Source organism: Paenibacillus sp. 32O-W (assembly GCF_007679495.1).
Lineage (GTDB): Bacteria > Bacillota > Bacilli > Paenibacillales > NBRC-103111 > Paenibacillus_L > Paenibacillus_L residui.
Genome location: NZ_VEGP01000042.1, coordinates 1 through 50,169 on the forward strand (window position 1 = coordinate 1; position 50,169 = coordinate 50,169).

41 protein-coding genes, 1 tRNA gene and 1 other annotated feature are annotated in these 50,169 nt (G+C 50.8%); of the genes, 3 read left to right on the forward strand and 39 right to left on the reverse strand.

What is annotated here, in order from left to right; all coding sequences use genetic code 11:
* Positions 1-1,191: 1,191 nt before the first annotated feature.
* From FS806_RS25805 to FS806_RS16490, 17 genes are all read right to left on the reverse strand, one after another.
* The gene (locus FS806_RS25805) at positions 1,192-1,338 is read right to left on the reverse strand and encodes a hypothetical protein (RefSeq protein WP_186328396.1); all 147 of its coding nucleotides are present in this window, start codon (positions 1,336-1,338) and stop codon (positions 1,192-1,194) included.
* 66 nt (positions 1,339-1,404) lie between these two features.
* Complete coding sequence (locus FS806_RS16415; RefSeq protein WP_260982131.1) at positions 1,405-2,640, reverse strand: Rne/Rng family ribonuclease; 1,236 nt, start codon at positions 2,638-2,640, stop codon at positions 1,405-1,407.
* Between the two features lie 35 nt (positions 2,641-2,675).
* Entirely contained in the window at positions 2,676-3,551 is an 876-nt protein-coding gene (locus FS806_RS16420; RefSeq protein ID WP_225312617.1) for a M50 family metallopeptidase, read from the reverse strand.
* Positions 3,544-4,404, reverse strand: coding sequence for a M23 family metallopeptidase (locus FS806_RS16425; protein ID WP_144938756.1), 861 nt, complete (start codon positions 4,402-4,404; stop codon positions 3,544-3,546). The genes FS806_RS16420 and FS806_RS16425 overlap by 8 nt, the downstream gene beginning before the upstream one ends.
* A 283-nt stretch (positions 4,405-4,687) precedes the next feature.
* Positions 4,688-5,839: an FtsW/RodA/SpoVE family cell cycle protein gene (locus FS806_RS16430; RefSeq protein WP_144938758.1), complete on the reverse strand. Its 1,152-nt coding sequence runs from the start codon at positions 5,837-5,839 to the stop codon at positions 4,688-4,690.
* A gap of 6 nt (positions 5,840-5,845) precedes the next feature.
* On the reverse strand, positions 5,846-6,640 hold the full coding sequence (minD, locus tag FS806_RS16435; RefSeq protein WP_144938761.1) for a septum site-determining protein MinD: 795 nt from the start codon (positions 6,638-6,640) through the stop codon (positions 5,846-5,848).
* Between the two features lie 27 nt (positions 6,641-6,667).
* Positions 6,668-7,327: a septum site-determining protein MinC gene (locus tag FS806_RS16440; RefSeq protein WP_144938764.1), complete on the reverse strand. Its 660-nt coding sequence runs from the start codon at positions 7,325-7,327 to the stop codon at positions 6,668-6,670.
* Positions 7,328-7,395: 68 nt separating this feature from the next.
* The gene (gene mreD, locus FS806_RS16445; protein WP_144938767.1) at positions 7,396-7,923 is read right to left on the reverse strand and encodes a rod shape-determining protein MreD; all 528 of its coding nucleotides are present in this window, start codon (positions 7,921-7,923) and stop codon (positions 7,396-7,398) included.
* A gap of 4 nt (positions 7,924-7,927) precedes the next feature.
* Positions 7,928-8,773 (reverse strand): rod shape-determining protein MreC, encoded by an 846-nt coding sequence (mreC, locus tag FS806_RS16450; RefSeq protein ID WP_144938867.1) that lies wholly within the window; start codon positions 8,771-8,773, stop codon positions 7,928-7,930.
* A 41-nt stretch (positions 8,774-8,814) separates the two neighbouring features.
* Positions 8,815-9,849: a rod shape-determining protein gene (locus FS806_RS16455; protein WP_144938770.1), complete on the reverse strand. Its 1,035-nt coding sequence runs from the start codon at positions 9,847-9,849 to the stop codon at positions 8,815-8,817.
* Between the two features lie 47 nt (positions 9,850-9,896).
* Positions 9,897-10,586 carry a RadC family protein gene (radC, locus tag FS806_RS16460; RefSeq protein ID WP_144938773.1) on the reverse strand — a complete coding sequence of 230 codons (690 nt, stop codon included), beginning with the start codon at positions 10,584-10,586 and terminating at the stop codon, positions 9,897-9,899.
* A gap of 138 nt (positions 10,587-10,724) precedes the next feature.
* Positions 10,725-11,327 (reverse strand): Maf family protein, encoded by a 603-nt coding sequence (locus FS806_RS16465; RefSeq protein WP_144938776.1) that lies wholly within the window; start codon positions 11,325-11,327, stop codon positions 10,725-10,727.
* Between the two features lie 139 nt (positions 11,328-11,466).
* A complete protein-coding gene (locus FS806_RS16470) occupies positions 11,467-11,709 on the reverse strand; it encodes a DUF4321 domain-containing protein (protein ID WP_144938779.1) in 243 nt (80 codons plus the stop codon).
* Between the two features lie 449 nt (positions 11,710-12,158).
* Positions 12,159-13,436: an SPOR domain-containing protein gene (locus FS806_RS16475; protein ID WP_144938782.1), complete on the reverse strand. Its 1,278-nt coding sequence runs from the start codon at positions 13,434-13,436 to the stop codon at positions 12,159-12,161.
* Positions 13,437-13,612: 176 nt separating this feature from the next.
* Positions 13,613-15,001, reverse strand: a complete 1,389-nt coding sequence (gene murC / locus FS806_RS16480; RefSeq protein WP_144938785.1) for a UDP-N-acetylmuramate--L-alanine ligase — start codon at positions 14,999-15,001, stop codon at positions 13,613-13,615.
* Between the two features lie 7 nt (positions 15,002-15,008).
* Positions 15,009-16,391 carry a bifunctional folylpolyglutamate synthase/dihydrofolate synthase gene (locus FS806_RS16485; RefSeq protein WP_370451744.1) on the reverse strand — a complete coding sequence of 461 codons (1,383 nt, stop codon included), beginning with the start codon at positions 16,389-16,391 and terminating at the stop codon, positions 15,009-15,011.
* A gap of 66 nt (positions 16,392-16,457) precedes the next feature.
* Complete coding sequence (locus FS806_RS16490; RefSeq protein ID WP_144938790.1) at positions 16,458-19,130, reverse strand: valine--tRNA ligase; 2,673 nt, start codon at positions 19,128-19,130, stop codon at positions 16,458-16,460.
* Between the two features lie 186 nt (positions 19,131-19,316).
* Positions 19,317-19,552, reverse strand: a binding site (T-box leader).
* Between the two features lie 197 nt (positions 19,553-19,749).
* Between FS806_RS16490 and FS806_RS25810 the strand changes: the two genes are divergently transcribed.
* A complete protein-coding gene (locus FS806_RS25810; RefSeq protein WP_186328397.1) occupies positions 19,750-19,914 on the forward strand; it encodes a hypothetical protein in 165 nt (54 codons plus the stop codon).
* A 124-nt stretch (positions 19,915-20,038) separates the two neighbouring features.
* Here the strand turns inward: FS806_RS25810 and FS806_RS16495 are convergent, their stop codons facing one another.
* From FS806_RS16495 to lonB, 17 genes are all read right to left on the reverse strand, one after another.
* Complete coding sequence (locus FS806_RS16495) at positions 20,039-21,676, reverse strand: LysM peptidoglycan-binding domain-containing protein (RefSeq protein ID WP_186328398.1); 1,638 nt, start codon at positions 21,674-21,676, stop codon at positions 20,039-20,041.
* Between the two features lie 136 nt (positions 21,677-21,812).
* Positions 21,813-22,733, reverse strand: coding sequence for an RluA family pseudouridine synthase (locus FS806_RS16500; protein WP_260982132.1), 921 nt, complete (start codon positions 22,731-22,733; stop codon positions 21,813-21,815).
* 440 nt (positions 22,734-23,173) lie between these two features.
* Entirely contained in the window at positions 23,174-24,472 is a 1,299-nt protein-coding gene (gene hemL / locus FS806_RS16505; RefSeq protein WP_144938870.1) for a glutamate-1-semialdehyde 2,1-aminomutase, read from the reverse strand.
* A 26-nt stretch (positions 24,473-24,498) separates the two neighbouring features.
* Positions 24,499-25,938 carry a protoporphyrinogen oxidase gene (gene hemG, locus FS806_RS16510; RefSeq protein WP_144938799.1) on the reverse strand — a complete coding sequence of 480 codons (1,440 nt, stop codon included), beginning with the start codon at positions 25,936-25,938 and terminating at the stop codon, positions 24,499-24,501.
* Between the two features lie 6 nt (positions 25,939-25,944).
* Positions 25,945-26,880, reverse strand: coding sequence for a ferrochelatase (hemH, locus tag FS806_RS16515; RefSeq protein WP_144938802.1), 936 nt, complete (start codon positions 26,878-26,880; stop codon positions 25,945-25,947).
* 19 nt (positions 26,881-26,899) lie between these two features.
* Positions 26,900-27,940 (reverse strand): uroporphyrinogen decarboxylase, encoded by a 1,041-nt coding sequence (gene hemE / locus FS806_RS16520; protein ID WP_144938805.1) that lies wholly within the window; start codon positions 27,938-27,940, stop codon positions 26,900-26,902.
* A 1,079-nt stretch (positions 27,941-29,019) separates the two neighbouring features.
* Positions 29,020-30,015 (reverse strand): porphobilinogen synthase, encoded by a 996-nt coding sequence (gene hemB, locus FS806_RS16525; protein ID WP_144938808.1) that lies wholly within the window; start codon positions 30,013-30,015, stop codon positions 29,020-29,022.
* 43 nt (positions 30,016-30,058) lie between these two features.
* On the reverse strand, positions 30,059-30,862 hold the full coding sequence (locus FS806_RS16530) for a uroporphyrinogen-III synthase (RefSeq protein ID WP_144938811.1): 804 nt from the start codon (positions 30,860-30,862) through the stop codon (positions 30,059-30,061).
* Positions 30,863-30,870: 8 nt separating this feature from the next.
* Positions 30,871-31,815, reverse strand: a complete 945-nt coding sequence (gene hemC, locus FS806_RS16535) for a hydroxymethylbilane synthase (RefSeq protein WP_144938814.1) — start codon at positions 31,813-31,815, stop codon at positions 30,871-30,873.
* 110 nt (positions 31,816-31,925) lie between these two features.
* On the reverse strand, positions 31,926-32,747 hold the full coding sequence (locus FS806_RS16540) for a cytochrome C assembly family protein (RefSeq protein WP_144938817.1): 822 nt from the start codon (positions 32,745-32,747) through the stop codon (positions 31,926-31,928).
* Between the two features lie 119 nt (positions 32,748-32,866).
* Positions 32,867-34,264: a glutamyl-tRNA reductase gene (gene hemA / locus FS806_RS16545; protein WP_144938820.1), complete on the reverse strand. Its 1,398-nt coding sequence runs from the start codon at positions 34,262-34,264 to the stop codon at positions 32,867-32,869.
* A gap of 125 nt (positions 34,265-34,389) precedes the next feature.
* A complete protein-coding gene (locus FS806_RS16550) occupies positions 34,390-34,926 on the reverse strand; it encodes a hypothetical protein (protein ID WP_144938823.1) in 537 nt (178 codons plus the stop codon).
* A 238-nt stretch (positions 34,927-35,164) separates the two neighbouring features.
* Complete coding sequence (gene speD, locus FS806_RS16555; protein ID WP_144938826.1) at positions 35,165-35,566, reverse strand: adenosylmethionine decarboxylase; 402 nt, start codon at positions 35,564-35,566, stop codon at positions 35,165-35,167.
* Between the two features lie 303 nt (positions 35,567-35,869).
* Positions 35,870-36,460: a non-ribosomal peptide synthetase module gene (locus FS806_RS16560; RefSeq protein WP_144938829.1), complete on the reverse strand. Its 591-nt coding sequence runs from the start codon at positions 36,458-36,460 to the stop codon at positions 35,870-35,872.
* 391 nt (positions 36,461-36,851) lie between these two features.
* The gene (gene yihA, locus FS806_RS16565; protein WP_144938832.1) at positions 36,852-37,463 is read right to left on the reverse strand and encodes a ribosome biogenesis GTP-binding protein YihA/YsxC; all 612 of its coding nucleotides are present in this window, start codon (positions 37,461-37,463) and stop codon (positions 36,852-36,854) included.
* Positions 37,463-39,811 (reverse strand): endopeptidase La, encoded by a 2,349-nt coding sequence (gene lon / locus FS806_RS16570; protein ID WP_144938835.1) that lies wholly within the window; start codon positions 39,809-39,811, stop codon positions 37,463-37,465. The genes yihA and lon overlap by 1 nt, the downstream gene beginning before the upstream one ends.
* 175 nt (positions 39,812-39,986) lie before the next feature.
* Positions 39,987-41,699, reverse strand: coding sequence for an ATP-dependent protease LonB (gene lonB / locus FS806_RS16575; RefSeq protein ID WP_144938838.1), 1,713 nt, complete (start codon positions 41,697-41,699; stop codon positions 39,987-39,989).
* 186 nt (positions 41,700-41,885) lie between these two features.
* Here lonB and FS806_RS16580 point away from each other — a divergent pair, with 186 nt between their 5' ends.
* Positions 41,886-42,572, forward strand: a complete 687-nt coding sequence (locus FS806_RS16580) for an N-acetylmuramoyl-L-alanine amidase family protein (RefSeq protein WP_144938841.1) — start codon at positions 41,886-41,888, stop codon at positions 42,570-42,572.
* Between the two features lie 521 nt (positions 42,573-43,093).
* Here FS806_RS16580 and ispG read toward each other — a convergent pair.
* The 5 genes from ispG to FS806_RS16605 form a co-directional block, all read right to left on the reverse strand.
* Positions 43,094-44,191: a flavodoxin-dependent (E)-4-hydroxy-3-methylbut-2-enyl-diphosphate synthase gene (gene ispG, locus FS806_RS16585; RefSeq protein WP_144938844.1), complete on the reverse strand. Its 1,098-nt coding sequence runs from the start codon at positions 44,189-44,191 to the stop codon at positions 43,094-43,096.
* Positions 44,192-44,281: 90 nt separating this feature from the next.
* The gene (clpX, locus tag FS806_RS16590) at positions 44,282-45,535 is read right to left on the reverse strand and encodes an ATP-dependent protease ATP-binding subunit ClpX (protein WP_144938847.1); all 1,254 of its coding nucleotides are present in this window, start codon (positions 45,533-45,535) and stop codon (positions 44,282-44,284) included.
* A 19-nt stretch (positions 45,536-45,554) separates the two neighbouring features.
* Positions 45,555-46,139, reverse strand: coding sequence for an ATP-dependent Clp endopeptidase proteolytic subunit ClpP (clpP, locus tag FS806_RS16595; RefSeq protein WP_144938850.1), 585 nt, complete (start codon positions 46,137-46,139; stop codon positions 45,555-45,557).
* A 288-nt stretch (positions 46,140-46,427) separates the two neighbouring features.
* Positions 46,428-47,729, reverse strand: coding sequence for a trigger factor (gene tig, locus FS806_RS16600; RefSeq protein ID WP_144938853.1), 1,302 nt, complete (start codon positions 47,727-47,729; stop codon positions 46,428-46,430).
* Between the two features lie 97 nt (positions 47,730-47,826).
* Entirely contained in the window at positions 47,827-48,732 is a 906-nt protein-coding gene (locus FS806_RS16605; protein ID WP_144938857.1) for a hypothetical protein, read from the reverse strand.
* Between the two features lie 173 nt (positions 48,733-48,905).
* Here FS806_RS16605 and FS806_RS16610 point away from each other — a divergent pair.
* Positions 48,906-48,982, forward strand: a tRNA-Arg gene (locus FS806_RS16610).
* The last annotated feature ends 1,187 nt before the right edge of the window (positions 48,983-50,169 follow it).

Sequence of the window (50,169 nt, forward strand, 5' to 3'; positions counted from 1 at the left end):
TTCAGGCCTACATCCTATCTGTCTACGCTTAAACGTACATGTTACCATGCCCGCTCCAAGACTCGTTATTGGCGACGAGGTTGGCGTCTTTCCAAGCAGGGTTCACACCTGCTACCTCACTCGACCTAGGCTTGGTCGCTCCAAAAGTGCATCCTTTTGGACGATTGATTCCGTGTCCGCTGCAAAGCCTGCGAATCTGCATCTTTTTTCTCGTTTAAAGGGAGTTCGGGTTGATCTTATAGGTAAATTCGTGCATTTTCTCAGGCTTTTCCCCATAATATTCTGAATCGACTCATAATAACTGCATAATCTTAGCAATTTATCTTCCGCCTATGAGGTAGCTGTGAAGTTTCGTTCGTTTCGTTATCTGAAGCATAAGAGACTCTCTTCGATCTTGATAGAATTTTGGTCAGGTTCGACCTGTTAAACATAGCAGTATCTTTTTCTTATCTTCGCCGTCATCACAAGTTTATTTAAGTGCGAAAGTAGCTGAGTTATAAATATAATGTGGATTATAGAACGTATTTCTTTATATTATCGTCTGAAAGGGGTATGCAGGATGAAAGAGTATGTAGGGGCTTGCGTCCGGTGCGGGGTAAAGATTTATTGCATGGACGGTTTTCTAAACGGCACGGTAGCCGAAAACGGGGAATTGTACTGCTTTGAATGTCACGATAAGCGGCTGGAGAACACGGAAAATCGTCAAGGAGCTCAGAGGATTCGGAAGTTAACAACTCTTGAACAAAATGTAAAACTTATCATTGCGAAGAGAGACAGAAGGGCATACGGGGCGGCTAAAAGTCGGCTTCCCTATGGATTGCTAGGTGTGGCCTTCAGGAGTCTGGCAGCAAATAACACAGACGCCCCTACCCGCATTCCGCCTCGCGACGGGACACCCTCCTCTTGCTCTTGGCCAACGATAGACGCCCGCCAGCCCTCCCTATACCGCCAGAGATCGTAAAGACGGGCCGTGGAGAAACTGCAGGTCTTTTGGAGAGAAACGCGTGCAACGCCTTATTCTAAAGCAATAGTGCAGGTCTTTTTGGGTAAAAGTCGCCACATGCCTGATTCTAAAGCGATAATGCAGGTCTTTGGAGCGATTTTTTGCGAAATGGCCCCATTTCGTCCAAAAGACCTGCACATTTGAGCGTCTTTCGCTCTCTTTTTGGAAAAAGGGAGGAATTTAATGTACTATTGCTCGTCTTTACTTAGCAACTGCGTTTGCCATCGGCTTTGCAACAGCTTGCTTGCTATCGGCTCTGCAACGGCGCTGCGATCGGCTTGTAACGGCGCTGCAATCGACTTGTAACGGCTTCGCAATCGGCTTTCAACCGTCATTTGAACGTCCCCTGCCCGTCCTTACTTTGCAATAGCTTTTGCTATCCCGAAGGACAAAGAGTATATCTAGCCCTCCCTGGACAGCAACCTCCCACTGCCTCCACATACCGGGCACCGGCTATTATCATCAATCGCCGGCCGGCTCCTCTGACGGGTCAATTCGAACAGCCCCAGCCTCGTCCAGCCAACCAGATTCGTCCGGGCCCGATCGCCGAGAACCTCTTCTTCCAGCACTTCCTGCACGCCTCTTCGGTGCTCTTCCTCCTCCATATCTATAAAGTCAATCAGAATGATGCCTCCAAGATCCCGAAAACGGATTAAGCGGGCGATCAAACTCGCAGCTTCTCTATTTACGACATAAGCCGTCCGTTCCAGGTTGTCCTGTCCGGTATACTTGCCCGTGTTCACGTCGATGACCGTTAAGGCTTCCGTCCGATCGACAACGATGTATCCTCCGCAATGGAGCCAGATTTGACGCCGGGACATTGCTTCCAGCTCCGCTGAAATCCCGTATGCTTCAAAAAGCGGGGTCCGATCCGAATATATCCGGACTCTCTCCGTCAGCTCCGGCGCCATATCGTCGAGCATCGCCTTAATTTCCGCACCGACCTGAGGCTCGTCCACCACCCACTCGTCCACTCTCTCGTTAAATAAATCCCTGACCAGTCTGGGAAGCAGAGACAGGTCCCGGTACAGCAATGCGGGAGCTGTGCTGCATTCCGCTTTCCTCAAGATCGAGGACCACACATCCTTCAGCCATTGGAAATCTTGCTCAAGAACTTCCGATGATTGCCCCTCCGCCAATGTCCGCACAATGATGCCGTCGCCCGGCTCACGAAGGGCTTCCGCCAATTGCCGGAGGCGGGTCTTTTCCTCCGGACAGTTAATTTTTCTCGAGGTAGCTACGTAATCCGCTTCCGGAAGGAAGACGAGCCAGCGCCCCGGAATGGTGCAGTGAGTCGTTACCCGCGCCCCCTTGGAACCGACAGGCTCCTTCTTCACTTGCACGATGACCTCCTGCCCTTCCTTCACCAAATCGCGAATCGACGGTTTGTGCTCAGGCTGCTTCTCCAAGTGGGCTGGCAGCAGATCATCAATGTATAAATAAGCGTTCTTGTCCAAGCCGATATCGACGAATGCCGCCTGAAGGCCGGGAACAACGTTGACAACTTTTCCTTTATAAACATTGCCCGCCTTCTCAATCTCGGATGGACGTTCCGTATAATATTCCGTCATTTTTCCGTTTTCCATGACAACGATTTTGCATAATCCTTGCTTATTCTGAACTAAAACTTGTTTCAAAAAATCACCTCTGCCCTTAACCGCTAAGCTCCATTTTACACGAATAAGTCGGATACCGCATCGTTCCTTTTTTTCCCGCTAAAATAAACATCGATCAGCCTTTGTTCCGGAACGACATGCCTGATCGACCCTTGATCCCCCATAATATAGATCAAATGATACTGTTCCCTCATCAACAGACGCATGATTTCCGTTACCCGATGCCCCCCCGAGACGATAATGGGTTGTGCTATGGTCCCCCTTATCCAGCTAGTGGCAAACCGATCATGGCGGCTCATCAGAAATCTTACGAATTGAAAAGGAAGGTGCCGGTAACCGTACCAATTGGAATAGAGAAGGAATAAGCCGATGACCAGCAAATTCAAATGGACCCCTCCTCCGTTCCAAGGAAAGACCGAAGCCGCAACGAGGCCGAAACTCATGATTAAGCTGATCCACGTCGTGAGCAATAAAGTGCGGTGATAAGGCAGGAAGTAGCTTAGCACGGCCTGTAAAATTTTGCCCCCGTCCAAAGGAAGAATCGGCAGCAGATTAAAGGCGCCTATCCATAAATTCGCCTGTATAAAATATATCCACCACTCGGGGTCAGCCCATCCGGTCGCAAGCACCAACAGTGCAAAGGCCGCCATCCACAAATTTTGCAGGGGGCCGGCTAGCGCCACTATCAGATCTTCTCTGGCGGGAACGTTGCCGCTTTCTTCAACAACCGCTACTCCGCCGAACGGGAGCAGTTGAACCTCAGTGACGTTCCATCCGAAGCTTTTCGCCGTAAAAACATGTCCAAGCTCATGAATGAGCACAATGCCGAACAAGGTGATCAATTCCACAAAATATCCTGTAAAAAGGGACAGAAGCATCATCAGGACAAATAGAGGATGAAAGCGGTAGCGCGTTCCCAGCCACTTAATCAAAGGCTACCACTTCCGTAGGATCAATCGATTCCTCGTCCCTCTTCACCGCGAAATATAACTGCTCCGCCCAGCGTCCGGTTCCCGATCTCGTTTTTCCAAGCAGCTCCCCGGCCTCGATCCAATCATTCTCTTCCCACAAGTTCGCCTTTAAATATCCGTATGTGGACTGCAATCCATTAGCATGGCGGACTACTACCGTATATCCGGTATCCTCCAAATATCCCGCAAATTCTACTCTCCCCGTATCCATCGCATAGACCGGAGCTTCCCCCGAAGTCTGAATGACAACCCACGGCTGATCCGCCGAGAAGGAAGACATTAGCTTTCCCTGAACAGGAACCGTGAAATGCTTGAGCTGCGGAGAATCCGCCTTATGCGCTTCCTGCTCCTTCTTCCCGCGAAAAGCAGGCAGGAAAGAGGGGGCTCCGCCGAAGGTGCGCTCATACCAGCCGGCCAGGGCGGTGAAGGGCATGTCCTGTGTCAAAGCAGCCCCAACCCATTGTCTGCCCTGATAAGCCCATGGATGCTCAAGCCGGAACATGCCCCATACGAGCATGAAGCCAAGGATACTGGCGAGCAGCTTCAACCAGATAGCCCTGGTGCTCGGGACTAAGCGGTTCCCTCCCGATCCGCCCTGATCCGAATCATCGCTTGATCGGTGACCGGAGGAACTCAGCCATTGCTTTTGCTTCATTTTCCACACAAATTCCGGATCGGACCACCGTTCATCCGCGGCCGTTGGAGGTTCGGCTTCAGGGGGAGAAATCCTGGGCATTGGTTCTGCCCGATGATCATTCTGAAGCGATTTGATTCGCTCTTGCCTGCGCTGGCGTACATTGGCTTTCACTTCCACCGTTTACCCCTCCCGATTACGAGGCAGTTCAACAAGTCCCATTAGACAAGTCATTCAGGCGCTGCAACCAACTGCAGTTGGAGCCTATTCAGATCTAAATTTCGGCTGGTGCCGCTTAAGATCGTTAACGGGAACCTGTTGAATTCACACAGCTTGTTTACTTCATCCTATGAGGATCAAGGAGTATTTATGTATAGGGCTTATCCGCAAGAAGATAAGGGGTAAAAAAATAAGCCCTGTCTTCCGCATCCCCTGCAGGGAATGGCGAAAGCGAGAGCTTGGGTCAGGCCAAATCTTCCTCCGGTTCCTGATGAATTTGTACGCTCATGACGATGGCTATGGACACCATATTGATCAAGAGCGAGGTTCCCCCGTAGCTGATAAAAGGGAGAGTAATTCCCGTAACGGGCAGCAAGCCAAACCACATTCCGATGTTCTGGAAAATCTGGAATACATACATCGAGACTATCCCGATGACGATAAATGACCCTCGGCGGTCATTCGACTTTAGTGCTATCAGAATCATTCGGTAGAGGAAGCTGAACAGCAGCATAAGCAGCACCGCAGACCCGACAAAGCCGAACTCCTCCGCCACCACTACGAAAATGGCATCGGAATAGGCAACGGGAACAAAATTATTATGAATGGAATCTCCTTTCAGATAACCGTCCCCGAGCAAGGAGCCGGAACCGATGGCAATCTGTGCCCTTTCCAGATGAAAGCGGGCGTCCTTATCGGCTTGCTCCGGGTTAAGGAACGTATCGATCCTTTTGACCCAGTGCCCTTTATTGTTAGCCTGCAGGTAGGCCTCGATGGAATCGTGGTAATGCTGGTACAAATAGTAAAAGCTGCCGACGATTACGGCTACAATGATCGCGCCGATCGCAACGTGCTTGAATTGTACGTTGCCGATCCAGAGCATACCGAGCAGAATGGCGATATATATAACCGCATTGCCGAGATCCGGCTGCTCGAAAACGAGAATGAACGGTACGAAAACGATCAGGCCGATCGGGATGACATCCTTCCCCAAACGTAGCGGTTCGCCTTCTCTCATACTCATGAAGGAGGCGATCACCATAATGAGAGCCAGCTTCATAAATTCAGCGGGCTGAAAGTCAAAGCCTCCCAGTTGATACCAGCCGATGGCACCTTCCCGTACGACCCCGAATTTGTACAAGCCAAGAAGCAGTATAATTCCTAACCCATAGGCGTACCAAGAAAGCTTTAGCAGTATCCGGTAATCCAGAAGCGAGATAACAAGGAAAAGGAAAAATCCTAAAGCGTAGTAGATAAAGTTCTTGATATGGAAATTAAAATTAGCATACTTGGGCACATCTACCGTTGCGCTATAAATGAGGAGCGAGCTGACAATCATGAAGACACCCAGGATGAGAACTATGTACCAATCGATCCTCTTTAATTTAGCGAGCACAACTAATCATCCCATCCCGAAAAATTGCTTCATTTTTTTGATGATACCCGGCTTTTCTTCCAGTGAAATAAGCGGAACCGTATCCCCTAGAATCCGTCTGGCAATATTCCGATATGCCAGTGCTGCCCGGGAATCCGGATTCATGACCGTCGGCTCGCCGGAGTTCGCCGCTTTGATGACCTGCTCATCATCGGGAACGATCCCCAGCAGATCGATGGCCAGAATCGAGCAGATTTCATCAATGTCGAGCATCTCGCCCTTTTTGACCATGCTTCCTTTGATCCGATTGATGATCAGCTTCGGAGACTCCACATTCTCCTTCTCCAGCAGCCCGATAATCCGGTCGGCATCCCGGACGGCCGCATTCTCCGGCGTAGTCACGACAATCGCCTTATCGGCCCCGGCTACCGCATTTTTGAAGCCCTGTTCGATTCCCGCAGGGCAATCAATAATGACGAAGTCAAAATCCTTCTTCAGCTCCAGAACGATATCGCGGACATTCTCCGGCGTGACCGAATGCTTGTCGCTGGTTTGAGCGGCCGGCAGAAGGTACAGTTCCTCAAAGCGCTTGTCCTTGATCAATGCCTGTTTCAGCCGGCAGCGCCCTGCCGCGACATCCACCAGATCATAGATGATGCGGTTCTCCAAGCCCATGACGACGTCCAGGTTGCGCAAGCCAATGTCCGTATCAACCATGCACACTTTCTTGCCTTGGAGGGCCAAGGCGGTACCGACATTGGCGGACGTCGTCGTTTTGCCCACACCGCCTTTACCGGAAGTGACGACAATTGCCTCTCCCAATATGCTCACTCCGTTTCCCAAATAAATTTAACCCTTGCCCAGATCCGGGCGTATACGCTGGATGTGATAGATCTTGTCTATTTCCATCCTCGCATTTTGAATATAGGCAAATTCCATCAATGCTTCGTCAATGCCCCATTCATCCGGAGGCCTGCTGAAGATGCCGGCAATTCTAAGCTGAGTAGGCCTCATATAAGATGCGGCGATAATGGCTTTCTCATCGCCTTGCGTTCCCGCGTGGGCCATCCCCCGCAGGGAACCCATCACAAAAATGTCACCCGTCGAAAGAATGCTTCCCCCCGGATTGACATCACCGAGCAGCATTACATTTCCTTCATGGGTTACCGTCTGTCCGGAGCGGACGATTCCCGTTATTACCTTTATGCCGCTTGGAAGGATTTCGGGAGGAAGGGCCGGAGAAGCGGAGGTTTCGAACGATTGAATGATCAGATTCCCGTGCTGTCCGATCAATTCCCTAATCTGTTCTTGCTCCGCTTCATTGATAACCCTTTTCCCTAAATTAACATAGACTCGTATGAGAGGACCGGACAAGATCTTATGATGCGTCTTCTCGAGTTTATGCTGCAACTCTTCCAGCAAATCCGTTAAGCGGCAGGTGTCGTCCAGAACGAACACCAGTCCGTCCTTAACTCCTTTTATCGTAACATGATGTTTGGTTGCAGTCATGTTCCTTCCCTACCTCCTGCCCTAACAATTCCATTCGCTAGGCTGCTTTTCCTTCCCCGGCCGTGAAATTATTCCTTCTCCCGCTTCTGAAGCTTCCGAATGTTGTCGAGCCACCTTCTCATCGGCACGTAAATAACGAGCGCAAACAACAGGTTAATAAAAACAGTAGGCAGCATAATATGCATAAATGCCCACTGGGGATCGATTAACCGGATTTGAGCTACCCGATAGATTCCGTAGATGATCCATTCAAACAGCAAGCTTCCGGTCACGACGATGAAGAGACTCGTCATTATATTCGCTTGCGAACGAAACGGAATAATCCCGCTTAAATAGCCTACAGCGCCCATGGCCATACAGTAGACTCCCAACATTGGGCCGTAATAGACAATATCGTGCAGCAGGCCGAAGCCAAGCCCATAAGCGAGGCCCCAGCTTTTATTGAGGTAGATTCCGATAAACATAACCGCTACCAGAACCAAATGAGGAGATACGACCACCTGCAGTTGCCAGGAGGGGGGAATGATCCATTTCATCACCGTTCCCTCCAGAACGAATAACAGCAGCAGCAGCAATGTCAGTTTATGGCGTCCCATCGCTTCACCTCGGGTCCTGAACTTCCACGACCATAAGCTCGCTGAGATGGCGGAAAGTGGCTGCCGGTTTGATTTTGGCTACATAGTTGATCCCGAAATCCCCGTCCTCTTTAGATACGACGGTGCCTATCTCAATTCCTTTCGGAAAGACAAGCCCCATTCCGGACGTAATGATCGTATCGCCTTCGGCAAGATCGTCGTTAGTGTCAATATTGGTCATGATAAGCAATTGTGATTCGTGATCATAGCTTTGAATAATTCCGAATGATTTCTCTTTGCCTTTGACCGTAGCGGCAATAGCCTTCGATTGATTATTCGTTGCATCGAGCTCTGTCAACAGCTGCACGCTGGAAGTAAACTCGGACACTTTATCAATACGCCCCACCAGACCATGGACCGAAATTACAGCCATGTCCTTGCGAATCCCGTCTCTTTCTCCTAAATCGATGTTGACGACGCTGGTATAAGGATCAGCGCTCATTGCGTAGACTTGAGCCACATGATACTTATAGTTGTCCAAGCCCTTCTGCCTTTCGGTAAACTCCAGCAGTTCCTTCAAATTTTTGTTATCCGACTCCAGCTTGTTCAATCTCATCGTATCTCGGGCGTAATGAGAAAGCGTCTCTTTGAGCACCTTGTTTTCTTTATACAAGTTTTTCAACTCGCGGATATCCTGAAAGAAACCCGCTATCGCTTGAGCGGGTCTGTTGAATAGCCCTTGGGTCCAGGATACTGTATCTTTAACAAATTTCTCAGGCCAGGTCATTCCAGGTCTCAACATCGTTAAGCCCATCAAAATAACGAAGATGATCAAGGAAACCAAAAGGACAACAATTTTTTTGTTTCCCATAAATTTGAACAAACCGATCCACCTTCTAATCTATCGTTATTTTAGCGTCTAACCCGACCCCCGGCTGTAGATTTGGCTTTGAATAAATGGATATTGTCAAGCGCCCTGCCTGTTCCAATAGCGACACAATCGAGAGGATTCTCAGCGACCATAACCGGCATCCCGGTCTCTCTGGACAGTAGCTTGTCCAAATTACGAAGCAACCCGCCTCCTCCGGTCAGCACAATGCCGCGGTCCATAATATCGGCCGCCAGCTCCGGAGGACACTTCTCCAACGTAACCTTAACCGCATCCACGATACTGTTAACCGGATCCGACAACGCTTCGGCAATCTCCTCCGAAGTGACGGTCATCGTTTTGGGCAATCCGCTCACCAGGTCGCGTCCCCTGATTTCAATCGTCTCGCTTTTTTCCATCGCAATGGCTGACCCGATTTCGATTTTCATCGTTTCGGCAGTCCGTTCCCCGATCATTAAATTGTACATTTTCTTAATATATTGGGTAATCGCCTCATCCAGATCATCTCCGGCAATACGGATCGAACGGCTGGTAACGATGCCTCCGAGCGAAATGACGGCGACCTCCGTCGTTCCTCCACCGATATCCACGACCATGCTTCCCGTCGGCTCCCAAACCGGCAAATCGGCTCCGATAGCGGCCGCGAAAGGCTCCTCGATCGTAAACGCTTCACGGGCGCCGGCCTGCTTCGTTGCATCCTCCACCGCCCGTTTCTCTACGGCAGTGATTCCCGACGGCACGCAAACCATAACGCTGGGATGGCGCTGAAACAGTGAACGCTGCTTCATTGCTTGACGGATAAAATATTTGATCATCGTTGCCGTTGTCTCAAAATCAGCGATAACTCCGTCCTTCATTGGACGAACCGCACGAATATTTCCCGGAGTCCGGCCGATCATTTTCTTGGCGGCCTCTCCCACTGCTTCTATAGTTTTTGTATCGGTACGCAGGGCAACGACAGACGGCTCCCTGACGACAATTCCTTTTCCTTTGACATAGACAAGGGTGTTGGCCGTTCCCAGGTCAATCCCCAGGTCTTTAGAAAATCCACCAAACATATATTTGAGGCTCCCTTCCTGCAATTCAACTGCATTTAATCATTATATTACATATACCCTTTTTCCTTCAAACTGATATAGCCCCGGTCTCCAATGATCACATGATCCAGTACGTCAATTCCAATAATCTGTCCGGCCTCCGCCAGCCTCCGGGTCATCTGAATGTCTTCGGGACTCGGAGTCGGATCACCGCTGGGATGATTATGTACACAAATTATGGACGCGCTGCTTCTGCGAATAGCCGCCAGGAAAACTTCTCTCGGATGAACGAGGGAAGCGTTAAGAGTGCCGATCGACAGCGTCTCCTGCGCCAGCACATGATTCTTGGTATTTAGAAACAAACAGACAAAATGCTCCTTCTGCAAATATCTTAGATCCTCGGAGAGCAAGGAGTAGACATCCTGCGGGGAACGAATCGTAACGGTTTCTTGAAGGGACGAAGCCGCCAGTCTCCGCCCAAGCTCTATCCCTGCCTTAAGCTGCAGAGCCTTGGCCAAGCCGATTCCTTTCGTCTCCATCATTTCGTCGATACTCATTCCGACCAGCCCGCGTAAAGAGCCCGCCTCCTGCAAAATGCGCTGGGCAAGCTGCACCGCCGACTCACGGTAGGTTCCCGTTCGTAACAATATAGCCAGCAACTCCGCATTGCTGAGTGCCTGAGCCCCATACTGCTGCATTCGTTCTCTAGGTCTGTCCTCATGGGGAATCTCGCGCAAAGTCATCGTTTGAGATTCCATTCTCTCCACTTCCTTGTCAGGATATTTTGAGCATTCCGATGATTAACGTCTTTTTCGAACGCTGGTAGCAAAGCTTCTCCAGTCCAAACCTTCACTTCTTTCCTTTGAACACGGCGCTTGCGGCAATGGATACATTGCCTACAGAACTTCGATATTAAAGGAATAAAGCATATCAGCCAGCAGATTTAACGACAGTCCGACTACGTTAAAATAATCCCCCTCGATCGCCTCGACCATCGTCGCCCCCAAGCCCTGTATGGCATAGGCTCCGGCTTTATCCATAGGTTCCCCTGTCTCGATATAGCGGTCAATTTGCCGTTCGCTGAGCGGCTTCATGGTGACTCTCGTCATCCGATGGGCCGTAAGCGACCGGCCTGACCCTGCCTCAATGCATGTGATTCCGGTAAATACGTGATGCGTATTGCCCTGGAGCATGCTGAGCATCCGCCGGGCATCCTCCCGATCGGCCGGCTTGCCGAGCGGTTCTCCGTTGTAAACAACGATCGTATCCGACCCGACAATAATTTGCCTGCCCGGGTAGGACGGCACCCGTTCGTATACGGCCCTGGCTTTTCTCTCTGACAAGGTTTCGACGATCTCCGCCGGGGTTAAATGATCTGCAACCGTTTCGTCTGCTTCACTGGCCACTATCTCATATGGAAGACCGAGAGCACGGATCAATTCCTGTCTGCGCGGCGAAGTGGAAGCAAGAATAAGACGGCTCGCTGCTGTTGGTTCCACTGCTAATCCTCCCTGGGGAATGGTCCGGCGGCCCGATCACCCGTACCGAAGAAAAGAAGCCGGTCCTCGGCGCTGTCTCGGTAGATCCGGTATGGGGGACGGGACGAGAGCCCGAAAGCACCCCGCCGTCCTCTGAGCATTAGAGCTTCCGATAGATCCAGACGGCCAGAATAATCCCTAATATGCTTATCAAATTTAGTTTGATCTGAATATACAAATCATATTTGATAATTTGTAAATCCGCTTTGGGCTGCCAAACGATATCGGCTGATTTCGTCAAAAATGACAGAGCTTGTACCGGTGCCAGCAGCTGCGTTACGATAGCCGCGGCTATAAGGCCGACCAGCAAAAACAATATCAAAGTGAACATGTTTTTCTTCATCAACCAGCATCCCTTGCGATAAACTTACAAACCATATTTCATATTATACGGGTTAACGAATGTCAATACAATGAATGTCGAAAAGATTCGTCTTTTCCCGGAATGATTGTCGAAATAAGGGAGAAACGAGCGGTTTAGGGCGTTTTTTACCCCTTTCCTCCCGTTTCGATAACAGATCGGTCTGCGATTTCCCATAAAATGGACCAAAAATAATTTCACATTGAGACACATGCCTTTGAAGCTTATTATGGATACTTTGCAGGGAGTGGAACCTTCAAAGCTAATTCCGTCCGTAACCTTACAGGGGCGGGGTCTAAAGCTTCCTCTAGACGCGGTCGCTCTTCTTGCCTTGCTTCGATAAAGGTTTATACAGGAGTTACGAGGTACCAAATTATAAAAAAAATTCCGCTGCGCCCGTGCGGAATATCCGACCGGTGCAGCAGAACATGTTATTTCACCGCAATAGTCTCCAGCAGCTGCTTCTCCGTTAGAACGAAATTCATCAAGCTGGTCTGAGCCTCCCAGAGCATAGAGGTGGAAGGATTTTTCGTATATTGGTCAATCGATTGAAGCGCGGTGTTCATTGCCTGATCCAGCTTCTGCAGGATCGGCTTGACCTCTTCGGATGCTTCTTTGGCCACGGTAGAAGCGGCGCCGCTCCAACCCTCATGCCTCTCCTTGAGGGATTGCAGACTATTGCTGTCCATAGGAGTGGGACTTTCTTCTTCCAGATGGACTGCCGTCATCCCGCTGATGATCTGTACCATTTGATCGGACAATGCCAAGTAGTTTTCCAGCCCTTCAATGCTGCCCGGCCAATTCACTTTAGTCAAAGCCGGCAGGGAGTAATTTTTAACATAGATTTCGATTTGCCGTCCCTGCAGTTCCTTGCCCAAATTAAGCGCGTCATTCCGGTCGGCTGCGATACCGGCATATACATAATGCTTGTCGGTTTGCTCCATCACCCCGGCAAGCCCCTTGCTGCGCAAATCCTCCTGGGCTGTCTGCGCCCCTTCCGCGCTGCTGAATATTCCGTTTTGCAATACGGAATAGGTTTTGGCTGCGATATTGACATCCGCTCCGCCGGCTGTCGTCTGAACGGCCGCTTCGAGCGATCCGTTCTCCGCTTGCCCGGCGGCACCTGCCGGATCGGCGGCTTCAGGCCCATTGGCGGCCGCAGCGGCTGGTGGCCCTTGCTCAGCCTGACCTTTCGTTCCGGGCTCTGTTGGAACCACCGGCTTGTCAAACATCGATAACACGAAAAATCCGAGCAGCACTCCGGTAGCCACAGCGGCGGCCACAGAGCTTATAATTTTCACCCATGGCGGCTTGGAATAACGGACATATCTTGTCGTAGTCACCACGGGCTGCTCCTCGTAGGGCGGTATGTACGCTCCGTTCCATCTTTCCTGCGGATGGTCCGTCTGTTCCTCTTCTATAATGGGAGTATGAGGGACGTTATAATCGGGAGCACGGTTTACTTCCGGATGATTTCTTTCGTTCGTTTCCCTGATCATCCGTTCTATTCTTTCCGTCTCCTCGTCAAAAGGGCTTTTCCAGGTGCCAAAATCGCTTGTATATTGGTTGAGACGGGACGGGCTTTCTTCCACCACTTGATACTCCTCTTGGTGAAGAGGGATGACCGCAGGCGGCTCGCTCTGCCGCTGGCGCTCCCCGCGCCGATTCGATTCGTTGTCCAAACGGTATGTGATCCGCGCTTTATTCATTGATTTCTCCCCTTGTTCTTCTTGGTAATACTAGCCTATGACCCGTCCAAGTAAAATATGAGAGAGAAAATATTTTCGCAGAAATATAGCAAAACCCCTTTTCTTCTCAAGAGAAAAGGGGCAGAGAATATAGGTCGGTGCGGCATCCCGCGCAAACTCGGTTATTCGTGTTAAAGTTACTGAACCTTCTGTCTGGGAGGGTTCCACTCCTTGGCCAGCCGGTCGGCAATCATCCAAATATCGCCGGCTCCCATCGTAAGTACGAGATCGCCCGGCTGTACCCGGTCTAACAAAAGATCCAGCACCTCTTCTTTAGTCGGTACATAACTCACGTTCGGGTTGCTGTTCTTGCGGATTAATTCAACCAGCTTCGCGGAAGTAATTCCTTCGATTTGGGCTTCACCCGCCGGGCTGTAGATGTCCGTAATAATCACCTCATCGGCCAGCCCGAAAGCACGGCTGAACTGCTCAAACAGGAAGAAGGTCCGGGTGTAGCGCTGTGGCTGGAACACCGCAATGATGTTCTTCCCCGTCGCCTTGGCCGCATGAATGGTCGCTTCAATCTCCGTAGGATGATGGGCGTAATCGTCGATAATCAGCACATCGTCGATTTCTCCAAGCACTTGGAAACGGCGCTTGGCTCCGCGGAATTCGGTGATCGCTTCCGCCACCTGATCGAAGGTAAGCCCCGCTTCCATACAAGTGATTAAAGTGGCCAAGGCATTGTATACGTTATGTTTGCCGGGAACCGACAGCCGGATTCGTCCTAACCGCTCACCTTTGCGCCGGACATCGAACGAAACCTTGCGGTCCCCGAGCTGCAGATCGGATGCAGCATAATCGGCTTTCTCGTCGAAGCCGTAAGTAATGACATCGCTCCGGATGCTGGGCAGCAGTTCCTGCAGATTTTCGTCATCGTAACAAACGATGGCCTTCCCGCCTTCCTTCACCTGAGACAAAAATTGAGCGTACGCCTGCTTAAGCTTATTGAAATCGCCGTCATAGTTTTCCAGATGATCCGCCTCGATATTGGTCACAATCGCCAGAACCGGGTGGTACTGCAAGAAAGAACCGTCGCTTTCGTCCGCTTCGGCAATCACGAACTCTCCCTGTCCGGCCTTGGCATTACTCCCGAGATTCATGATTTCCCCGCCGATGATATAGGTCGGGTCCTGCTGACACCGTTCCATCACCAGAGCGATCATAGAGGAGGTCGTTGTCTTGCCGTGCGCCCCCGCTACAGCCACGCCCTTCCGTTCGTTCATCAGACGGGCGAGCATCTGGGCACGGTGCAGAATGGGAATGCGCAGCTCCTCCGCCTTGCGCATCTCGACATTATCCTTCGGCAATGCAGTCGAATAAACGACCAGGTCGGCCCCCCGAACATGGTCCGCCTCATGTCCGATAAAAACCCGGGCTCCGCCTGCCTCCAGCTTCTCCGTCAATTCCTTGCGGGCCAAGTCGGACCCCGACACGTTATACCCCATTTCCAGCATCACCTTGGCGATAGCGCTCATCCCATACCCGCCGATGCCGATAAAATGAACATGCTCTGGAGTGTTCACGATGTGCTCACCAACCTTTTTCAGATTCAGATTGATACAATATCCATGAACGGACATCAGAAATTAAATACAGGGTTCCGGAAACGACAGCCAAATCCTCGGGACCGGTTCTGGCTCGCAACATTTCCAATGCCTTCTTCCAATCCGGCTCTACGGTAATCTCCGTCTCCCGTCCCAGCCCCTGAAGAACTTCGCGGGCGGTGACGGCCAGATCCTCTGCCTTCTGCCTCTTGCGGAAGTCAGGCTCCGTCAAGATGATGGAATCTGCCAAAGGCAGTATATGCCCAAAGTACTCGAAATGCTCCTTCGTGGACAGCATGCCGATCATCAGATGAAGCTTACGGTATGTGTATACCGAAGCCAATGCATGGGCCAGCGATTCCGCTCCTTCGGGATTGTGGGCTCCATCCAGCAGCAGAGGCGGTTGGTCCGAGACCAGCTCGAGCCTTCCCGGCCATTCCGTCTCCAGCATCGCCGCATACAGATCCTCTTCTTCCACGATCAAAGCATAATATTGCCGAAGCACCTCAATCGCCATCAATGCTACGGCTGCGTTCTTATACTGATGATATCCATTAAGGGATATGGTTAAACCCGGGATCTCCCGAAACGGGCTGCGGAAATCGAACTTCTGACGGTTCAATTCGGTCGACAGCTCTCTGTAATCGAACTCCCGTCCCAACAAATACAGCGAGGAACGCTTGTCTCTGCATACCTGCTCGATGACCGCAACGGCCTCCGGCTGCTCGACGGCCGAGATGACCGGGACGCCCGGCTTAATGATCCCGGCCTTCTCCATGGCGATCTTATCCAGCGTATTTCCCAACACGTCCATATGGTCATGTCCGACATTGGTAATGATCGATACGACAGGAAATACGATATTCGTCGAATCCAGCCTTCCGCCCAGACCGGTTTCCCAAACGACATAATCGGGATAAGTCACCGTAGCGAAGTAGAGAATGGCCAGAGTCGTCGTAATTTCGAACATGGTCGGATGGCCAAGCTCGGTAGCGGCCATTTCATCGGCAAGCGGTTTGATGCGATTGGCGAGCATCAATAGCTCCTCTTCGCCAATATCCTGCCCGTTAAAGCGGAGGCGGTTTGTGAACTTCTCCATATACGGTGAAGTGAAAGTACCCACTGCGTACCCGTTACGAAGCAGCACTTTGGTCAAAAAAGCGCAGGTCGAGCCTTTGCCGTTCGTTCCGGCTACATGAATAAATTTAAGCCTCCGCTCCGGATGGCCGAGCTTCTCCATGAACGTTTCCATCCGTTTGAGCCCCGGCCGGATCCCCATAGGCATAAGCCCGGTAATCCATTCGACGGCCTCGGCATAGGTTTGAAAGCTTGAGCTTGAATGCTCACTCGTTCGATTCATTGTTCTCATCCCTTTTAATATATGAAGTAAAGGCCTCGGTTTGACAGGTTCAGAATCCCAATGGGCCTGCTGCAATCAGGAAGACTTCAATTCGTTAAGCCGAGCAATCACTTTATCCCGTTTATCCGAATAGTCGGCCAGCTTCGCTTTCTCTTCTTCAATGACCTTCGCCGGGGCCTTCGCGATAAATCCTTCGTTGGCGAGCTTCTTCTCAACCCGGTTGACTTCCGCATGAAGCGTCTGCAGTTCCTTCTCCAGGCGCGCGATTTCCTGAGACAGATCAATCAGGCCTGCCAGAGGCAAGTAAATTTCCGCCCCGGTGACCAATGCCGTCATCGCCTTGTCCGGATTGGCCAGATCGGTGTCGATCACAAGCAGCGAGGTGTTCGAGAAGCGGCGCAGGTATTCTTCATTCCTGTCCAGAATCGCTTTGGCTTCCGAATGAACCGGCTTGATCAGCAGCTCGACCTTCTTGCTCATCGGCACATTCACTTCCGCACGAATGTTGCGAACGGAGCGGATGATCCCCATTAACAGCTCCATTTCCTTAACGGCTTCCGGCGCTTCGAATGTTTGCTGCTCCTTAGGCCACGGTGCCAGAGTGATGGTCTTCCCTTCGTGAGGGAGATGCTGCCAGATCTCTTCGGTAATGAACGGCATGAACGGGTGCAGCAGTCGAAGAGTCCGATCCAGCACGTAAGCAAGCACCGACTGCGTATTTTTCTTCGCTTCCGGGTCCTGACCGTATAAGGACAGCTTGCTGAATTCAATATACCAATCACACAGGTCATCCCATATGAAGTTATAGAGCAGGCGGCCGGTCTCCCCGAAATCATAATGGTCGACCGCCCTCGTCACATCCCTTGCCGTCTCGTTAAGCCGGTGCAGAATCCAGCGGTCGGCCGTTCCGAGGCTGCCGCTCAGGTCGATATCCTCCGCCCGGAAGCCTTCGAGATTCATCAGCGCGAAGCGGGAGGCGTTCCAGATTTTATTGGCAAAGTTGCGCGCCTGCTCCACCCGCTCCCATCGGAAGCGGAGGTCATGTCCCGGTGTGCTTCCGGTCGAGATCATGAAGCGCATGGCATCGGCGCCGTACTTCTCCACCACCTCCAACGGATCTACTCCGTTGCCCAGCGATTTGGACATTTTGCGCCCTTCGGCATCGCGTACGAGCCCGTGCATCAAGACATCCTTGAACGGAATCCGGTCAGTGAACTCGAGGGCACTGAAGATCATTCTCGCTACCCAGAAATAGATGATGTCGTAGCCGGTCACCAGCACATTCGTAGGATAATATCGTTCAAGATCAGCGGTTTTCTCCGGCCAGCCCAGAGTGGAGAACGGCCACAGTGCCGAGCTGAACCAGGTGTCGAGTACGTCTTCATCCTGCTGAAGCTTCGTGCCGCCGCATTGAGAGCATTGGCTGACCTCTTCCCGGGCAACATGAACCTCGCCGCAATCCCTGCAGTGCCAAGCCGGAATCCGGTGTCCCCACCATAGCTGGCGCGAGATGCACCAATCGCGGACGTTTTCGATCCAATTCATGTATATTTTCTCGAACCGATCCGGCACAAAACGCACTCCTTGGCCCGATTTCTGAACCTCGATCGCTCTTTGGGCCAACGGCTTCATATTAACAAACCATTGGGTGGATAAATATGGTTCCACGACCGCGCCGCTGCGCTCGCTATGTCCTACCTGATGAACATGCTCCTCGATCTTGACCAGCACGCCCGCTTCCTTCATATCCGCAACAATCTGCTTGCGGCAGTCAAAACGGTCCATGCCCTGATACTTGCCTGCGTTCTCGTTCATCGTCCCGGATTCGTCCATAACGAGAATTTGCGGAAGCTGGTGGCGCTGTCCCACCTCGAAGTCATTCGGATCGTGGGCAGGAGTGATTTTCACCGCGCCGCTTCCGAATTCCTTCTCGACATATTCATCGGCGATGACCGGGATTTCCCGGCCGATGATCGGCAGAATCAATGTTTTGCCAATCATGTGCTTATAGCGCTCGTCCTCCGGATGAACGGCGACCGCCGTATCTCCAAGCATCGTTTCCGGCCGGGTCGTGGCAACGATGATCGAACCGCTTCCGTCTTTTAACGGATAGGAGAGATGGTACAGGTTTCCTTGAACCTCCTTGTACTCCACCTCAATATCCGACAGAGCCGTTCTCGCCGCGGGGTCCCAGTTAATGATATATTTGCCGCGATAGATCAGCCCTTTCTCATACAGGGAAACAAACACTTCACGAACCGCATTGGACAGCCCTTCATCCAGAGTAAACCGCTCGCGGGAATAATCCAGGGAGAAGCCCATCTTGGCCCACTGCTCGCGAATGGTGTTCGCATAGAGCTCCTTCCATTCCCATACCTTCTCGAGGAAGGCCTCTCGCCCGAGATCGTACCGGGACTGCCCTTCCTCGCGCAGCTTCTGCTCCACCTTGGTTTGGGTGGCGATACCGGCATGGTCGGAACCCGGCAGCCACAGGGCATCGTAGCCCTGCATCCGTTTGGTTCGAATAAGTATATCCTGCAGGGTAAAGTCCAGGGCATGACCGATATGAAGCATTCCGGTCACGTTCGGCGGCGGGATAACGATCGTATACGGTTCCGCATCCGGCCGCTGTCCCGCTTTGAAATATTCTCCCTTCATCCAATAATCGTACCATTTTTGCTCCGCCGCTTTAGGATCGTATGTGGTAGGCATTTCGATCGACGGCTGATTGACTTTCGTTTCACTCATTTCACCTATACCTCCTGTCTATTCAACACAAAATCCCGCCTCAAAGTGACGCGCGGCCTTCACAGCTTATCCCGTCCGCCCCCTTACAGGGTCGGGTCTAAACCTTCCTCTACTCGCGGGCAGGCTTTACTCTGCTTCGGAAAGGGTCTTTCCAATACTTTGCGATGCACAAAAAAACCTTTCGCCGCAAAGGACGAAAGGGTTTCTTCCGTGGTACCACCTTAATTCCGCGCAAGAATACACGCGGCACTTGAACAGATAACGGCTGCGGCCGGCAGATAAACGATGAACGTCTCATAGGACGACCGCTTGTCTGCAACTCCAGGGCGACTTTCGAACAGTTACATCCTGTGAAGCCTTACAGCCCAGGGCTTCACTCTCTGAAGGGTTGGCTGTCTACTCCTCCCTTTCCTCGTCTTGTTAAGGATATTCGGTTGTCCAACGGGATGCTTTCCCTTATGCTCCCCTAATATTCGAGAAGCTTACATATAGACTATGATAAACATATTCGACGGGTGAGTCAATATTTTCACGATTTCCCCACGAAACAGCATATCCGGGCTTGTCCTTCTCATAAACTTAGTCATACAAGAGAACCTTTAAGGGAGGGAAACCGGCGATGCAGCGGTGGTGGTGGAAAGTACGGGTTACTGTCAGAGCAGTGCTGTTCCCGTTAATTTGCGTACAATTTGTCCGAACGTTACTGCTTCCCAATCCTCTGGATGTTTTTATTTTGTTTGCTTTCTTCTTGCTTTACCTCGGTTTTTTATTCGATATGTACTGAAGCATCAGAATGCAGTCTGAGTCGGAGGTAAGACCAAGGATGTCTCCATCCGGCCAAAAAGTAGATAAGCCCTCTGGCTTCCAATGGAAACCAGGGGGCTTATTATTTTACCGTCCAGCCTGAATCAAGGAATGTAGAGCACCTGTCCTTCTTCAATCTGCTGATCGCCGAGCCGGTTATACAAAATAATCTCGCGGGGATTGATCTTGTATCGTTCCGCGATGGTCTCAATGGTCTCTTCCTTCTGCACAATACACATACGCATGCGCTTAAATTGCTGCCCGGTATCTTCTGTACGGCTGAACAGGCGTTTCCACTCGACTCCATCCGAGGATGAAGGCGGGCCTGCCTCCGTCTGCTCTCTCATCTCCGGTTGAGGGGACTCCAGCTCGATAATGTCCGTCTTATGGATCAGATTGGCGAGATTATAAGACGGGGAGGCTTCGGAGGCCGATTTTTTACCGAAAGCGATCTTCAGCTCCTGCTTCTCTTCGGGCATCGACACGGCAATCGTTTCTACCGCTTCCTCATTCGTCTCCGCACTTGCTTCCTCATTGGCTTCTGCAATCGATTCGATATTCGCTTCTACGTTCGCTTCCGCATTTGATTCCACATTCGATTCCGCAGATACGGGTTCGCCGGAGGCCTTATTTTCCTCCCATACAGGCTCTTCCGCCTTTTTTTCTCCGGTAATGCCTTCTGTACGGTCTGAGCCGGAAGGGGAAGGCAGATCCGATGCAGAGGGGCGGTGATTCGGCTCGAAAGATGGCTGCTGCACCTCCGGCACTTCCGGAGAGGCGAATGCGGTAGCGGTCTCTGAGCTTTCCGCCGGCTCCTCATACGGTTCCTCGTCGGGTGCGGATGCTTCCTCCAAGCTCTCCTCTGCATTGGAATCGGGGACTGCCTGAGCACGGGAGGTAAAGAAGCTGTCCGACCAGGAGTAGCTTTCCCTCTCGCGTGCAGCAGACTCCTCTTCCCCGGCTTGCTCGGTATTTTCCTTAGGCAGACTGTCCATACGTTCCGGAGGCGCGGAGCGGAAAGATACCGCTATAGTTTCCGTCTTGTCCGAGTCATCCCCGTCTTGTAGAACAGACCGCTGATCCTCCGGCTCTACCCTGACTTCTTCCGCCAGGAAATCCGGCCGCTGCGGTTCTTCCTGTCCCGAATCCGCGAACTCCGGTTCCACGGCCTGCGGCCGGGTCCGTGCCTCTTCGAGGTTGACCTCAATGCCTTCTGTGTCCGGTGAGGGCAAGTCAACGTCGCCCGCCCCTTCTTCATCCGCAGACTGGCGGGAATCGGTATCCGCCGGACCTTCCTGCACTTCCTCCTGGTCCTTGTCCTCGGCCCGATGGACAACGACAAACTCCTCTTCTTCCTTCCACAGTTCGTCCTGCTTGGATGTCATTTCGATCCCGTGCAGCGATAACACGCCGGTTACATTCAGGCTGCGTGCCGATAAGACATCTATATCGAAATTTTCAATTTCGACGGCAATATCCTCCAGACGGTGAATGCGGTTCATAGGCAGTGTAATTTCAACGGGAATAAAATGCTCCAACGTTCTGCTCTCTTCACCGCTGTCGCCCAAGTATGTACCGGTCAACCACAGATTTCCTTTTAAAACAGCCTGTTCGCCTTCTTGAAGCACCTGAATGTGCGGGATCATTTCGATTTCATCAAGCTCTTGAATGCCAGCCAGGCTTTCATCCAAGTGCACCCGTTCGTAAATGTCGAAGCGCAACCCGCTTTGATGCTCGGTCACCCTGACTCCTCCCTTCATGGTTCGAGACTTTCCTTGCTCAATCCATTTATATGGGAAACCTCGAGGGTGCATGCCACATTTTTTCCCGGGTGCTTGAGCCGGGCGCTTTTCTCATTGAACCGATTTCCGAAAAGGACTAACTGCGGGAACGGGCCTGAATCAAGATAAGAAAATCATCCGGTAAAGGTGCTTCGGCCTGAATGATCTCTCCGGTAAGAGGATGGGGAAAATAAATCGCCTGGCCATGCAGAGCCTGGCGGGAAATCAGCGAATCGGCCGTCCCGTATAAGGCATCCCCGATGATGGGATGGCCCTTATAGCTAAGATGGACCCGAATTTGATGGGTCCGCCCGGTCACCAGCTCCAGCCTAAGCAGAGAGGCCGTCCCGCAGCGGTCGATCGTTTCGTAGCGGGTAACGGCCGGCTGGCCGGTGGAGCTGACTCTTCGCCGTTTGGCATGGTGCCGGTCCCTGCCGATGGGGGCGCTAATCGTCCCCTTGTCCGGATGGATCCGCCCTTCGACCAATGCCACATAGAAGCGGCGAATGTCCCGGCTGCGCATCGCGGCATCGAGAATCGACTGCGCATATTCATTCTTGGCATAGAGAACAGGCCCTGTCGTATCCTCGTCCAGCCGGTGAATATGTCGCACACGGCAGGCTTGCCCTGTCGATTCATAATAAGCGGCGACAGCGTTAGCCAAAGTGCCCAGCCCGCCCTTGTCTTGGGGATGTACAGGAAGACCGGCAGGCTTATTGACGACAAGACAGTAATCGTCCTCGTACAGAACCTCCAGGGGCAGCCATTCCGGTTCATATCCGCTGCTCTCCTCCGGGAACAACCGGACCAGAGTACGGTTCCCCTGACACCTCACGCCTTCTGTCCGCAGCAAATGGCTGCGCAGCTTGGGCGGAATTCCGAGCCGGATCAGACACTCCTCTGCCGTCGGAGCCTCCCCGGACCCGATAATATCTGCCTCACCCTCTTGCGCTGGCGGATTTCCGGCCCTGGGCCGGTATGTAATCTGCAGCCACTCCCCTTTGCGCACAGTGTTCACTTCGAGCGGATTCCCGAAAACCATATCCCGATCAGCACCAAACCAAACAAGCCCACTACAAGAATTAAATCCAGCGGCAGCCCGGCTATATAATATTTGCTTAGATTCAAACCCGATGACCTCCTGTCCGGCATCAATGTAAAATGACCCCACTAAGTGTCGCAAACCTCCGAAGCGTATTCCGTTCACAATCCACAGAGTCAGCGACTAAACCCTTCCTCCAAAACGCGGTCGCTCTTCTTGCCTTGCTTCGATAAAGGTTTATACATTACTTTGCGGGGAGCTCCCGAAAACAAAGCTTGGCAAGGAATCGGTCCTTGCCAAGACTGGGCTAGCATAATTTAAAATGCGTAAGAGATTCTCTTAAGGGCGAAGGAAGCGACAAGGATCCTTTCGATAAACTTCCCACCCCCGCCGCTGTAGTAAGATCCCTAATATGGTTACAGCCGTTTGAGCGCTTCATAATGCCGTTCGATCGTTGTCTCGATTTCTTGCTCCGTATGCGCAGCGGAGACGAACATTCCTTCGAACTGGGAAGGGGCCACATTCACTCCGAGATCGAGCAGATGGCCGAAATATTTGTTGAACATCGTCAGATCTGAAGTTTTGGCCGTTTCATAGTTGTATACTTTCTGATCGGTAAAGAACGGACATACCATGGAGCCGACCCGGTTAATCGTATTCGGTATGCCGAGTTCCTTGGCGTTGGCCGTCATGCCCTCCTCCAGCCGAGCCGCTCTTCTCTCCAGCAGCTCATAAACTTCGGGTGTCAGCAGTTTTAGGGTCGTATAACCCGCGGCCATAGCCAGAGGATTGCCGGACAAGGTGCCCGCCTGATAGATGGGGCCGCTAGGCGCCATCTGCTCCATCAGCTCCCGCTTGCCGCCATAGGCTCCTACCGGGAGACCGCCCCCGATTACCTTCCCGAGACAGGTAAGATCCGGCGTTATCCCATACAGGCCTTGAGCGCTATGGTAGCCGACCCGAAATCCGGTCATGACCTCATCGAAAATAAGCAGAGCCCCGTATTCTGTCGTTACATCACGCAACCCTTGCAGGAAGCCGGGAAGCGGAGGCACTACCCCCATATTGCCGGCAATCGGCTCCACGATAACGGCCGCAATTTGTTCGCCGTATTTCTCGAACGCCAGCTGAACCGAAGCCAGATCGTTATAGGGAACCGTAATTGTATTGGCGGCTACTCCCTCCGGCACTCCCGGGCTGTCCGGCAGCCCCAGGGTCGCTACTCCGGAGCCTGCTTTGATAAGCAGGGAATCCGAATGTCCGTGATAGCTGCCCTCGAATTTCAGGATTTTATTGCGCTTGGTGTACCCTCTGGCCAGCCGGAGAGCACTCATTGTCGCTTCGGTTCCGCTGTTGACCATGCGGACAATATCGACCGAAGGTATCCGTTCCGCCACAAGCTTGGCCATTTCGGTTTCCAGCTCCGTAGGCGCACCGAAGCTGGTGCCTCGCTCGGCTGTCTTCTTGACCGCTTCCACCACTTCCGGGTGAGCATGCCCCATAATAAGAGGCCCCCAGGAGCCGACATAATCGATGAACTCGTTGCCATCGATATCATATATTCTCGACCCTTGCGCCCGATCAATAAAAACCGGGGTCAGCCCAACCGATTTAAAGGCGCGGACCGGACTGTTCACACCGCCCGGAATATACTGCTTCGCCTCTGCGAAAGCAGCTTTGGACTTCGTATCGATTCTACCCTGCGGCTTGTTCACCCTATTCACCTTTCCTTCTTCTTGTGTTATAAACGCGGCCGGCTCATCAGGTCTGCCATTTGCCGGGCCGTTTCTTTACCCTGACGAATACAGTCCGGAAGCCCGACTCCATGGAATCCCGCTCCCGTCAGAAGAAGCCCCGGCAAGAACCTTGCGGCCTCTTCCCGAGCCTGGCGGATGATTTCCAGATGGCCGACCGGATACTGCGGCATGGATTTGGGCAGCCGAGTAATTTCGTAGAATAAAGGCTCCGCCTCAATGCCCGTCAAATCCTTGATGTCCTTGCGGACTCTCCGCATCAGTTCCTCATCGGACAGGCCCATCCATTCCTCCTGTCCGGAACGGCCCACGTAGCAGCGGATAAGCACCTTGCCCTCCGGAGCAGTATGCATCCATTTGGAAGAGGTCCAGGTGCATGCCGTTATGAAACGGCCTTCCTTACGGGGAACTAGAAAGCCTGATCCGTCCAGATCATGCGGAATTTGGCCGGCATCAAAGGCGGATATCACATTGGCGACGGACACGTAGGTCATGCCGCCCAGCTTCTGAACCATTGGAAGATCGGGCAGCACCTTAGAGATGGCGTACGTCGGCATAGCCATGACGATTCCATCCGCATCGAAGCTGTCTCCGTTCTCCAGAATAACGCGCCCTTGCCCTTGACCCAGGCGTTCGACAGCCTTCACTCCCTGCCCGGTCAGAGTCCGTACTCCGGCCTTCTTCAGCGCCTCCTCCAAACCGCGAATCAACGTGGTCAAGCCCTCCCGGTAAGAAAGAAACACACTGTGCCGGACCTCTTCGGGAACGCCGCTAGGAGGAGGGGTCTGCCTCTTGCTCTCACTCATCCCCAGAATAATGCTGCGTTTCTTCTGCTCCAGGGCCTGAAATTGCGGGAAGGTCGCCTGCAGACTGAGTTGATGAGTGTCCCCCGCGTAGATTCCGGCCAGCAGCGGCTCGGCTATGTTATTCAGCACTTCCTTGCCTAATCTGCGTTCCAGAAACCCTCCGAGCGATTCATCCCCCGGTTCCTTCCTGCGGGGAAGCACCAGATCCATGGCCGCCCTTACTTTCCCCCAAGGAGAAATAAGACCGCTCCGCAAGAAAGGCTTCCATTCCGTAGGAATGCCCAGATTAAGTCCCGGAGGCATGCGATGCAGCTTTCCGTTGTTCATAATATAGGTTTTCTTCGCCTTGGGATTGGTTGGAACCAGCTCGTTCTCCAGGCCAAGCTCCCGGGTCAGGTCGATAATCGGAGTTTTGCGGGCCAAGAAGGAATCCGGCCCTTTCTCGATTACAAATCCGTCTCTGGCCAAGGTCCGAACCTTGCCGCCTGTTGAGGGGCTTTTTTCCAGTATAGTGATTTCAGATTTTATCCCGCTTTCCTTCAGGAATTTATCGATATAATAAGCGGTACTAAGCCCGGAAATGCCGCCTCCGATGACGACGATCTTCTTCGGTACGGTCATAGCAAATCATTTCCTTTCCAACTCCGTATAAACGACATCGGACAAGGTTTCCATATATAACGGGTCCGTATTCAAGGATTCGGTCCGCTCCAGATGCATGCCTAACTGCTCGGCAGTCTGCCGGCATTCGATATCTATGTCGTAAAGAACCTCCAGATGATCCGATACGAATCCGATCGGGCACAGGAGAACATTCTTCACTTGTTCTTCCTTGTGAATGGTCTCGAGCGTGTCAAGAATATCGGGACCCAGCCAAGGGGTAGCTGTCTGACCGGCACTCTGCCAGCCGAACTGCCAGTTGCTGAGCCCGGCTCTGTCTGCAATCGCCCGGGAGGTCTCCATTAATTGATCCACATAAGGATCATTCATCTCCAGAATACGGGCAGGAAGACTATGAGCCGTAAAAATGACACGGATGTCATCCTTCGGAACATCCCCGAACTTGCCCAATGCATTCTCCACCCTCTGCGTCAAAGCCTTCAGCAGCTTCGGGTGAAGGTGATAGCTGTCGACAAAACGGATGGACAGACCCAATTCCTCCGCCTTCTCCTTGGCGCGTTTATTATAAGCTCCTACGCTCATCGTAGAGTAATGCGGGGCCAGAACGACTCCAACCGCTTCCGTTATGCCGTCCTTTACCATCTGCTCGACTCCGTCTTCAATAAACGGGGAAGCATGCTTCAGTCCCTGATAACAAACAAATTCGATGTCGGGGTGCTCGCGGTTCAAGGTTTCCTGCAGGGCGGCCACCTGCCGGTCGGTGTTCTTCCTTAGCGGAAAGAATCCTCCGACTATCGCTTCATAACGCTGCTTTAACTCATCCAGTTGTTCCGGAGTAGGCGGATGGCCTCTGCGGATATGGGTATAATACGCTTCGATCTGATCCATGCTTTCCGGAGTTCCATAGGACATTACCAGTACGCCGACTTTACGCTTGGACATTCGAGTTCACTTCCTTCGATCAATTAAGTACAGAGCTGGAATATTCGTGAATGAAATCCGTCAGTTCCTTCAACTTATCAAGGGATGCCTCCGGGAACAATCCGTGGCCAAGGTTGAAAATATAGCCGGGCTGCTTCATTCCGAGATCCATGATTTCCTTCGCCTGTTCTTTAATGACGGACATCGGTGCAGTCAGCACGAAAGGATCGAGGTTGCCCTGAACCGCAAAGCGGTTGTCCAATCTTCTCCGGCCTTCGGCAATCGAAACTCTCCAATCCAAGCCAACCACGTCCACTTGGAGATCATGCAGCGCAGGCAGCAATTCTCCCGAGCTTACTCCCGGGAAATAAATTTTGGGCTCCGTCAGGTGGGACAGTTCCCGGAAAATTCGATCGATGACCGGAAGAACATACTGTTTAAAATCTTTCGGGGAGAGGGCTCCTACCCAACTGTCGAACAGCTGCACCGCCTTCGCTCCGGACGCAATCTGAGCCTTCAGGTATGCAATAACCATATCGCCCAGCTTGTCCATCAGCCGGTGCCATACTTCGGGCTCGGAATACATCAATTCTTTCGTTCGGATATAGGTTTTGGAGGGGCGTCCTTCTATCAGATAGCTGGCGATCGTGAAAGGCGCTCCGGCAAACGTAATTAACGGCACCTTAAGCTCCCTGTCCAAGATCCGGATCGTCTCCAAAATATGCGACAAATCACCTTCCACATCAATCGGGCGCAGCCGATCCACATCTTGAGCGGAACGAATCGGATTGGCAATGACCGGACCGACGTTTTTGACAATGTCAAAATCAATGCCTAGCGAGGCTACCGGATTCATAATATCGGAATACAGAATCGCGGCATCCACTCCCAGCTTGCGGACCGGCATGAGCGTCACTTCTGCAGCCAGGTCCGGCTGCTTGCAGATTTCAAGAAGACTGTATTTTTCTTTAATTTTGCGATATTCGGGGTCGTAGCGCCCCGCCTGACGCATATACCATACGGGAAGACGATCTACCGGCTGTCTTCGACAAGCCTTAAGGAACGTGTCGTTGAAAGTCATTCTTTCTCCTCTTTTCCGTTTAAATGCTATCTTTCATTATGCCCTATTTAAAAAGGGGTAACAACCAATCTGAAAGCAAGATTCCGACAAAAATATGACAAGCCGCGATAGTCTGCGAGTTTGCGCTTCCGCCTAACCATTGGTTCATATGCTGCGGAGATGGGGTAGCTTTCGCCGTAAAAGTGCCTCTTTCGCTTCTGTAACACTCTAATGCCGAACCGTGTTTTTACTCGAGCCCCTCGGACTGCTATCCCTTTCCCTCAGAAGCACTCACCCCGAGCCGTGTTCTTTCTCGAGCTCCTCTGACTGCTATCCCCTTCCCTCAGAAGCACACACCCCGAACCAAAGTTCTTACTCGTGCCCCTCTGACTGGTATCCCTTTCCCTCAGGAGCACTCCCCCGAGCCATTGTTCTTACTCGAGCCCTTCTGACTGGTATCCCTTTCCCTCAGTGATGCTCATCCCGAACCCGCGTTTCTTCCTCGGGCCCCTCTGACTGCTATCCCATTCCCTCAGTGATGCTCATCCCGAACCCGCGTTTCTTCCTCGGGCCCCTCTGACTGCTATCCCTTTTCCTCAGAAACACTCCCCGAACGGTCTCTATGTCCAAGCCACTCTGCCTACTATGCTTAGTCCAGTTATTTTTTAGAGGTCACTTTGGAATTATCCGGATTTGTAAGCTACATGCAAGTACAGAATTAGTCAAGAAAGCAAGGTTACCGCATTTACCGTATCTTTCTGAGCGAAGGGGATAATAGTCGAAAGAACCGCCAAATAGATAAGTGATGCAATACGGGGAATCCATTTTTTTACATCTACAATTCAATTAAACAGGATACTTTCGCCAAGGAGCAATTCACCACAGATAACCATAAAAGATCAAGCAGCAAGTGCTTACTCCGGTTTTCCGAATTAAATAAGATTCGTGATTCGTGGGCAGCAGCTTAGAAGCAAAGATAAAAAAATAACGGTCTCTAGAGACCGTGTACTTAAGTGCATTCATTGACCCTGACCAACCGAAACTTGAGTCTTTGGCCGGCGAAGATCAAAGTCGGAGCAGGGAACCAGCCCCATGCTCCGTTATCCTTCTTTGAGCCAACGAACTACGTCTTTGGCAAAATAAGTAATGAGAATATCCGCGCCGGCCCGCTTCATTCCGAGAAGCATCTCCATAACGACCGCTTTCTCATCGATCCAGCCCTTCTCCGCGGCCGCTTTAACCATCGAATACTCGGCGCTGACATTATAAGCGACCAGAGGAAGGTCGAAGTTCTCTTTAAGCGCCTTGATCACATCCATATAGGCCAGGGCCGGTTTAACCATCAGAAAATCGGCTCCTTCCATCACATCGGCTTCCGCTTCGCGGATCCCTTCGCGTACGTTGGCAGGGTCCATCTGATAAGTCTTCCGGTCGCCGAATTGCGGCGTAGAATGAGCGGCATCACGGAACGGACCGTAGAAGGCCGAGGCGTATTTCACCGAATAAGACATGATCGGCACGTGCTCGAAGCCGGCCTCGTCCAAGGCGGCGCGGATAGCGCCCACGAATCCGTCCATCATGTTGGACGGAGCGATGATATCGGCGCCGGCCTTCGCTTGCGATACAGCCGTGCGGGCGAGAAGCTCCAGAGACGGATCGTTATCGATGACCGCTTGTCCACGGGCTGCATCTTGGACAACTACACCACAGTGACCGTGGTCCGTAAACTGACAGAGGCATGTGTCGGCCACAACGAGCAGCTCCGGATAACGCTGCTTGATCCAGCGAGTCGCTTGCTGAACAATGCCGTCCTCCGCAAATGCCGACGTTCCTTCCGTATCTTTATGCTCCGGGACGCCGAAGAGCAGCACGGCTTGAATCCCGAGGGAGTTAATCTCGGCAAGCTCCTCTTCCAACCGGTCCAGAGAATAATGGAAGACGCCGGGCATGGAGGGAATTTCCTCCTTAATCCCGGTTCCATGAGTGACGAACAGCGGGTATATCAAATCGTTGACAGATAAAGAAGTCTCTCTCACCAAATTGCGCATCGCCCGGGATGCGCGCAATCTGCGATGGCGGACAATCGGAAAATTCATGATGGATTCCTCCCGTTTTATCGTATATGAAGTACGCTTGATTTCATTCGCGGCCAGCCGGAATCAGCACTTGTACGAGCGAATCGATCGTCGCTTCTTCGGCCAAATAATGAACGCTCCATCCGGCCTCCTGAACCGCTCTGGCGGTGACCTGCCCGATGCAGGCCAGCTTGACCCCGGTCAAGAGCTCGTCCGGTTCCGCTCCTGCAGTACGGATTAACGTTAGTATATTCCGAAAGGTGGACGGACTGGTCAAGGTGACCACGTCGATTTCCCCGCGGACGAGCAGATCCACCAGTATGTCCGCATGATCCGTACACAGTTTGTTTTCATAAATATCTATTTCCGTAACTTTCAGCCCCAAGGAATTCAGGCGGTCGGGCAGCACTTTGCGAGCCAAGTCCGAGCGTGGAAAGAGAACCTTCTGACCGGGCTTCAGCTCCGGTGCAATAGCTTCGAATAAATCCTCCGCCTGATAGCGCTCCGGAACCTTGTACGCTACCAATCCCCGCGCCAGCAATGCTCCTGCCGTCTTCGGGCCAACCGCAACGATCCGCGACCGCTGCAGCCGGACGGCTTCCACCTCAAATTGCTCGAGACGGTTAAAAAAATGAATAACGGCATTAACGCTAGTAAAAATAACCCAATCAAACTTGTCCAGCTCCCGGATGGCCTGTTCCAGTTCAGCCAGCTTGACGGGATCGGTAGGTGGCTGGAGCCGGATAACCGGCAGTACAATCGCTTGCCCGCCGAGCTCCTCTATCTTCCCTGCAAGCTCTCCGGACTGCTCCCGGGTGCGGGTAACCAAAATGCGCAGGCCGGATAACGGCCTATTCTGTGCCGCCATCGGAATCCCTACTCTCTGGCCAGAGCGAGGATTTCCTCGGCTCCTTGCCCGATCAGGCTCTCCGCCACTTCCAGCCCGAGATGGACCGGATCGTCCCCCGTTCTTGTCTCCTTCAGAATCCGACCGCCTTCCGGCTCGCCGACAAGTCCCGTCAGCTTCAGCCTGCACGCCTCCGCTTCCGCATCCCACGCGAACTCGGCGTAAGCGCCGATCGGAATCTGGCAGCCTCCATTCAGCCTCGCCAGGAAGGTCCGCTCCGCCTGGACGGTTGCGGCGGTCTCCGCATCGTTATACAGCGCCAGCAGACGGAGCACGAAGTCGTCATCCTTGCGGCATTCGATGCCCAGCGCTCCTTGACCTACAGCCGGGAGGCAAACCTCCGGCGGCAAATAATGGCTGACCTTATCGGACCACCCCATCCGATACAGCCCGGCGGCTGCCAGCAGGATGCCGTCGAAGCCCTCGGTTTCCAGCTTGCGCAGGCGGGAATCTATATTGCCGCGAATCGATTGGATGCGAAGATCGGGGCGATAGGCCCGTAATTGGGCCGCACGTCTCAAGCTGCTCGTTCCAACAAGAGCGCCTTGCGGCAGCTCGTCCAGCTTGACGTGCCCGTTCGAAATCAGGCAGTCCCGAGGATCGACTCGCTTGGGAACGGCCCCTATCATCAACCCCTCTTGGCTTTCCGAAGGCACATCCTTCATGCTGTGAACAGCGATATCAATCTCTCCGTTCAATAGCGCCTGTTCTATTTCTTTAACAAAAAGACCTTTCCCCCCGACCTTGGAAAGAGTGACATCGAGAATTCTATCCCCTTTGGTCACAATTTTGCGGACGTCAAATTCGCATTCCATCCCATTCTCTTGACAAAACCGGCGCAAGTCTTCAATTACTTGATTGGTTTGCGTTAAGGCAAGCGAGCTCTGCCTAGTTCCGACAACGATCGTTCGCATGCAGCGTTCCTCCCTACTCGGAGTCATTAGGAGGCTCTTGAACGAACCATTTCTTCCCGACCCCGATCTCATTTATGTGTTGCTACTGCCACGGCTTCAGCCTGGAACAACTACATCCAAAACCAGCCGTGAAAATTCGAAAACCGGTTTAATATGAAAAAGTTCACCATCACCAGCGCGAAAGCAAACAGGTTCCATTGGGCCAAGCGATAGTCAGAGGCTTTTAACGAAAGCTTTAATATTAAATGATAGGCATACAAAAGCAAAATAAACAAGGAATTCAACACCTTGGGATCGAACAAGAGCTGGTATTCGCCCTTCAGCACAATCCATACGGTCCCCAACGAAAAGGCCAGCATAAGCAGCGGCATTCCCGATGCAACCGATATATAAGTATATTTTCCGATTTTATCAAGGCTGGGGATGCGCCATATCGTTCTGGACCATTTCTTATCCTTAAGCTGGCTATGGAGAAACAGATACATTCCCGACAAGATGGCAGAAATCGTAAAGGCGGCGTAGCTTCCGATAGCCAGGCTGATATGGATGAACAACAGCTCATCGGCAATTTCCCAACCTTCCAGGGCGGTTGATACATTGTTATCACTGAAAAAATTAAGCGCAAGTATGGAGAAGCCTACCAGATTAACAAAGAAAACCAGCAGTTCGATGCGAAAAAAACGGCTGATCACCAATGAGACCGTCACTAGCACCCATGAAAAGAAAAACAGGGTTTCAAAATCGGTGAAGACGTGCAAGGTTTTAAACTCAAAGAAAAAATAAACCGTCTGTAAGACCCAAACAAATAGAAGCAGCCCTGTGCCCATCCGTTTGGCTCTCTGATTCGCACCGACGAAATCAGAGAAATAAAACAGAAGGCTCAGGGCGTAAATATATATTATAGCATCGTATATCCAGCTTTGAGTGACCATGCAACCTCCTGTTAGCGGATCAACCTGCCTGCAAGCAGCTAAGGACAGCAAGGCCGAAAGCCTGAATAACGGATGGAAGGAGCCTTACTGCACCGTACCCTGCTTGTCCGGTATGCACTTTAAGATCGTGCCAACGCCTCCTGAAGCTGAAGCCCGAGCAAAAGCCTATCATTTGTCTTGGAGGCAGCGGATTGAGCTGCTTCCGACGTTGTGTGCCCAGCCTCTTCTTCATGATCAGGTTGCCCGTCCAGAGCAGACTCCAGAGCGAAAATCTGCGAGAATAGATTGATCGCTTCCTGACCATCTTTATCGTTAGCCAGCTCCTTGAGCCGTACAATAGGGTCTCGCAACATCTGATTAACAATGCTCTTCGTCAGTTTATGAATGACCTTGATTTCCCTATCGCTTAGATCAGGCAGCTTCTTGAGCAAGCTGGCCATCGTTTCTTCATGAATCCGGTTGGATTTCGTCTGCAGGGCGTTAATTAAAGGAGCCACTTCCATCGTGTTCATCCATTGTTCGAAAACCCGCTCCTCTTCCGCAATCATGGCCTCGATTTTGGCCGCTTCCCTCTGGCGCTCGGCCAAGTTACTCTCCACGATGGATTGCAAATCATCGATATCGTACAAAAATACGTTGGAAAGCTCCCCGATCCTGGGATCCAAATCCCGAGGAACGGCAATATCAATCATGAAGAGCGGCCTGAATTTGCGCAGGTGAAGAATGCTGTCCACCTGCTCGCGGTTAAGAATAAGCCCGGACGAGCCGGTCGAGCTGATGACGATATCCGCTTCCGCCAAGGACGGAATCAGGTCGTCGAATGTAACCGCGGTCCCTGCAAATTTATCTGCGAATTCCACTGCCTTCTCATAGGTGCGGTTGGCGACAACCACTTTATTCGCACCATTGGCGCGCAGATGCTTGGCCGTCAGCTCACTCATCTTGCCTGCACCGATCAGCAGTACCGATTTATTGGCGAAAGATCCGAAGATCCGCTTGCCAAGCTCCACCGCAGCATAGCTTACCGACACCGGGTTGTCAGAGATTCCCGTTTCGGAATGGGCACGCTTAGCCAATGTAATAGCCTGTTTAAACAATGTATTAAATACTGCCCCCGTCACCTTCTCCTTCTGCGAAAGAAGGAAGGCATCGCGGACTTGTCCAAGAATCTGAGTCTCGCCGACAATCATCGAATCCAGGCCGCTGGCCACTTTAAAAAGGTGTTGGACCGCATGCTCATTTTCCTTGACATACAGATGGTGATTGAATTCCTGCCGTGGAATTCCGAACCAATCCTCAATAAAGCCGCGGATCGCATGACCGCACAGGTACGGCCGGTCAACGACTGCATAAATTTCAGTCCGATTGCAGGTGCCCACAATGACACATTCCAGGATACTCTTTGTTTTCTTAAGCTGACCGAGCGCTTCCGGCAATTCTTCTTTCGCAAAAGCAAATTTCTCCCGAATTTCTACCGGAGCTGTTTTATAGTTTAAGCCCACTACAATAATATGCAATTGTGTCCACCTGCCTTTCCTTACTACCGTTCCTTTCCCTAAAGACTATTATACCACAGGCTGTAGAAAGGTCACTTTTCACATTTGAAAATATTATGAATATATGGCCCTATCGGGCTTCCAATTTATTGCAGCAGCTTATTCCTCAGGATGGCGGCCATCTCCTCATCGGCTTTAGCCAATTTGTCATTCTCGATGGCGATGACCGTCGTGCGATTGGAGGTCATTAATTTGGTATATTGCTCATAAATCGCTTTGTAGCCCTTCCTGATCTCCGCCAGCGTCTCGAGCTCCGCGGATTTCAACGGCCTCTCTCCGCCTAGCTGCAGGCGCATGATGAACTGTAATAATTGCGGGATTGACTTTAATTCGGCTAATTGGTCCGAGCCGACAGCCAATACCAAACGTTCATGAGTATAATTCACCGAATATGCGGCTTGGCGCAAAGCATTCAACTGGCCCGTATGGGCCGCCGATTCCGCCTCTCCCAACAAATTACTCAGCAGCTCCAGTTGAAATAACGATACCTGGTAAAGCAAGAAAGTCGCATCCTGCTTCGATTTACCCGGCTGCAGCATACCATAAATTTGGTAAATTGGCCACAGCAGCAAAAAAAGGATAAGCAGCACTCCAAAAAGACGTGCAGGTTTTAGTCTTCCCATTCTGTTCCCTCCCCATCCACCATGTTTCCCAGAAAATAGATGAACCGCTCTTTCGGCGGCTTCTTTTCCGAAAGCCCTCTATAGAGGCTGCGGCATATCATCGATCGGGACTGCCCGCTTCTTCAGCGGCATCTATAGACAGCTTTTGTAACATTGTATGGATGGATGGACAAACAAATGACCATGGATAGAATCCATGGTCTTAAGGAATTTATTTCAATCGTTTATAAACTCTAATTTACTTAACCAATTGCGCAATTTTCATATCGGGTGTTTCAACCTGCAATTCACCAATCCCGCGCACAAGCTTCTTAGCGTGGGCTTTTTCAGGCTTTAGGACCGAGACCATATGATCGATCGCGAGCTGCGGATCGACCGTTTCGCCGCAAGTATAGCAATCCAGAGCGGCAAAACCTTTCTCAGGATAGGTATGAATGGATAGATGGCTTTCTGACAAGAGTACCAAAACGGTTGCGCCTTGAGGTTCAAACTGCTTGGCCTGCACTGACAGAACAGTTGCACCGCAAACCTCCGCTGCTTCAATCATTTGCGCTTGTAACCAATCTGCGTTGTTAAGAAGATCAAAATCGACTCCCCAAGTATCGACAGCAACGTGTCTTCCGAAAGTTGAGTATTCCATTCTTTCGGTTCCCCCTTCCTAGGAATAAAATTGTTTGATTTCATCCGCTAGGACCTACGTCATTCACTTCTCGAGGGAAAAATCTCTCGCAACATACAATGTCCTGAGTGAATCCTGGTTCCTATAAAGTTTTCAACGAAATTAAAAATAACATCTATTGAGCGAAAAAGCAATAGTTTTTTTAGATATCCACTTATTTTCCGGAAAAATGATAAAAAATTAAGAAATTCATCAATTTTTAGCCAAAAAAAGGAGCCCCTTTCAGGCCCCATGCATATAATGCTATGTTAATCTGTCATGGAATCATGCCTCTAGTACAAACAGACGATGGGTCATCCGGCTCAGCTTACGGTCGATATGCTCGCGGATTTCACGCTCCGGGGTCGCGTTGCGCAAATCCAGCAGCTGATTAATCTGAGCGTAGAGGCTGGCAATTTCCTTCTCCGGCTCCTTGTTCTGGAACAGCCGTTCCAACTGACCCAATGTATCTTTGTACTCATAGACAAGCTTGTGTTTAGATCCTTTGACTTCGATAATCTTAACGACATTCCCTTGATGATAATGATAAACCATAGTAAAGCTGGAATAATATCTGTTGACGATAGCGTCCCCTTTGAACCGGGAGACCGCTCTTCGCATCAGGTTGGCTAAATTCGGACTTGTCAGCTTACAGGAACCGCGGCAAATGAAGCCATTCGCATCGCGTTCAAAGGTGAGGATGACTTCTTCCCCCGACGCATCGTCATGAAGCACCACGTTCTGGCTTCCATTATCCAGAACCATAACGTGAAGTGTGGCCTTATGTTCCTGGAACAATCGGATGAAATCGGTCATTTCGGCTTCTGATAATTTCAGGCAGGTCTTGACGTATTCAGTCGCTAACCTATGAGCCATAAAAACCCCTCGATTCTTTAGTTTACCACATCGGAACACCGTTCCTGGATGAACTTGTTCCGCTTGGCCTTGCAAGCTGTCGCCATGAATGGATCGACGACTTGGATGATTTTCCTTGCACATCGTACATTATTAGTATACTACATCAAACTCACTTATTCCTCCCTAATTTTTTAGTCATAGGGCCATTTTTCTTAAAAAACCGCTCTAATTCAAAAAGAAAAACAGGGAATTCAGTATTCCTTCCCTGTTCTTCGCTTATTCTCGCTTATCGAATGGCATCCAAAAAATATTCCATAAATTTTTGTTAGAGCCTTGGAGTTTGAAGTTACAAGAAGTAACGGCCTTCGCAGTCCGTATCCAAAGACGTTTCTCGATGAAATATAAGAACCTACTCTCCGGCGCTTTCCGGGCCGGGTATTTCTCCATACTGTTTAATGATAGACCATAGCTCGTCTTTGCCCTGCCCGGTTTCCGAAGAGAACAAAACAAGTTCGTCCGTCTTGTCCATACGAAGAGCTTCCCTGATGATTTTCACATGCTTCTGCCATTTCCCCTTAGGAATCTTATCCGCCTTCGTAGTCACGACGCATACCGGCAGCTCGTTATATTTGAGCCATTCAAACATAGCCTGGTCATCTTTAGTGGGCGGATGGCGCAGGTCGATCAGATGGAGCAGAAGCTTGAGATGCTCCCGCTCCAGAATGTACTGTTCAATAAATTTCCCCCATACGGCTCGCATGGATTTGGACACTTGGGCGTAACCATAGCCTGGCAAATCAACAAAATATAAGTCCTGATTAATTTTATAATAATTCAAGGTTTGAGTTTTGCCCGGCTTCGAGCTGGTCCTGGCTAAATTCTTGCGGTCGATCATCCGGTTGATTAAAGAGGATTTACCGACGTTGGATCGCCCTGCCAGAGCGATTTCCGGCAGAGCGTCCTGGGGATATTGCGCGGGACCGACCGCACTAATGACAAATTCCGCTTGCTTGACTTTCATTAAGGCTGCACCTGCTTTCCTGCAAGCACAGGCCGAACCAATGCTTCATCCAGCACCTGATCCATATGCGAAACGGGAATAAAGCGCAGATCCTCCCGCACACTCTCGGGAATTTCCTGAATATCCTTCTCGTTATCTTTAGGCATCAGGACGGTTGTAATTCCGGCACGGTGGGCTGCCAGCGCCTTCTCTTTAAGCCCCCCGATGGGCAGCACCCGGCCCCGCAGTGTAATCTCGCCGGTCATCGCAACCTGGCGGGAAACAGGAATATTCGTAAGCGCCGATATTAAGGAAGTGGCTATAGTAATTCCGGCTGAAGGTCCGTCCTTCGGGATCGCCCCTTCCGGAACATGGATATGAATATCGTTCTTCTCATGAAAATCAGGCGCAATCTGAAGTTCTTCCGCGCGTGAGCGAGTGTAGCTGAAAGCGGCCTGGGCGGATTCCTTCATAACATCTCCAAGTTTACCGGTCAGTGTCAGCTTTCCTTTCCCCGGCATGACGCTGACCTCTATCATGAGGGTATCCCCGCCGACCTCGGTCCAAGCCAGGCCCGTTGCCGCACCAATCTGATCCTGCTCCTCTGCAACCCCAAAGCGGAATTTAGGCGGCCCGAGGAAATCCTTCAGATTATCCGCCGTCACCGTTATCTTCTCCGCTTCCTTGGAAACAATTCTCTTGGCCGATTTACGGCACAGGCTAGCCAATTGCTGCTCCATATTTCGGACTCCGGATTCCCGCGTATATAAGCGGATAACGCTCTGCAGCGCTTCTTCCTCGACCGTTAATTGCCCCGGCTCCAGACCATGCTCCCGTTCTTGCTTCGGCAGCAAATAGCGCTTCGCAATCTGCAGCTTTTCCATTTCGGTATAGCCCGGAATGTAAAGCACTTCCATCCGGTCCAGTAGAGGTCTCGGAATATTATGCACCGCATTAGCGGTAGTGACGAACATAACGTTAGTCAAATCGAAAGGAAGCTCTATATAGTGGTCGCTAAAGGTGTTGTTTTGTTCCGGGTCCAGCACCTCCAGCAGAGCGGACGAAGGATCCCCGCGGAAGTCCATCGACATCTTGTCGATTTCGTCTAGCAGGAAGACCGGGTTATTGGTTCCGGCGGATTTCATCCCCTGGATGATCCTCCCCGGCATGGCTCCAACATAGGTGCGCCGGTGCCCGCGGATTTCCGCTTCGTCGCGTACGCCGCCGAGCGAGATACGAACAAATTCCCGACCAAGAGAACGGGCAATGGAACGGGCAATGGATGTCTTCCCGACTCCGGGAGGTCCGACAAAACAAAGAATCGGCCCCTTCAGTTTCTTGACCAGATTTTGCACGGCCAGATACTCCAGCACGCGCTCCTTCGGTTTCTCCAGCCCGAAATGATCCTCGTTGAGGATTTGTTCCGCTTTCTCTATATCGAGATCGTCCTCCGTCTGTTTAGCCCACGGCAGTGCAAGAAGCCAATCGATATAGTTGCGGATGACTCCACCCTCGGCTGAGGTGGAGGGCATTTTCTCCAAACGATCGATTTCTTTGCTGATTTTATCCTTGACCGGATCCGGCATTACCGTCTCGGCCAATTGGGCCCTTAACTCCTCTACTTCACCCGCGCGTCCTTCCTTATCGCCAAGCTCCTTCTGGATCGCCTTCATTTGCTCGCGAAGGTAATATTCCTTCTGAGTTTTTTCCATCTGCTTCTTGACGCGCTGGCTGATTTTGCGCTCCAGCTCGAGCACTTCCCGCTCGTTGTTCAATATATCGAGAAGCTTTTCCATTCTTTCCCGGACATCGATCGTTTCCAAAATTTCTTGCTTATCTTTAATTTTGAGAGATAGATGACTGCAGATCACATCCGCCAGTCTGCCCGGCTCCTCGATGTCTGAGACGGCAGCCAAGGTTTCAGGCGTCACCTTCTTGGACAGATGAATATAATGCTCAAACTGGTTGAGCAAGGTGCGCATCAAAGCATTAATTTCGGGATCCGGAACAAGCTGTTCCGGCAATTCCTTAATTTGCACCTCATAATATTCGGATGTGGATACGTAATCGATGATTTCTGCCCGGACCATTCCTTCTACCAATACCCGGATCGTGCCGTTAGGAAGCTTCAGCATCTGTCTGACTTTAGAAACGGTGCCGATTCGATATATATCTTCCATGGCCGGCTCTTCAATGTTCACTTCCGATTGAGAACACAGGAGAATCAAACTGTCGTCGACCATGGCTTTATCCAACGCTTTCACGGACTTCTCCCGTCCGACATCCAAATGCAGAACCATGCTTGGATAGACAAGCAGTCCGCGTAATGGGAGCAAAGGCATAGAACGTACCTTTGATTTATTCCCCATCTACAGCACCTCCGATGAACTCTGTCTTTTTCGCTGTGTGCAATCCATTTTATCAAAAGTTATTTCAAAACACCAATTTCAGCGGCTTTTCTCCTCCGGATAGGCCTCCGCCAAAAAGACACGGCAACGGCCGGCACGCACAGGCCAGCCATTGCCGCTCTATCGGACTTGCAGTTTAAGTCGGCCTATTTACTGGATTGGCATGAAGATAAGGAAGCGGAGAGGCGACCAGCACATCTTTGGAGGCTGTGGAATTGCCCTCTTCGGCCACCGTCATGTCTATTCCGATCGCTAACTGCAGCGTTTCCTCAATTGTATGGACGGGAATAACCTTCACACCCTCCAGATTGGCAAACAGATCCTGCCAATTCTCCGCCGGTATGATCACTCGATGAGCGCCGGCCTGAAAGGCAGCCTCTACTTTGGCAACCACTCCTCCTACCGGCTTGACGCTGCCGTGAATGCTGATCTCCCCTGTCATAGCCAGCTTGGGATCGACCGGTATTTGCAGCATGGCGGATACAATCGCCGTGGCCATGGAAACTCCCGCGGAAGGTCCGTCGATAGGCGTTCCTCCCGGGAAATTGATATGCATATCATAATCCTGAGGGCGGAATCCGAGCCTCTTGAGCACAGTCAGCACATTTTCTACTGAACCGCGCGCCATGCTTTTGCGCCGCAATGTTTTGGAGCTGTTTCCCATCTCTTCCTCGTCTACTACCCCAGTAATGTTAAAGCTTCCCGTCCCCGGCTCCGCCGGAATAGCCGATACTTCAATTTCCAGTACCGCTCCCAAATTCGGTCCGTAGACAGCCAAGCCGTTAACAAGGCCAACTCTCGCTTCTTCGGACACCTTCTTGTCCGGACGCGGGGGAATTTGGCTGCTGTTCACTACCCATTCCACATCGGCCGCTGTAATTTCATGCCGGTTATCCGTCATTGCCAGTCCTGCCGCCAACTGAATGATATTGACGGCCTCACGTCCATTCGTCGCATAGCGCTTAACGACTTCAACCGCTTCGTGGTTTTCCGGCAAGCCTATTTTTCTGATCGCATTCACCGCGATTTGCCCTATTTCGTCCGGGATAAGCGGGCGGAAGAAGATTTCCATACAGCGGGAGCGGATCGCAGGAGGGATTTCCTGCGGAGTCCTGGTCGTAGCCCCTACCAAACGAAAGTCCGCCGGCAGCCCGTTCTGAAAAATATCATGGATATAACTCGGAATATTCGAATCCTCCGAATTGTAATAGGCGCTTTCCAAAAATACTTTGCGGTCTTCCAGTACCTTTAACAGTTTATTCATTTGAATCGGATGCAGTTCCCCGATTTCATCAATGAAGAGAATCCCCCCGTGGGCTTTGGTGACTGCTCCGGGCTTGGGCTGGGGAATTCCCGCCACTCCCATCGCACCCGCCCCTTGATAGATCGGATCATGTACAGAACCGATCAGCGGGTCGGCGATGCCCCGCTCGTCAAAACGGGCGGTAGTCGCGTCGATTTCCGTAAACTTGGCATCCTGCCTGAAAGGGGAATAGGGGTTAGCTTTGGCTTCCTCAAGAACGACTCTCGCAGCCGCCGTTTTCCCTACCCCAGGCGGTCCATAAATGATGACATGCTGAGGGTTAGGACCGCATAAGGCCGCCTTTAATGCTTTGAGCCCATCCTTCTGTCCGACAATGTCGTCCATTTTGGACGGTCTCGTCTTTTCGGCTAATGGCTTGGACAAGGAAATCGTCCTCATTTTTCTAAGCTTCTCCACTTCCTTCTTCGATTCCCGGTCCACTGCGGTTCGGTTGCTCTGCTGGTTCCTCAGCAAATTCCAGAAATACAATCCTATAATGACCGCAAAAAATAATTGGATCAGCATCAGTATCCAACTTAAACTCATAGGTTACCTCCGTCCTTTCGAACAATTCGATTATGCTCATAGTATTGCCGTTCAGAGTTCGTCATAGTCCTTTCTGAGGGCAAAGTTTTTTGTTCGAAGAATGAAATGGACGGGGGTGCCTAAAACTAAGATTAATCAAAATCCAAATAAGCCATAGCATATCCCCGAAAGGAGACTAAGAAACCAATGCCTTTATATTTGCTGCCACTTCTGGCCTTATTGCAATGGTTCTCCTTAACAAACGCGGAGGCTCCCGTTCCCTCCTCCAATTCCCCGCTGCTTCCCCGCACCGATGTGCTGATCGATGTAGGGCATGGAGGAATAGATGGAGGCACCTCTCACGGCTCATTACTTGAAAAGGATATCAATCTTCAACTGGCGCGTCATTTGTACAGTATTTTGCAGGAGAAAAATTATAATGTCGCCATCAACCGAATAGGTGATTATGCGCTGAGTGATGATAACCGCTTTCCGAAGGTGCATTCCCGCCATAGACGAGATCTGATTCAACGTAAGGAAATTGCCAGCCGGCTCAAGCCCAAAATCATGGTCAGCATCCATGTCAATTGGTCCAAGCGGTCTTCACAATCCGGAGGAATTGTTCTGCATCAGAAAAGCGAAGAAAGCAAACAGCTCGCCCACTCTATCCAAAGGTCGCTTAACGAATTGTATAACCGAGATCATTCCACAGCTATAGGCAGAACTTACTTTCTCCTGAATCAGAGTAAATGCCCTACAGTCATTGTCGAAATGGGATTCATCTCCAACGACTCAGACCGTAAACGTCTTACAGATCCCAAGCTTCAGCGGGAGCTCGCGGCTGCCGTAGCAGAAGGGATCGAACAATATATGAACACAAATCCTGGCCGGTAATGAGAATCCTTCTATTTTTCATTTTCTGCTGGTGCCGGCAAATGGAATGGCGCGTCTAACTGGATTTCATACAGCTAGTTTGCTCCTTTGGAGCGGAAGACGGAAACTACCTTGAAAATCCGTCTATTTTACCGTCTGCAGGCATCGTTGCAAGCGGAGCGGCACATCTAACTGTATTTTGTACAGGTAGATTCAAGCGAATGGGCGAAAATGATCAAACTAACTGGATAAATTACAGTTAAAATGGGCAACTTTGGGCGAAACGGCTGTTTTGGCGCAAACTAGCTGTAGGTTCCAGTTAGTTTCCATATTTCTTCCGAATATAGAAATCTAACTGTATGAAATCCATTTAGTTTTCAATTTCCATTTATATATAATTTCACCAATAAAATCAAAACCGATTTTCTCTATATCAAAAAATCCCGGCCGCCTAAATACAAGGGCCGGGAAAAATGCTTTTAACGCATATATTTTTATCGGTTGGCTTATCTTCCTTTTGTTCGAGCAATTGTAAATTAAAATTAATGCTTGCGTCCGGGGATAACCCCGGTTTCCTCATAAACGGCAACGATATGATCAATTTCTTTCTTCAGTTCGCTGACGAGTTCCGCCTCAGGAACCTTGCGTACGACTTCCCCATAACGGAATAGCAAGCCTTCCCCGCGGGCGCCGGCAATACCGATATCCGCTTCACGAGCCTCCCCTGGCCCATTCACAGCACAGCCCAGCACCGATACTTTAATCGGCACCCTAAGCTTGGAAATATACTCTTCCACTTCATTCGCGATGGAGACAAGGTCTATGTCAATCCGCCCGCAGGTCGGGCAGGAGACAAGAGTCGCCGCATTGGAAATCAGACCGAACGTCTTCAGCAGTTCTCTGGCAACCTTCACTTCCTCCACCGGATCGGCGCTTAATGAAATGCGGACGGTAGAACCGATTCCCATCGACAGCAAAGCTCCAATCCCTGCCGAGCTTTTGATCGTTCCTGTATGAAGCGTGCCTGATTCCGTTATTCCTAAATGGAGCGGGTAACGGATCACTTCGGCCGCTTTGGAATAAGCTTCAATCGCCATCGGAACATCGGAGGCTTTAAGCGAGACGATAATATCGTGGAAATCCAGCTCTTCCAGAATTCCAATATGGAAAAGGGCGCTCTCAACCATCGCCTCCGCTGTAGGATAACCGTATTTCTCCAGCAGATGCCGTTCCAGAGAACCGGCATTCACCCCGATACGGATCGGGATTCCCCGTGCCTGACAAGCCTTCACTACTTCCTGAACTCTCTCCCGCTTACCGATATTGCCGGGATTGATTCTAACCTTGTCGATCCCGTTCTCAATCGCCTTCAAGGCAAGCCGGTAGTCGAAATGAATATCTGCAACAAGCGGGATGCTGATCTGTTTCTTGATCTCCTTAATGGCATCTGCCGCTTCCTGGTTATTCACAGTAACCCGGACTAACTGGCATCCGGCCTCTTCCAGCCGATGAATTTCGGCAACGGTCGCCTTCACGTCGGCCGTCTTGGTCGTGCACATGCTCTGAATGATAACCTCATTATTCCCGCCGATCGTTAAATCCCCTACCCGGACGGGAACGGTCTCCGTACGATGGTACATAATTCTTCTCTCCCATGACGGCAAATATCCTCCCGAGCAGTCCGATATCGGACTGCCTAAGAGGATGATCGGCCGGAAAATAGTTGCTTGTTATGCACTTTCTTCCTTTTTCTTATCATCTTTGGTCGTGAGCATCGGAGCAATCTTCTCCTCCACGACTTCTTTGGTCACCGTGCAATTGCGCACATCCGTCCTGGATGGGATGTCATACATAACATCGAGCATAATCCGCTCCAGAATGGCACGCAGACCACGGGCTCCTGTGCTCCGTTTGATCGCTTCTTTGGCGATGGCCTCTAGTGCATCCGCTTCGAATTCCAGAGCTACGTTATCCAGCTCCAGCATCTTCTGGTACTGCTTAACCAGTGCGTTCTTCGGCTCCGACAGAATGCGGACAAGCGCATTCTCATCCAGAGGCTCCAGCGTGGAGATTACCGGAAGACGACCGATAAATTCCGGGATAAGCCCGAATTTAAGCAGGTCCTCAGGCAGAACCATGGATAAATATTCTCCCGGCTTCAGATCTGCCTTGATGCCATCCGTACCGAATCCGATCACCTTCTTGCCGATTCTGCGCTTGATGATCGATTCCAGACCGTCGAAGGCCCCGCCGCAAATAAACAGGATGTTCGTCGTATCGATTTGGATGAACTCCTGATGCGGATGCTTTCGGCCGCCTTGCGGAGGAACGGAAGCTACCGTACCTTCCAAAATTTTCAGCAGTGCCTGCTGTACCCCTTCACCGGAAACGTCTCTGGTAATGGACGGATTCTCCGATTTACGGGCGACTTTATCGATTTCATCGATGTAGATAATGCCTCGCTCGGCTTTCTCCACGTCGTAATCCGCAGCCTGAATAAGCTTGAGCAGAATATTCTCAACGTCTTCGCCGACATAACCGGCCTCGGTCAAAGAAGTCGCGTCGGCTATAGCAAACGGTACGTTCAATATCTTCGCCAATGTCTGTGCTAAAAGCGTCTTCCCGCTTCCCGTCGGGCCAAGCAGTAAAATATTGCTCTTCTGCAGCTCCACATCTTCAATCTTGCTCTGGGAGTTGATGCGCTTGTAATGATTATATACTGCGACAGACAGAGATTTCTTGGCCTGATCCTGCCCTATGACATACTGATCGAGAATGTTGCGGATGTCCTTAGGCTTCGGAATGTCCTTGAGATCGATCTCTTCCTCATGCCCTAGCTCCTCTTCCACAATCTCCGTGCACAGCTCGATGCACTCATCACAAATATATACGCCAGGACCGGCCACCAGCTTGCGAACCTGGTCTTGGGATTTACCACAGAACGAACACTTCAGTTGACCTTTTTCTTCATTAAATTTAAACATGGCTTCACCCCTATTCCTTTCAGATCGTTCTGGTAATCACTTGATCGATGAGCCCGTACTCCTTAGCTTCCTCGGCGCTCATGAAGAAATCCCGGTCGGTGTCCCGCTCTATGACTTCAATCGGTTGTCCCGTGCGTTCTACATAAATCTGATTCAACCGCTGCCGGGTACGAATAATCCAGTCGGCATGAATCTTAATATCGGAAGCTTGCCCTCTGACCCCGCCAAGAGGTTGATGGATCATCACTTCGCTGTTCGGAAGGGCAAACCGCTTGCCCGGAGCCCCGGCTGTTAATAGAAGGGAGCCCATACTTGCCGCCATTCCAACACAAATGGTCGACACGTCCGGCTTGATGTGCTGCATCGTATCATAGATCCCCATGCCGGCCGTCACCGAACCGCCAGGAGAATTGATGTACAAGTGAATGTCTTTCTCGGAATCTTGAGCAGCCAGAAACAGCAGCTGGGCTATAACCAAATTGGCAACATCATCATCTATGGCGCTACCAATAAAAACAATCCGGTCCTTTAACAGGCGCGAATAAATGTCATAGGAACGTTCTCCGCGATTTTCCTGTTCGACGACCATGGGTATTAAGGCCATGTGGGGATCCCTCCTACTCCTTGATTAAAGCAAAATGAACCGGTCTGAAACAGCCTTTCAGTCCACCTTCATTTTATCATGTTTAACGTATTGTGTCATATTTACACTATCCTATGCAACCCTTCATTAACGTTCCGGTTAAACGCCTTGGCATGCATTAACTTATTCCTGAACAGGGGCATCTAGAGCAATCGGAAAGTCGGTTCATCTTCTTCATAATGAACTTAAACTTTCCGATGTGGTAAAACAAAGGCACGTAACTAGACGCGCCTCTGACTAGACTATGTTTTAGCTTGCAGCAGGAACCGACTTGCTGTTATCCACTAGGAAATCAATTGTTTTGCGGATGCTGATATCCTTGCCCATATTTTCCAAGGTTCCGTTCGCTTCCAGAATGCTCCGGATTTCTTCCGTCGTCCTCTGGTAAGTCTTGGCCATGTTCTCGAGCTCTGCGTTGATTTCCTCTTCACTGGCTTCAATGTTCTCGGCTTTGGCAATGGCCTCGAGCACCAGATTGTTGCGAACCCGCTTCTCTGCATCTCCGCGCATTTGCTCCCGAAGCGCTTCTTCGTTCTGACCGGAGAATTGGAAGTACAGCTCCAGATTCATCCCCTGCATTCTCAAACGATCTTCGAAATCTTTAAGCATGGTTTCCACTTCGTTATCGATCATGACAGAAGGAATGTCCACCTCTGCCGCCTCCGAAGCTTTGTTCACCAATTCTTCCTGAATTTGCGCTTTGTTGGCTTGCTCTTTTCTTTCCGCAAGCTTGCGGCTCAGGTCTTCTTTAAACTCATCCAACGTCTCAAACTCGCTCACATCTTTAGCGAACTCATCATCCAGCTCAGGCAGATTCTTGCGCTTGATCTCATGAAGCTTCACCTTAAACAGGGCCGGCTTTCCTTTCAGATCCTCTACATGGTACTCCTCAGGGAAAGTAACCTCGATGTCCTTCTCTTCTTCCTTAGCCATTCCCACGATCTGAGCTTCGAAGCCCGGGATAAAGCTGTTAGAGCCAAGCTCCAAGGAATACTTCTCGGCCTTGCCGCCTTCGAAAGCTTCGCCGTCGACAAAACCTTCAAAATCGATGACGACCATGTCGCCGTCTTCCGCCGTGCCCTCTTCCACAACAATAAGCTCGGCATGACGCTGCTGCAGTCGTTTCAGCTCGGCATCCATCTCTTCTTCCGTAACTTCGGAGCTGCGTTCCGTAACTTCCAATCCCTTGTATTCGCCAAGCGATACTTCAGGCTTCACTTCCACTTTGGCTTTAAATTTCAGAGCCTGTCCCTTGCCGATTTCTTCAATATCGACTTCCGGACGGTCAATCGGTTCGATTCCAGTTTCCTTCACGGCCTGTATGTAGGCTTCGGGAAGCAGAATATCTAATGCGTCCTGATACAGGGCTTCGGCCCCGAACCGTTTTTCGAAGATCGCGCGCGGAACTTTTCCTTTGCGGAATCCCGGAACGTTAACTTTTCCAACTACTTTCTTAAATGCTTTATCCAATGCGGCGTCAAATTGTTCCGCTTCGACTTCGACGGTAAGAACGCCTTGGTTCTTCTCTATTTTTTCCCAGCTTGCTTTCATTTTATGCTTTCCCCTCCAAAAATGTACCTAACTTTTTCACGTTTCAGCTTACATAACCATTTCATTATATCATAAAACCTTTTCATTTCAAGAATAGCTATGAACGCGGAAAAACATCCCTTACAAAGCTTTTAAACATAGTAGTCGCCCGCGCCAGAGCGAACTTGAGCCTATCCGTCATCCCATACAGTTCCAGTATGTCCTCCTCATCGGGGGTGCCAACCATTGTTTCCTCCAGCACGAGATGAAAGGCGCAGGCCCACGCGTCCATCTGCTCCTCCGATAAGGACAGAAGCTCACGGTAAATGGAAGTTCCGTAAGCATAAGCGAGAAACTCCTGCCAGGTTTCCGAGGCAAAATACGCCAATACCGGATGCTTGGACTCGCTGAACGACAGAAATCTTTCTACAATAGAATAGGCTTCCTGAGGAAACTCTTGAAATGAGGGTGGAGTATCCTGGATATCCAGCACGATCTTCTCGCCAAGCTTCTCCAGCGTTACCGTCCCCCCTTCCCCCCTTCGTTTCAGTACCTGCAGAACCTTGAACTGAAGAATCGGAGGAAGCCTCGGGGAAACAAGCCAATTCTTGAGCGCTTCATTAATAGAAGGGTGATCCAGGCAGCTTAATTGCTCCAATGCAAGAGCTTGCTTGGCCAAGTTCGTCCCGTCCTGCAATATTTGCAGCAGTTCGTTAACGTAATTGGCGTTGTTCTTCTCTTTACCCGTCAACTGCCGGCGTCTTAATTCTTCTTCGCTGATGTCCTCTTCTTCCTCCGCGTATAGCTCTGGCTGCATCGTACGCAGCCAATCCAGTAGCGCCTGCCACTCCTCATTCGTCCTTGGGTCGCCGCTGTCACACTGTACTAAAAAATGGAGTAATTCTATCGCTTCGCGGTATCGCTCGGTCTCGAGCATCCGCGTCAATTCCATTTGGTAATAATCTATCGTTTTCGGAAATAAAACGACGTTATCCTTAGGTTTATCGGTTATTGCCTTCACCATCTTTCCATAATAAAGCTTTAGCTAGATACTATCGTTTTCGGAACAAAAATGCAAAAAAATGAGCCCAAAAAAATACGAAAAATACCTGTTGATTTTCTTTTGGTGCTGTGTTAATATTAATCATGTTTCGCGCTAAAAATGATTAACCGCCCTTGCAACAGTTTATTTATCAAGTCCCAGTAGCTCAGCTGGATAGAGCAACGGCCTTCTAAGCCGTGTGTCGGGGGTTCGAATCCCTCCTGGGACGCCATACTTAGATATCAAAGTCACCATGTTATGGTGGCTTTTTTGCTGTTTCCAACTTTCCAGCCATACAACAGTGAACCTACAACTTGATCTATATATGGTGTACTCTCTGCTAGAACGCTGGACACATCATGTTTGCAGATGCTTAGCACGGTTTGCTGGCTGCACGGCATGCATACACTGTATAATTCTGTATTCGCAGGGATTCACAAGTTGGACCGAATCTAGAATCTTATGGGACATCGCCCTGTGGGTTGACCAAATAGCTACTTGCAGGGGGATTATGAATTCAGGAAGGCATTCTGAAAGGTACATCATACATCGCATGGGCGGCATGACGTATACCCATGTAAACTGCCAGTATGCCGGCCATTTGCAGATACACAGGTATATACAGCTTTCTGGATATGAATTCTCAGGAGCTTCCCACCCATGTAGAAAAGAGAATGGTGATCTATGTCGGATTCTGGGCATAGCATATTTCAAAATCAAGGTGCTTGGGTTCTGAAATTTTAGGGTGTCATCTGGCATACACGGTGTATGGGCTGGACATGCCCTGTATGGTACAGATTTAATGTACATTGTACACATTCAAATACAGCATCCCCAGCAATGTATACCGCATGTACAGCAGATTTTGATTACAACCATACATGGCCCAATTTCAGGAATTCTCAAATGCCGAGCATATTCCAGGGGTAGTGAGTAATCGTTGAAATCCGCATTCGCAGGGATTCCAAAATCCCAGAGAGCCATCTGGATATACACTATACATGAGCTTGGGCATGTATCCCAGCCATACATGCATATGTGAGTAAGCCTGAATAAGCATGGAACACACCCATTCCCCCTTGTATAGCCTTACCAACCCGAACTGAATAAGAACTAAATGAATAAAATTTAAAAATGGGGCTACATGAACCTCGTAGACCCCACGTTTCCAGAGAGTATACACCATTCTCCACATGTACAACCTCTGGCTTATTCTCTTTACTCATTTTACTCACTACTTACCCACGAGCATACACTGCTTACCCATATACACTGGATTTAATAAAAGTGGTTTACTCAACCATGGACTGCAGACATTCAAGTTGTTCAACCTTTTTTATAGCATGACCTATGCACTTCGAGGTAATCCTTGGTAAATTTCCGGTTTTGGCGTAGTCCAAAGAAGCACCAAATAATGCT

Coding starts and splice junctions, on each gene's coding strand:
- FS806_RS16530 (WP_144938811.1), bottom strand. CDS start 30,862: ATGGCGGCACAGAATAGGCCGTTATCCGGCCTGCGCATTTTGGTTACC.
- mreD (WP_144938767.1), bottom strand. CDS start 7,923: ATGGGACGCCATAAACTGACATTGCTGCTGCTGCTGTTATTCGTTCTG.
- hemH (WP_144938802.1), bottom strand. CDS start 26,880: ATGTCCAAGCGTAAAGTCGGCGTACTGGTAATGTCCTATGGAACTCCG.
- FS806_RS16475 (WP_144938782.1), bottom strand. CDS start 13,436: ATGAATAAAGCGCGGATCACATACCGTTTGGACAACGAATCGAATCGG.
- ispG (WP_144938844.1), bottom strand. CDS start 44,191: ATGTACCATCGTACGGAGACCGTTCCCGTCCGGGTAGGGGATTTAACG.
- hemB (WP_144938808.1), bottom strand. CDS start 30,015: ATGAATTTTCCGATTGTCCGCCATCGCAGATTGCGCGCATCCCGGGCG.
- FS806_RS16560 (WP_144938829.1), bottom strand. CDS start 36,460: ATGGCTCATAGGTTAGCGACTGAATACGTCAAGACCTGCCTGAAATTA.
- FS806_RS16540 (WP_144938817.1), bottom strand. CDS start 32,747: ATGGTCACTCAAAGCTGGATATACGATGCTATAATATATATTTACGCC.
- FS806_RS16550 (WP_144938823.1), bottom strand. CDS start 34,926: ATGGGAAGACTAAAACCTGCACGTCTTTTTGGAGTGCTGCTTATCCTT.
- hemG (WP_144938799.1), bottom strand. CDS start 25,938: ATGACCGTACCGAAGAAGATCGTCGTCATCGGAGGCGGCATTTCCGGG.
- FS806_RS16470 (WP_144938779.1), bottom strand. CDS start 11,709: ATGAAGAAAAACATGTTCACTTTGATATTGTTTTTGCTGGTCGGCCTT.
- tig (WP_144938853.1), bottom strand. CDS start 47,729: ATGAAAGCAAGCTGGGAAAAAATAGAGAAGAACCAAGGCGTTCTTACC.
- clpX (WP_144938847.1), bottom strand. CDS start 45,535: ATGTTTAAATTTAATGAAGAAAAAGGTCAACTGAAGTGTTCGTTCTGT.
- FS806_RS16455 (WP_144938770.1), bottom strand. CDS start 9,849: ATGTTTGGTGGATTTTCTAAAGACCTGGGGATTGACCTGGGAACGGCC.
- lon (WP_144938835.1), bottom strand. CDS start 39,811: ATGGGGAATAAATCAAAGGTACGTTCTATGCCTTTGCTCCCATTACGC.
- yihA (WP_144938832.1), bottom strand. CDS start 37,463: ATGAAAGTCAAGCAAGCGGAATTTGTCATTAGTGCGGTCGGTCCCGCG.
- FS806_RS16485 (WP_370451744.1), bottom strand. CDS start 16,391: ATGAGAACAATGAATCGAACGAGTGAGCATTCAAGCTCAAGCTTTCAA.
- speD (WP_144938826.1), bottom strand. CDS start 35,566: ATGGAATACTCAACTTTCGGAAGACACGTTGCTGTCGATACTTGGGGA.
- FS806_RS16440 (WP_144938764.1), bottom strand. CDS start 7,327: ATGACTGCAACCAAACATCATGTTACGATAAAAGGAGTTAAGGACGGA.
- mreC (WP_144938867.1), bottom strand. CDS start 8,773: ATGGGAAACAAAAAAATTGTTGTCCTTTTGGTTTCCTTGATCATCTTC.
- FS806_RS16490 (WP_144938790.1), bottom strand. CDS start 19,130: ATGAGTGAAACGAAAGTCAATCAGCCGTCGATCGAAATGCCTACCACA.
- FS806_RS25810 (WP_186328397.1), top strand. CDS start 19,750: ATGCAGCGGTGGTGGTGGAAAGTACGGGTTACTGTCAGAGCAGTGCTG.
- FS806_RS25805 (WP_186328396.1), bottom strand. CDS start 1,338: ATGACGGTTGAAAGCCGATTGCGAAGCCGTTACAAGTCGATTGCAGCG.
- clpP (WP_144938850.1), bottom strand. CDS start 46,139: ATGGCCTTAATACCCATGGTCGTCGAACAGGAAAATCGCGGAGAACGT.
- hemC (WP_144938814.1), bottom strand. CDS start 31,815: ATGCGAACGATCGTTGTCGGAACTAGGCAGAGCTCGCTTGCCTTAACG.
- FS806_RS16580 (WP_144938841.1), top strand. CDS start 41,886: ATGCCTTTATATTTGCTGCCACTTCTGGCCTTATTGCAATGGTTCTCC.
- FS806_RS16605 (WP_144938857.1), bottom strand. CDS start 48,732: ATGGTGAAGGCAATAACCGATAAACCTAAGGATAACGTCGTTTTATTT.
- hemE (WP_144938805.1), bottom strand. CDS start 27,940: ATGACTTTCAACGACACGTTCCTTAAGGCTTGTCGAAGACAGCCGGTA.
- lonB (WP_144938838.1), bottom strand. CDS start 41,699: ATGAGTTTAAGTTGGATACTGATGCTGATCCAATTATTTTTTGCGGTC.
- radC (WP_144938773.1), bottom strand. CDS start 10,586: ATGGAATCTCAAACGATGACTTTGCGCGAGATTCCCCATGAGGACAGA.